This is a genomic window from Leptolyngbya sp. FACHB-8 (genome assembly GCF_014695575.1).
Taxonomy (GTDB): Bacteria; Cyanobacteriota; Cyanobacteriia; order Elainellales; family Elainellaceae; genus Vacuolonema.
The window spans coordinates 57,672-115,342 of sequence record NZ_JACJOO010000006.1 but is presented as its reverse complement, the minus strand read 5'-3'; the positions used below and the strand labels follow the sequence as shown (position 1 = coordinate 115,342).

General features: G+C 49.8%; 45 protein-coding genes and 1 pseudogene (1 of these 46 only partly in view). 17 read left to right on the top strand and 29 right to left on the bottom strand.

The genetic code is table 11. The features are described from left to right. The first annotated feature begins 208 nt into the window (after positions 1–208). Positions 209–856, top strand: a complete 648-nt coding sequence (locus tag H6F91_RS00610) for a HEAT repeat domain-containing protein (RefSeq protein WP_190773863.1) — start codon at positions 209–211, stop codon at positions 854–856. Between the two features lie 146 nt (positions 857–1,002). Here H6F91_RS00610 and H6F91_RS00605 read toward each other — a convergent pair whose 3' ends face one another. From H6F91_RS00605 to H6F91_RS00590, 4 genes are all read right to left on the bottom strand, one after another. Next, positions 1,003–2,619, bottom strand: a complete 1,617-nt coding sequence (locus H6F91_RS00605) for an alpha/beta hydrolase (RefSeq protein WP_190773864.1) — start codon at positions 2,617–2,619, stop codon at positions 1,003–1,005. Positions 2,620–2,865: 246 nt separating this feature from the next. Continuing rightward, positions 2,866–4,545: an FAD-dependent monooxygenase gene (locus H6F91_RS00600; protein WP_190773865.1), complete on the bottom strand. Its 1,680-nt coding sequence runs from the start codon at positions 4,543–4,545 to the stop codon at positions 2,866–2,868. A gap of 301 nt (positions 4,546–4,846) precedes the next feature. Beyond that, the gene (locus H6F91_RS00595; RefSeq protein WP_190773866.1) at positions 4,847–6,037 is read right to left on the bottom strand and encodes an MFS transporter; all 1,191 of its coding nucleotides are present in this window, start codon (positions 6,035–6,037) and stop codon (positions 4,847–4,849) included. Then, entirely contained in the window at positions 6,034–6,681 is a 648-nt protein-coding gene (locus H6F91_RS00590) for an HAD family phosphatase (protein ID WP_190773867.1), read from the bottom strand. The genes H6F91_RS00595 and H6F91_RS00590 overlap by 4 nt, the downstream gene beginning before the upstream one ends. Before the next feature lie 77 nt (positions 6,682–6,758). Between H6F91_RS00590 and H6F91_RS00585 the strand changes: the two genes are divergently transcribed. The 3 genes from H6F91_RS00585 to H6F91_RS00575 all read left to right on the top strand — a co-directional run bounded on the left by H6F91_RS00585 (position 6,759) and on the right by H6F91_RS00575 (position 10,130). Further along, positions 6,759–7,961 carry an ROK family transcriptional regulator gene (locus H6F91_RS00585; RefSeq protein ID WP_190773868.1) on the top strand — a complete coding sequence of 401 codons (1,203 nt, stop codon included), beginning with the start codon at positions 6,759–6,761 and terminating at the stop codon, positions 7,959–7,961. 199 nt (positions 7,962–8,160) lie between these two features. Beyond that, positions 8,161–9,030 carry an AraC family transcriptional regulator gene (locus tag H6F91_RS00580; protein ID WP_190773869.1) on the top strand — a complete coding sequence of 290 codons (870 nt, stop codon included), beginning with the start codon at positions 8,161–8,163 and terminating at the stop codon, positions 9,028–9,030. 233 nt (positions 9,031–9,263) lie between these two features. Continuing rightward, the gene (locus H6F91_RS00575; protein ID WP_190775868.1) at positions 9,264–10,130 is read left to right on the top strand and encodes an SMP-30/gluconolactonase/LRE family protein; all 867 of its coding nucleotides are present in this window, start codon (positions 9,264–9,266) and stop codon (positions 10,128–10,130) included. A 185-nt stretch (positions 10,131–10,315) separates the two neighbouring features. Here the strand turns inward: H6F91_RS00575 and xylB are convergent, their stop codons facing one another. Next, positions 10,316–11,833 (bottom strand): xylulokinase, encoded by a 1,518-nt coding sequence (xylB, locus tag H6F91_RS00570; RefSeq protein ID WP_242035567.1) that lies wholly within the window; start codon positions 11,831–11,833, stop codon positions 10,316–10,318. A gap of 321 nt (positions 11,834–12,154) precedes the next feature. Between xylB and H6F91_RS00565 the strand changes: the two genes are divergently transcribed. Next, the gene (locus tag H6F91_RS00565; RefSeq protein ID WP_190774001.1) at positions 12,155–12,931 is read left to right on the top strand and encodes an alpha/beta hydrolase; all 777 of its coding nucleotides are present in this window, start codon (positions 12,155–12,157) and stop codon (positions 12,929–12,931) included. 87 nt (positions 12,932–13,018) lie between these two features. On the opposite strand, the gene H6F91_RS00560 is transcribed toward H6F91_RS00565, so the two are convergent. Then, positions 13,019–13,249 carry a DUF2949 domain-containing protein gene (locus H6F91_RS00560; RefSeq protein WP_242035566.1) on the bottom strand — a complete coding sequence of 77 codons (231 nt, stop codon included), beginning with the start codon at positions 13,247–13,249 and terminating at the stop codon, positions 13,019–13,021. Between the two features lie 372 nt (positions 13,250–13,621). Between H6F91_RS00560 and H6F91_RS00555 the strand changes: the two genes are divergently transcribed. Further along, positions 13,622–14,509: an SAM-dependent methyltransferase gene (locus H6F91_RS00555; RefSeq protein WP_190774002.1), complete on the top strand. Its 888-nt coding sequence runs from the start codon at positions 13,622–13,624 to the stop codon at positions 14,507–14,509. Between the two features lie 77 nt (positions 14,510–14,586). Here H6F91_RS00555 and H6F91_RS27690 read toward each other — a convergent pair whose 3' ends face one another. Then, complete coding sequence (locus tag H6F91_RS27690; RefSeq protein WP_190774003.1) at positions 14,587–14,961, bottom strand: hypothetical protein; 375 nt, start codon at positions 14,959–14,961, stop codon at positions 14,587–14,589. A 671-nt stretch (positions 14,962–15,632) separates the two neighbouring features. Here H6F91_RS27690 and H6F91_RS00545 point away from each other — a divergent pair. The 8 genes and pseudogenes from H6F91_RS00545 to H6F91_RS00510 form a co-directional block, all read left to right on the top strand. Next, positions 15,633–16,022, top strand: a pseudogene (locus H6F91_RS00545) (LysR family substrate-binding domain-containing protein); the annotation flags it as partial. Between the two features lie 349 nt (positions 16,023–16,371). Then, positions 16,372–16,533, top strand: a complete 162-nt coding sequence (locus H6F91_RS00540; protein WP_190774304.1) for a hypothetical protein — start codon at positions 16,372–16,374, stop codon at positions 16,531–16,533. Between the two features lie 50 nt (positions 16,534–16,583). Then, the gene (locus H6F91_RS00535; protein WP_190774303.1) at positions 16,584–17,435 is read left to right on the top strand and encodes an STAS domain-containing protein; all 852 of its coding nucleotides are present in this window, start codon (positions 16,584–16,586) and stop codon (positions 17,433–17,435) included. Positions 17,436–17,462: 27 nt separating this feature from the next. Then, positions 17,463–17,879: an STAS domain-containing protein gene (locus tag H6F91_RS00530; RefSeq protein ID WP_199307561.1), complete on the top strand. Its 417-nt coding sequence runs from the start codon at positions 17,463–17,465 to the stop codon at positions 17,877–17,879. Next, positions 17,866–18,264 (top strand): anti-sigma regulatory factor, encoded by a 399-nt coding sequence (locus H6F91_RS00525; RefSeq protein ID WP_190774302.1) that lies wholly within the window; start codon positions 17,866–17,868, stop codon positions 18,262–18,264. The genes H6F91_RS00530 and H6F91_RS00525 overlap by 14 nt, the downstream gene beginning before the upstream one ends. Positions 18,265–18,360: 96 nt before the next feature. After that, positions 18,361–19,368: an ATP-binding SpoIIE family protein phosphatase gene (locus tag H6F91_RS00520; protein ID WP_190774301.1), complete on the top strand. Its 1,008-nt coding sequence runs from the start codon at positions 18,361–18,363 to the stop codon at positions 19,366–19,368. After that, on the top strand, positions 19,365–21,497 hold the full coding sequence (locus H6F91_RS00515) for an ATP-binding protein (protein WP_190774300.1): 2,133 nt from the start codon (positions 19,365–19,367) through the stop codon (positions 21,495–21,497). The genes H6F91_RS00520 and H6F91_RS00515 overlap by 4 nt, the downstream gene beginning before the upstream one ends. 10 nt (positions 21,498–21,507) lie before the next feature. Next, positions 21,508–23,553, top strand: a complete 2,046-nt coding sequence (locus H6F91_RS00510) for a response regulator (RefSeq protein ID WP_190774299.1) — start codon at positions 21,508–21,510, stop codon at positions 23,551–23,553. A gap of 126 nt (positions 23,554–23,679) precedes the next feature. On the opposite strand, the gene H6F91_RS00505 is transcribed toward H6F91_RS00510, so the two are convergent. The 10 genes from H6F91_RS00505 to H6F91_RS00460 form a co-directional block, all read right to left on the bottom strand. Next, entirely contained in the window at positions 23,680–24,657 is a 978-nt protein-coding gene (locus tag H6F91_RS00505) for a tyrosine-type recombinase/integrase (RefSeq protein ID WP_190774298.1), read from the bottom strand. Positions 24,658–25,034: 377 nt separating this feature from the next. Beyond that, the gene (locus H6F91_RS00500; protein ID WP_190774297.1) at positions 25,035–25,301 is read right to left on the bottom strand and encodes a hypothetical protein; all 267 of its coding nucleotides are present in this window, start codon (positions 25,299–25,301) and stop codon (positions 25,035–25,037) included. A 544-nt stretch (positions 25,302–25,845) separates the two neighbouring features. Continuing rightward, complete coding sequence (locus H6F91_RS00495) at positions 25,846–28,671, bottom strand: GAF domain-containing protein (RefSeq protein ID WP_190774296.1); 2,826 nt, start codon at positions 28,669–28,671, stop codon at positions 25,846–25,848. Between the two features lie 1,244 nt (positions 28,672–29,915). Continuing rightward, positions 29,916–30,437 (bottom strand): exonuclease domain-containing protein, encoded by a 522-nt coding sequence (locus tag H6F91_RS00490; protein ID WP_190774294.1) that lies wholly within the window; start codon positions 30,435–30,437, stop codon positions 29,916–29,918. A gap of 135 nt (positions 30,438–30,572) precedes the next feature. After that, positions 30,573–31,262 (bottom strand): phosphodiester glycosidase family protein, encoded by a 690-nt coding sequence (locus H6F91_RS00485; RefSeq protein WP_190774293.1) that lies wholly within the window; start codon positions 31,260–31,262, stop codon positions 30,573–30,575. A 495-nt stretch (positions 31,263–31,757) separates the two neighbouring features. Beyond that, complete coding sequence (locus H6F91_RS00480; RefSeq protein WP_190774292.1) at positions 31,758–32,522, bottom strand: galactosyltransferase-related protein; 765 nt, start codon at positions 32,520–32,522, stop codon at positions 31,758–31,760. Next, on the bottom strand, positions 32,422–33,369 hold the full coding sequence (locus H6F91_RS00475; RefSeq protein WP_190774291.1) for a galactosyltransferase-related protein: 948 nt from the start codon (positions 33,367–33,369) through the stop codon (positions 32,422–32,424). The genes H6F91_RS00480 and H6F91_RS00475 overlap by 101 nt, the downstream gene beginning before the upstream one ends. Continuing rightward, positions 33,366–34,724 carry a glycosyltransferase family A protein gene (locus H6F91_RS00470; RefSeq protein ID WP_190774290.1) on the bottom strand — a complete coding sequence of 453 codons (1,359 nt, stop codon included), beginning with the start codon at positions 34,722–34,724 and terminating at the stop codon, positions 33,366–33,368. The genes H6F91_RS00475 and H6F91_RS00470 overlap by 4 nt, the downstream gene beginning before the upstream one ends. Positions 34,725–34,765: 41 nt before the next feature. Then, on the bottom strand, positions 34,766–37,066 hold the full coding sequence (locus H6F91_RS00465) for a hypothetical protein (protein WP_190774289.1): 2,301 nt from the start codon (positions 37,064–37,066) through the stop codon (positions 34,766–34,768). Next, on the bottom strand, positions 37,063–37,968 hold the full coding sequence (locus H6F91_RS00460; protein ID WP_190774288.1) for a pre-peptidase C-terminal domain-containing protein: 906 nt from the start codon (positions 37,966–37,968) through the stop codon (positions 37,063–37,065). The genes H6F91_RS00465 and H6F91_RS00460 overlap by 4 nt, the downstream gene beginning before the upstream one ends. Positions 37,969–38,256: 288 nt before the next feature. On the opposite strand from H6F91_RS00460, the gene H6F91_RS28460 reads away from it, so the two are divergent. Continuing rightward, complete coding sequence (locus H6F91_RS28460) at positions 38,257–38,496, top strand: glutathione S-transferase domain-containing protein (RefSeq protein ID WP_347279992.1); 240 nt, start codon at positions 38,257–38,259, stop codon at positions 38,494–38,496. A 47-nt stretch (positions 38,497–38,543) separates the two neighbouring features. On the opposite strand, the gene H6F91_RS27430 is transcribed toward H6F91_RS28460, so the two are convergent. The 3 genes from H6F91_RS27430 to H6F91_RS00435 form a co-directional block, all read right to left on the bottom strand. After that, on the bottom strand, positions 38,544–40,460 hold the full coding sequence (locus H6F91_RS27430; RefSeq protein ID WP_199307560.1) for a DUF1350 family protein: 1,917 nt from the start codon (positions 40,458–40,460) through the stop codon (positions 38,544–38,546). Beyond that, positions 40,461–41,156 (bottom strand): hypothetical protein, encoded by a 696-nt coding sequence (locus H6F91_RS00440; RefSeq protein ID WP_190774287.1) that lies wholly within the window; start codon positions 41,154–41,156, stop codon positions 40,461–40,463. It lies immediately after the preceding gene. 147 nt (positions 41,157–41,303) lie between these two features. Continuing rightward, complete coding sequence (locus tag H6F91_RS00435) at positions 41,304–42,095, bottom strand: hypothetical protein (RefSeq protein ID WP_190774286.1); 792 nt, start codon at positions 42,093–42,095, stop codon at positions 41,304–41,306. A gap of 387 nt (positions 42,096–42,482) precedes the next feature. On the opposite strand from H6F91_RS00435, the gene H6F91_RS00430 reads away from it, so the two are divergent. Then, a complete protein-coding gene (locus H6F91_RS00430) occupies positions 42,483–42,677 on the top strand; it encodes a hypothetical protein (RefSeq protein WP_190774285.1) in 195 nt (64 codons plus the stop codon). Positions 42,678–42,929: 252 nt separating this feature from the next. On the opposite strand, the gene H6F91_RS00425 is transcribed toward H6F91_RS00430, so the two are convergent. The 8 genes from H6F91_RS00425 to H6F91_RS00390 all read right to left on the bottom strand — a co-directional run bounded on the left by H6F91_RS00425 (position 42,930) and on the right by H6F91_RS00390 (position 55,278). After that, on the bottom strand, positions 42,930–44,099 hold the full coding sequence (locus H6F91_RS00425; RefSeq protein WP_190774284.1) for a VWA domain-containing protein: 1,170 nt from the start codon (positions 44,097–44,099) through the stop codon (positions 42,930–42,932). Then, positions 44,096–46,417, bottom strand: a complete 2,322-nt coding sequence (locus tag H6F91_RS00420) for a DUF5682 family protein (protein WP_190774283.1) — start codon at positions 46,415–46,417, stop codon at positions 44,096–44,098. Before H6F91_RS00420 ends, H6F91_RS00425 begins: the two co-directional genes overlap by 4 nt. 89 nt (positions 46,418–46,506) lie before the next feature. Then, complete coding sequence (locus H6F91_RS00415) at positions 46,507–47,595, bottom strand: AAA family ATPase (RefSeq protein WP_242035564.1); 1,089 nt, start codon at positions 47,593–47,595, stop codon at positions 46,507–46,509. 132 nt (positions 47,596–47,727) lie between these two features. Beyond that, positions 47,728–49,326 carry a DUF5691 domain-containing protein gene (locus tag H6F91_RS00410; RefSeq protein WP_190774281.1) on the bottom strand — a complete coding sequence of 533 codons (1,599 nt, stop codon included), beginning with the start codon at positions 49,324–49,326 and terminating at the stop codon, positions 47,728–47,730. Beyond that, positions 49,310–50,644 (bottom strand): SWIM zinc finger family protein, encoded by a 1,335-nt coding sequence (locus H6F91_RS00405; RefSeq protein WP_190774280.1) that lies wholly within the window; start codon positions 50,642–50,644, stop codon positions 49,310–49,312. Before H6F91_RS00405 ends, H6F91_RS00410 begins: the two co-directional genes overlap by 17 nt. A 413-nt stretch (positions 50,645–51,057) precedes the next feature. Then, the gene (locus tag H6F91_RS00400; protein WP_190774279.1) at positions 51,058–53,811 is read right to left on the bottom strand and encodes a hypothetical protein; all 2,754 of its coding nucleotides are present in this window, start codon (positions 53,809–53,811) and stop codon (positions 51,058–51,060) included. 265 nt (positions 53,812–54,076) lie between these two features. Continuing rightward, the gene (locus H6F91_RS00395; RefSeq protein ID WP_199307559.1) at positions 54,077–54,820 is read right to left on the bottom strand and encodes a hypothetical protein; all 744 of its coding nucleotides are present in this window, start codon (positions 54,818–54,820) and stop codon (positions 54,077–54,079) included. After that, positions 54,781–55,278 carry a hypothetical protein gene (locus H6F91_RS00390; protein ID WP_190774278.1) on the bottom strand — a complete coding sequence of 166 codons (498 nt, stop codon included), beginning with the start codon at positions 55,276–55,278 and terminating at the stop codon, positions 54,781–54,783. The genes H6F91_RS00395 and H6F91_RS00390 overlap by 40 nt, the downstream gene beginning before the upstream one ends. Positions 55,279–55,847: 569 nt before the next feature. Here H6F91_RS00390 and H6F91_RS00385 point away from each other — a divergent pair. Beyond that, complete coding sequence (locus H6F91_RS00385; protein WP_190769918.1) at positions 55,848–56,825, top strand: tyrosine-type recombinase/integrase; 978 nt, start codon at positions 55,848–55,850, stop codon at positions 56,823–56,825. Between the two features lie 327 nt (positions 56,826–57,152). Here H6F91_RS00385 and H6F91_RS00380 read toward each other — a convergent pair whose 3' ends face one another. Beyond that, positions 57,153–57,671, bottom strand: the end of a protein-coding gene (locus H6F91_RS00380; protein WP_190769917.1) for a R3H domain-containing nucleic acid-binding protein. It continues 1,203 nt past the right edge of the window; 519 of the gene's 1,722 nt are visible here — the last part of the coding sequence; the start codon falls outside the window, past its right edge; it ends in the stop codon at positions 57,153–57,155.

Here is a 57,671-nt window from a genome sequence, read left to right as displayed (position 1 = left end):
CAATAATCTTTTTAAGCAGGTTATCAGGTAACTACTGTGGAAATCTCTTCAATAAGTCAGATGCATCTAGGGAGTTGAATGTTCTGCAATAGAGTTAATACGTTACCCATGAATGGTAAATGATTGGCTGAGACAGGTTTCACCCAAGCAAAGGTGAGGCAGTTTATCTGGCGTGGGCAGCGTTAGTCATGCTTTGAGGCCGGAAACTATGGAAGATTTGTTAACGACAGTTGGATTAACGATTTTTGCAATCGGGCTCGTTCTGCTCATGAGGTCACGTGGCCAGCGACGGCTAGCTCAAACATCCTCTCGCCAGTCCCAGAGCAACGGCCCAGCAACAACCTCAACAACCTCAGCCACGTCACCCAACGTGGAACAACCTGAATCTCCTCCGGCAAAAACAGCCCCACTGATCGTACCAACCCTTGAACTACCAACAATTGATACCCCACTGGCAACATCTCTAAACGTTCGAGATATGGTAGAACCTCATCACAATTCCACTGAAATTCCATCTGTACAATATGCAGAACCTGGTGCTGGAAATACGGCAGGCATTCCCCTGGACGATGCCATGCCTCATCAAAACCATGGCGATCGCCAGACCGTATTAGACGAGATTAACCACATGGGGCAGGAAGGGCAAGGAGATGCGATCACTCGGCTGTCGCATCATTTAGAAGATCCAGATTACATGGTACGAACTGCTGTCGCGTCAGCTCTGGGAGAATTGGCAACACATCTGCAAGGCCCACGACGAGACGAGGTTTTAGCCCATCTACAGCACCTGAGTCAGGATGCAAGCGCAGAGGTACGTGGGCAGGCAGCCGCAGCTTTAGGCCGTCTGGGAACCTGAGTTAAGCGCCATTCCCTCGACCCATTTTGCTAAACTTTCAACGTAGTTTTTTCGGGCGCTTCTCGCTCGAAAAAACTACCGTTTAAACCCGAGTTAAAGCACGCCCTATTTCGTAGACCTCATTCAAAGTGAAGCCCTATGAAGCTTCAGTGCCAGCACTGGTACTCAATTTTTTGAAAGAAGGGCGATCGCATCATTCCCAAAACCAACAATGCAGGCAGAATTGCCATCAGCACCAGGAGTTTCCCGGCAGCACCAGCATTTTCTAGAGAAAAGGCCCCTGTTTGTACTTGTTGATAGAGAACAATTAGAAGCAAGACAATCAAACCGCCGAGGAGTTGTAATGAACGAGCTGACGGCCGCTCTTGCCATTGGAAGTGTAGGGGTTGCCGCAACCAGAAAGCAGTCTTTATCGCTACACGGGTCGTAGCATGGATCACAATACCCGGTTTGATTAGATCTGGCAGAAATAGGAATAGCAGGCCCCAACCGGGCACGACTGCATTGCTATAAACTGGAAATAGGGCTGCTCTTAACTCCTGCATTCGAGAGTAGAGAAGGGCGATCGGCATGTGCAGGATGAAGGAGGGTAAGCCGAGGAGCAAGGGCGGGTGAGCGATTAAATGGGGGCTACAAACGGCGATCGCCACTATCGTATAGGCAAGCAAAATTAAGAGAATATAGAGACCTGTAATGCGAAGAAAGGAAGTCAGTTGGATGGGATAGTGAATAGCATAATGAGCGAAGGGAAACAGTATTGATGCCAGGAGAATCAGATCCGTTGTCAGTCGTTCAGGGATGTGGCCTGTCATCCCTGAAAGCAATACGAGAAGTGTGATTGCAACACAACCTGCGGCAACCAGACGAGGATGTTTCTGACCATACAGATTACCCTGTAGCCCGTAGCTCACGGCTAATACACTACCTACTAGGAGCAGACATTGCCCTAACATGAAGCGAGGCATGATCAAGCGTTGAGGGGGAGTTTGAAGATCAAAAGCTTGTTGTGCCCATCTAACGGATTCCTGGATGAGAATTGCATCAAAGGGTTCCATCATGTGATCTGAGGTTGGCGAGATAACCAGTTTGCGGGCAGTGCCTTGGTCAAAATTGCCGTAAAGCTGGGCCTGGACAGCCTGCCCAGTTCCCTGATACATCATCAAACGCATCATACGTGGCGTATGGAATTGCTCATAGAGTCCCGTACCGAGAAACAGGTTTGGGGGCAGATGGCGGGTGATGTCGGCACTCATGCCGAGAACCAGGGTTGCCATAATCTGGCTGTTTTCATTGGCTAAAGCTAGAGCGGTGGCACCGCCCATAGAATGGCCAGCGACGCCGATGCGAGTAGGGTCAAAGCGGCCAGGATTGACTTGCATGTAGGCAGCGATCGCCCGAGCATCCGCTAAATTCTCGTCTTCGCTATAGCTGCGGGGGTAAGATTCGCCAAACCCACCGGCATCGGCGGCAATCACAGCAACTCCCTGTCGAGCCAGCTCGACCGCCAGGGGCTCCATCGTTTCCTTCGTACAATTGACGCCATGCCATAGCATCAGGGTAGGATAAGGAGCGATCGCCTGGGAAGGAAGGTACAGCCGAGCCACCAAGATTTGATCTGGCTTTCGCGTAACTCGAATTATTTCCGTAGGAACATGATGCAGATGACCCATCCAGGTAAGCCAAAGCCCACATACCAGCAGAATTAGCCCCAGGCCCAACCCCAACGTCTTATGTGGAATAGTATGAATCCGATGGTGAGCCATTGAACACTTCCTTTGGGCCAACTGTAACCCCATGCGATCGCATCTATTGTTCCCAAGTATGTACTCATAGCCATTTTCATTACAGCGATTTGCACTTGAATCAGCTACGGTTGTTTGTGTAAGAGCCGCGCGGAGTGCGGCTCTTACACAAACAACTGGATTTTCATTTCAAACGTGTGGATGAGTACCCCACCCACACGCCTAGAACACGTTTAAAGATTATGGAACCAGCAGGACAGTAAGATTTTAGGCTGGGGTTTGTAGTAGAAAAAGTTGATTGAGGTAGTGTAAAAATGCTTTTTCGTCTATGGGTTGGCTCCGGAAAGCAATGTGACCATCGGGGCGAATGAAGTAGAGGGAAGGTTTGTGAACTCCATAGAGGGTGTGGAGGGTTCCTTCGGGGTCGAGGAGGAGAGAGCCTTCCCATGGCAGCTCCGTTGGTTTATCGGTGCCAGGGACGACGATATGAGCTTTGACGATGCTACCCATTTCGTTCTCAACATTCGAGGCAAGGTTAGCAAGATGGGTGTAATTGGGTTGCGTCAACCCTGCGAAGAGAAGGAGGTGGCTTTCAGTGCCACGAAATGCTTGAAAGAGGGTAATGGGGTCGCGGGTCGGATAGTGGAGGCAGGGGCCAGGGAGCGCACGATCGCCCGCATGGGGTGCCTTCCACCAAGCAATTCGAGTTCGCAAATCAGCGCCTGGGTCAAGGGTTGAAACGGAGAGGGACGATCGCCGATAGTTAACATTCAGTTCAGAGGCTTCTTGAGCTAGCTTGCGTTGGAGGATATTGAGGCGAAGGAGAGGAACCAGGACGCGATCGCGCACCCAGCGTAAGCCGGGATTTTGGGTCACGAGAACCCCCTGAGTTGCGGTCTGAGTGCCTCGGAGGATAAATCGAGCAACGGGCGATCGCTCTTCCTGATAAGTATCCAGTAGGCTGTCTCGAGCCTTCTCCTGAATAACCAGCGCGAGTTTCCAGGCCAGGTTATAAGCATCCTGAATTCCAATATTCATACCCTGCCCACCAAAGGGGCTGTGGATATGGGCAGCATCTCCGGCAACTAAAACATGGCCCTGACGATAGTTATCGACCATGCGGTAATTAACCTTGAATTTAGACATCCAGGTGGGATGACTTACGGTTGTTTGCGTATCGTCTGTGTACTGCCTCAGCAGGTTTTGAAAGACCTCGACCGACACCTCAGAGGTGCGCTTTCCAGCAGGTGCAAATAACCGCCATTGACCCGTGGGCAAGGGAAAGACGGCAAAGACCCCATCCTTCGTAAACCAGCCATGGGTCGTCTCACGGGTGCGCTGCCAATCTAGATCCACATCCGCTAGCAACCATTCCTCGGGGGCGGTCGTGCCTTCAAAGGGCATAGCAAGGATTTTACGAACCTGGCTGCTCGCCCCGTCACATCCAATCAGCCATTTAGCCTGGATTTCTTCAATATCGTTAGTGTCGGCTTCGCTGGGCTTGATCTGGGCGATCGCCCAATCTTCTTCTTGACGGATGTTCATGAGTTCGCGCGATCGCTCAACGGTTCCCCCCAATTCTTGCAATTGTTGATTGAGAATTAATTCCGTTTGGCTCTGCGGCAAGATCAGGAGAAAAGGATAGGGACTCTCTTTTTCACGGATGTGTTGCAGGCTAATGTACAAAATGTCTTCATCACCTCGATGAAACGTCACACCTCGCGCTTGGGTGCCCGCTGCTAACGCGGCATCAATCACCCCCATCGCCTCAAATACCTCTAAGGTCCGAGCTTGAATGCCGAGGGCACGGGAGGTCTGGACGGGTGCCGCAGCTTTGTCGATAATGCGACAGGCCACACCACGCCGGAGCAGTTCACAGGCCATAGCCAAGCCAACTGGACCCGCTCCAACGACTAGCACATCAATTGTGTTGCTCCCTACATTCATTCCAGGATCCCTGTGTTGTGGATATTGAGCAATTCTCCTACAGAGAAGCAGAGTCCGTGCTTCTTCAAATAGAGTAATGCTTCATCTCTACAGGTTTAACAGGTAATTGGTCAGTCATACTCAAAAATTCCATTGCATTGATATGCTGAGTTTGCAATTGCGTATGCAAAAAACTAGCAATGGTGAAACAGGCATACTCAAGTTTTTGCAAGTAAAGTTGATCGGAAAGCATCACTTTAAAACTCCAACATCATTGAATAACAAGCGTCTAGATTCTCAAATTCCTGAAAATTTTGGGGAGCTACACCTCTTCAGGCGATGGCGTTTGGGTATGATCCACTAACCAGCGATGGAGCATCACCATCACAAGAGCCAGAGGCACCATGAATATGGGAACGACTTCTAAATTCGTTTGATCGGCTAGCCAACCCACGATTGTGGGAATACCCACGGCACCAATACTGCCAATGCTAGCGGCAAAACCAATAGCGGCCGGAACCAGCGCGGCCGGAACTCGACGTGGCATTAGCCACATGGTTGTTGGGAAAATGGCGGCTAGAGCGAACCCGATTATAGGCAGACTCCACAGTTGTTGAGGGAACCACCACCAAATGAGTAGACCAACGGTGAGCAAAGCCAAAGAACCGTCAATCAGTCGAGCTGCCCCCAACCGTTTCATCAGTTGCCCCATCGTCAAGCGCCCCAGCGTTAGCCCAAACCAGTAGGCGGCTACGCTATAACCTGCCAGGGCAACAGGCGTCCCTCGGCTAACGGTTTGCACGGTATACGCCCAATTCCCCAGCGACGCTTCAGTGCCAACGTAAACCAGCAAAAGCAATCCTGCAACTCGCACGGTTGGAGTTTTTAACGCCAGACGCAAGTTTTTCCCTGCACTTTGCTCAGCAGGTATAGCCGATGAATCGATAAGTGGATAAGGCTGAGCAATAACCCAGATCATGCCGATGACTAACAGCCCAACCATCGCGGCGAATACCCAGTAGACCGATCGCCAACTCACCCCCGTCGTCAGTAACAGAGTGGCGATCGCAGGCCCCGTTAAGGCTCCCACACCATAAAAGGCATGCAGCACTCCCATAAGATGAGCACTATCCTGTTTGTGGGCAATGAATGTGTTGATGCCCGCATCGATCAGGCCGATACCCAGCCCCAATAAGGTTCCCGTAATGACCATGACAAGCCAATGAGGGGTTGCTGCATAAATACAAAGTGCTGTCGTGAGACTGATCGCCGCCAGTAAAATCATCCGGGCTAAGCCGATACGTTGGCTCAACAGGCTACTGGTGAGAGCTGCCACAACATAGCCACTGATTTGACTGAAGAACAGAGCCGTTACCGTCGCTGTGGTCAGGTGGTAGGTTGTCAAGATGGAGGGCAGCAGTACACCCAGACCACCTTCTGCGATCGCGATCGCAATAAACGCATAGAAAGCCAGTCCAACTCCAATCCAGACGGGGGGTTTGTTGCTCATCATTTGGCCCCCAAAATTCGCACATCAACCCATCGCATACCAGCCCGTTCCGCGGCTTCTAGCCCCACGTCGCTGTCTTCGTACACGATGCACTCCTGAGGGGCAACCCCCATTCTTTCTGCCGCCAACAGGAAAAGATCGGGCTCAGGTTTGCCAACCTTGACATCGTTGATGGTGACAATCGTATTAAACAGCGATCGCAAACCAATGGATTCAATCGTGGGTTCTACAACAGAACGCTGACCATTAGAGGCGATCGCCATCGGCACGCGACCGTAGTTTTCATGGGCGATCGCAGCGACAGCAGGCACCGCTTGAACACGATGAACCAGGCGGGAGAAATGTCGTTGTCGCTCGACTTCGAGCCTTTGGATATCAATAGCATAGCCAAAGGCTTGATTAAACTCTTGTAAAAACTTTGCAGCAGTGAGTCCAGTACGCTCGTAATACCAGTCCTCTGGCAGAACGGCTCCAAACTCACCCAGAGTTGCTTGCCAGGCTTCAAAATGAACGGGTAACGTGTGGGCAATTGTTCCATCACAATCAAAAATTAGCGCAGCGTAGGGAGCCTGAGGCGCAACACGACTTGGCGAAGACGGTTGCGCAGGGCACTTGAGAGGTTCTAGAGAAGTAGAGTGAGATGACATGATAAACCTCTGTCAGCATCAGTAACCCTATGCTAATTTGTTTGTTAGGTAAACAAATTAATATCTAAAAATTTTCTATGTCCGTGCCCCTAACGTCGCCTTTCACAACCCATCCCGCCGTACTAAAGCAGTTTAATACGGCACGACTGTTGGAGTTGTTGCGATGCCGTGCCCCCATTGCCCGTGCCGAGCTAGCACGCCTGACTGGACTAACACGCTCAACGGTGACCGTCATAACGGCTGAGCTGATTGCCCAGGGATTAATACAAGAAGGTATCGAGATTACAGCTTCCCGTGGCAGTCGTGGCAGTGGTCGCCCTGGAGTTGGGTTAATGCTGAATCCTGATGGAGCCTTCTTTGTCGGAGCGGCTATTGAGGCCGAACATTTAACAGTAATTAAGCTGAATTTGGCGGCACAAATTGTAGCGCGGCTTCAGCAACCGGTATCTAGCACGGATCCAGAATCTGTATTGCGGCAACTCGTGCAATTGATTCATCAAGTTTGCCAGGCTGAACCCTACAACCGCGCTCGACTTCGGGGCATTGGTTTGTCGGTTCAAGGAGTCTTGAATTTAGAGGGCGTGGTCATTCGTGCTCCATTTCTCGACTGGTCAGGCGTGGATCTGCGTCGCTATCTTCAGCCTCATCTCGATCTACCATTATTTGTTGACAACGATGCGAATGCTGCTGCCTTAGCGGAAGTCTATTTAGGCAACGCCATGCAGAGTTCTTGCCTGCTCTATATTTTGATTAACAACGGTATTGGAAGTGGATTAATCATCAACAATCGCGTGTTTCGTGGTGCCTATGGCACAGCTGGAGAGATTAGCGCGCTGATGAGCGATCCACCAGGGCAAGATAACGCCTACGAGTGCGGCCATCGTGTTGGAAAAGACGATTTGCTGAAGCGCTATCGAGCACTGGGTGGCAAAGCGGAAGACTTGCGGGAACTGGTGGAGCGGTTGGAAGAGGATGCGATCGCCCATAGCACCGTTCAGGAATGGGGAAATATTTTAGGACGTGGGCTTATTAGCGTTGCCAGCCTCCTCAACCCGGAACAAATTATATTAGGCGGTCCACTCAGTATCTTATTTCCATACGTTCAAGGCTCCCTAATGGATCAATTACGAAACAGGATGCCTCGCCAGGGAGAACAAGGTTTTTTTAGCAATCCTAAGGCTCGGTTAGCCGTATCAGCCTTTGGAGAAGATGCCGCAGTGGTTGGAGGGGCTGTGCTAGCGTATCAGTCTCTATTTCAGGTACCTGATCTGGTTCTCTAAATTAGTAACGGCCCTTTCAACAGAGAGACATGTTGGGTGAGGCGAGCAGCAATTCTCAGCTTTGAAGCTCGAAAATAGCCCGCCTTCGGCGGGCTATTTTCGGGTTGGATTCCAAAATGAGAATCGTTGGAGGCGAGCAGATTCACTGTTCACTCTACCCAAAAACATTACAATAAGCTAAATGCATTGGTTTTGCAGGATGACACCTCCCACCAAGCAAGCTGAAACAACCCATTTACCTATCCTATCCAGCAGTGATCAAGGGTGGGACAATATCGTGGTTGAGCAGTTCCGTTACCCAGCGGGGGAAGGGCATTGTTATTACACCGATGCGCACGTCATTTGTTTATCGCTTTCCCCACGTCCCATTAACTTTCTACAAGTTTATGGGAGCAAAACCTATCGGGGTCTTTATGGAAAAGGAGATATTTCGATTGCTCCAGCAGAAGTACCCTTTTTTGCCCGCTGGGATGATGAAGATCATTACTTACAAATTCGCGTTCCATCTCAATTTATCCAACGGGTTGCGTGCGAAGCTCTGGAGATGAAGGGCGATCGCCTGGAACTCATGCCCGAATTCCGAACCCGTGACCCTCAAATCGAGGCCATTGGTTCAATGTTGCTAACGGAATTGCAGCAGAAAACCGCAGGCAATAAGCTTTACATTGAATCGTTAGCGAATGTGCTGACCATCCATCTCATTCGTCAATATACAGCCGTTCATACACCATTACCAATATATGAAGGTGGCTTACCCCAGCGGCAGCTCATGCACGTGTTAGATTATATCCGTGACTATCTCCATCAAGAAATCAAACTAACCGATTTAGCATCATTACTGGGAATCAGTGAATTCCATTTCAGTCGTCAATTTAAGCAGGCACTTGGTATCACGCCTTATCAATATTTGCTGCATCAGCGCATCGAACGGGCCAAGCAATTGTTGAAGGAGAGCGATCGCCCCATAACAGACATTGCATTTTCATGTGGTTTCAACAGCCACAGCCACTTAACTAAGCAATTTCGGCAGTTAACTGGAATGACGCCCAAAGTATACCGTCTGCGCTAATACTCGGTGGCTTAAGCTTGCCTATGTTGAGTGGGATGCTTATTCCGAACTGTTTTTTACGGCATTAGTTCGGACAGTTTTTCTGAAACCTTTGATTTTGCGTGCGCTTCGCGCACGCAAAATCAAAGGTTTCAGAAAAACTGTCCAGAGTATTGTTACGGTAACTCAACCGTAGGTATATGACAGGAAGGTATCGGCTATAGGAGCATTTTGAAGAATTTGGTAGCGATCGCATGAATTTAGCCGTTCAAAATGTGTTGTCTGCTCGTGCTCGCCTGGGAGAATGCCCAGTGTGGGATGGTGATCGACAGTGTCTCTACTGGGTTGATGCGTATAATTATCGTGTGCATCAATTTGAGCCAGCCACAGGGAACAGCCGCTATTTTGATACAGGAGACGTCGTCAGTGCGATCGCTCTCACGGGCCATGATCGTTTGTTGATTGCATTACGCGATCGTCTAGCGTTTCTCTCTTTATCCACCGGTGAAGTGAGTACCTTGAAGCCCATTGAGTTTCCCTTTCCCAATACCCGCTGCAATGATGGGAAGTGTGACTCCAAAGGACGTTTCTGGATTGGCACCGTTAGTGAAGAAAAGGGGCAGGCGGAACTTTACCGCTATGATCCGAATGGTTCACTCACAGTCATGGAAACAGGGTTAACCATCTCCAATGGGTTGGGATGGAGCCCCGATGAGTCGACGTTCTATCTCACCGACTCAGCTCAGCACAAGATTTATGCTTATGATTTTGAGGTCGAAACGGGGGAAATCCGCGATCGCCGTGTCCTGGTAGATCTGAGCAACGAAGCGGTTGAGCCGGATGGATTGGCGATCGATGTACAGGGCAACCTCTGGTCAGCCCTTTGGGATGGTGGATGCGTTGCCTGTTTCGACCCAACTGGACAAGAACTTTTGCGTGTCAAAATGCCAGTTCCCCGTCCCACCTGCCCGATCTTTGGTGGGAGCCATTTAACGGATTTGTATGTCACATCCGCATCGATTGGCTTCGGCCAGAAGGAGATCCAGCAGCACCATACGTCAGGTGATTTATTTTGTATTCCAACTCAAACATCTGGTATGCCAACACATTCATTTCAGTAATCTGAATGTGGGTATCGGTTGCTCAACACCCGATTCTGGTCATCCACAGCAATCATAATTATTAGTTCGGACAGTTTTTCTGAAACCCTTGATTTTGCGTGCGCTTCGCGCACGCAAAATCAAGGGTTTCAGAAAAACTGTCCAGCGTATTGATAGTTGTCGGATGGCGTTTAATAGGTCAGGAGCTAACGAATTGCTTTCAATGCTTCGTACAGCGTTTTGTAATGTTGGAACGACGTGTTGTAAACCGCATGAACGTTGGGTGTGATAGGTTGTGTAGCGCGCGGTATCAGTTGCAAAGCCTGGTCTAAATCTGAATAAGCTCCTACACCGACCATTGCTAAAATCGCTGCTCCATAAGCAGCCCCTTCTTCCGTCTTGGGGGCTACCAACTCAGTTTGCAACACATCTGCCAGGATTTGGAGCCAAACCGGCGATCGCGCTCCTCCCCCGGTTGCCAGCAATTGATGCACTGGATTGAGTTCATTAACTACGTCCAGAGCCGCTTTCAAACCAAAGGCTACTCCCTCTAACACGGCCCGTACCAAGTCTGCCTGAGTGTGAGCAAGCGAGAGATTGACCCAGGCTCCCCGGGCATCCGGGTCAAGATGAGGGCTCCGTTCTCCCGATAGGTGCGGTAAAAAGAGAACTCCTCGCGAACCCGGTTGCGATCGCTCCGCCAACGTCATTAAGTCCCCATAAGCGACCTCAGGAGCAAACGTATCGCGATACCAACGCAAAGCTCCGCCTGCGGCCAGGGTTACCCCCAGCAAGTGGTAGCCCCCATCCACATGACAAAAGAGATGGACCCGCCCAGCAGGGTCAGGGGTGGGGCGATCGCACGGCACAAAAACCACCCCTGACGTCCCAATACTGAGACTACCCCGATTTAACTGTGCCGAGGAAATGCCCAGGCCAATGGCAGCGGCGGCATTATCGCCCCCACCTGCAATCACCGGCAAACCCTCTGGTAATCCAGTTTGTTGGGCGATCGCCAATTGTAGCCGTCCGACAATGGCAGTCGAGTCTACCACTGATGGGAAGAAGGTCGGACTGAGATTGAGCGTTTGTAAAATGTCGTCATCCCATTGACGCGTTGCGAGATTTAGGCAACCGATCCCGGATGCATCAGAAGGCTCTGTAGCCTGCTCGCCCGTCAGCACGTACGCTAAGTAATCCTTGGGTAGCAGAATTCTCTGTAATCGGTTGAAGGATTCGGGTTCCTGCGATCGCAACCAGACCAGCTTCGGTAATTGGAATCCGGTAATTGCTGGATTGCCGGTGCGCTGAATCAATTCCTGACGAGGAATGACCGTTTCAATCTCCACCACCGCCTGGCCTGTGCGCTGGTCATTCCAAAGAATGGCGGGACGGATAACCTCGCCTTCAGCATCGAGAGGCACCATTCCATGCATCTGACCAGACAGACCGAGGGCAATGGCCCGGTGCCCTTGCAGTCGGGTGGTTAACTCGGTCAGGGCAGCAATGCTGGCGGTTACCCAGTCAGAAGCGTGCTGTTCTGTCCAACCGGGATGGGGAGCCAGCAGAGGGTAACTGCGGGTTGCCTGAGCGATTAACTGCCCATTCAAATCAACGGCGATCGCCCGTACCCCTCCAGTCCCCAGGTCTAAACCAATGACGCTGTCCGCCATCTTTCCCCCCGACATGCTTTGGTAGGTTTCACGCTCCAAACCATACCGCATTCTCCCAGTATCTTCCCCTCCCGAAATAATGAAAAATCTTAAGGAGATTTCCAACAATGAAATTACCCCCAGGATGTTGGTGCTTGGCCCGCGAAACGGGCCAAGCACCAACATCCTGGGTAAACTCTTATGCACCTGATTTTGCATCCTCGAAGTACACGTAAAATCAGGGGTTTCTGAAAAACTGTCCAGAATATTGAAGATGAAAAACGCAAACTGCAACGTAAAGATTAGACGAGTCCAAGTGAGAAGTATTTTTCATTTTTTGATTTTCACTTTTAATAAAGGATGAGCAATTTTTTCCAGTCGAGGCAACTTACTATGAGCACAGCAGCTCTCCTGGGGCACGAAATTTTGGGTGACGGTCCAGAGAAGGTCATCGTCATGGGCGGGTGGCTGGGCGATCGCAGCGTCTTCCAGCCCATTCACCTATGGCTCGACCGGGAGAAGTTCACCTACTGCTTCGTTGACCCTCGCGGTTATGGCGAATCCCGAGATATTGCAGGCGAGTACACCTTCGCTGAGATTGCCGGGGATGTAACGGCCCTAGCCGATAACCTGGGATGGAACAAATTTCACTATATTGGGCACTCAATGATGGGCAAAACAGCTCAGTTTTTGTGTGCGCGATATGGCGATCGCCTCAAATCTGCCGTTGGGGTTGCTCCAGTTCCGGCCTGCAAAATTAGCCTGGATGAGAATGGCTATGCGCTTTTCTCCTCTGCATGGGAAGTACCCGCCAATCGTGGCATCATTTGCACAGTCACCACGGGGAGCCGCCATACACCCAAGTGGGAACAGTTTATGATCAGCGAGTCTTTGCGGACAACAACCCCCGAAGCCTATCGTGCTTACTTTCATACGTGGTCTGGGGAAGACTTTGCTGAGGAAGTTCAGGGCTGTCCAGTGCCCTTTCTAGCCTTGACAGGGGAATATGACGCTGGCGTGCCCACAGAGTTCGTGAAAGGGACCATTCTGGAGTGGTTCCCAAAGGCTGAATTGCATGTAATGAGCAACGCGGGCCATTATCCAATGGTGGAAACTCCAATTCAATTTGTAACGGTATGTGAAGCTTTTATGGCTCGTTGGGCGGCTTAAAACCTATCTCAAAGTCAAATTTGGGGGTGGGGCACGTACGCACCCCACCCCCAAATTTAGTTTTGAGATATGAGATTCTTGATCGGATTAGACCATCTCTAGCCAGTCAAACACGCGGTCAAGCTGCTCTAGGGTAATGAGGCCATACTGCCAGAGAACCATGGGCAGCAGATTTGGCAACGGTTCTTCATGCCGCAGCGCCATGGCAATAGAATCTGCAGGAATCGCTAACTCGTCCTGAAGGAATCGGATTAATTGCGCTTGAATCGGCGAGGCCATAGCTTTAACCCATGCAGAGAGAGCAATTGATGATGTCATTGTGCCGAGATAACCTGGGATCGACCTCATGCTTTTGGGTTAATCTTGGGGCTGATTATTTTCACGCTTCGTACGCCCTATATAGCGACATTTAAGTTAATTAAGAAGGAGTGTGGGTCGCTAAGCGATCCACACTCCTTCTGTATTGCATCAACCCTACAGCGATCCAGCAATTCTTAGTACGGGCATCAAAGCCAAGAGTTCACGCCCTACGGGCGTGAACTCTTGGCTTTGATGCTCGAAAACCGCGCGCTAAAAGCGCGCGGTTTTCGGGCCTGATTTCAAAATCAGAATTGCTGACAGCGATTACCTGAAACAGTCTGAATTCATGGAGAATGCTAGAGTGGGCACTGTTTGGGAGGGATGAGCTTAATGTCGATACATGATGCGGGGCAGCCGTCCCCAAGCCTCGATGCATCCATTCTCAATACAGCCATGATCGTTGCCGCGAAGCGAGCCATTGAGCAGCAGCAACCTTTTCCCCTTTTTACCGACCCCTACTCCCAGCAGCTAGCGGGAGCCGAAGTGAGTTATTTGTTGGAACAGTGGCAGGCGATCGCCCACCGTGACGCCAGCCCCCTATCCGATGTCATTCTAAAACGAACCCGTTATATATCGGTTCGCACCCGCACATTCGATGACCGTCTACTTGCCTCAAACTGCACTCAAGTCGTTTTGTTGGGAGCAGGACTCGATACCCGTGCTTACCGCTTGAGCTGGCATACAGGCATCCGTATCTTTGAGGTTGATGATGCAGAATTGCTGGCTTACAAAACCCATTGTCTTGGACATCCATCTGAGGTTTCTCACGTCCTCCTGCCAGGCGATCTCAGGGAACTGAGTTGGGTCGAAAAGCTCCACACCCTTGGCTTCAACTTCAACAAGCCTACCGCCTGGCTTCTGGAAGGGGTCTTGATGTACTTAGAGGAAGCGGAAGTTGTGAGGTTGTTGCGGGCGATCGCTAGCCTAAGCGCTCAGGGTAGTAGCCTTCACAGCGATGTTTTAAGCACTGCCTCTATCCTGGCCAGTAATCAGGCCCAAAAAGCGAACGATGGCCGCGTTGTCCAACATTGGCAGTGGGGATGCGATCATCCCACGCCGTTCTTTCAGTCCTGTGGATGGACTGTTGTTCATCTCCAACACCCCGCTAGCATTAATAACGGCTTCGGACGGTATGATCACCTTCCCATCAGTCAGGAGACCGGGGGTAATAGTACCAGCCGTCAGGCGCTCATTCTCCAAGCTGTACCGGCGGCGTAGGACTCAGCGTGTGCATGCTGTATACCCATTTTCATAAAAAGCGAAGAACCCAAAGAGTAGGCTAATTGAATAAGCATTTAATTTAAGGATTGATAGTTGCAGACGCCATTAGAATCCCACTGGAGTTCAGCGAGAAGAATAGCTGAGCCAGAAATGACAAAGCCTGTGAGCAAAATCTGATAGGTTACGAAAAGAGGAAGCAATGCAATAGCCAGGAAGTGAGCTGCGCTGCATAACAGGATGAGGCGGGATCGCATTCCTAGAGCTGTGATGAAATAGCCGATGCCACAAAGAATTAACCACAGGGGGCATAAGTTGACCAACATCACCCCCCAGGGACGCCAAACACCCAAATCCGTGAGGATCGTCCCGACGAGCATGAGTGCAAGCCAAGAATAGAGAATCCAGGCCAGTTGATCGTGGTGGGTATAGCGCCAAGTGAGCCAAGCCATAGCAAAACTACCAAGTGCCGTTAGGATCGAAGCAAGCAAGGCTTGGGTTGTCCAACTCAAGGGTAAAAATTGAGCCATGGCGAAGATACTAGCAGCCAACAGCCCCCAGCTTAAACAGGCTTGATCGTGGCGCGTGTAGAACGACGACCATAAGGCAGCATGACCAATTGAACAATGGACTCGCCAAGTATCTGGAGAAGCAGGTACAGAAGCAAGCGATGGTTTGCGCGCGAGAAGTGGAACGTCAGAGTTAAAGAATGCCATTGGTTTGCTCAGAGTATGCTTGTTGATAATTCAAGCTTGTTCAAGAATGGCGTTGCTCAAATCTATCAACAGCGGCAGTCTACGATCCTCAGAAGGTAGAAATGGCAAGACTTGTATCTGTTGTTACTAAAATCTGTTTTACTGCTATCACCCGGTTAGTGAGGACATCAGAAGCAATTGAAGGCAATGCCTTTAATCGCTTCTGATGTCCTCACTAACCGGGCCAAGACTATAGAGATTATCTTTTCGCACGTTTTGCGCACAAAAAGATAATCTTCAAGGTAGTTTTAAAACCTGCCCTGCTGTTTAGCAGGAGTATGATCATTTACCGTATTTTACGCAACCTAAAAGAGAATGGGTTACTTCATCTTTTGAAGTGACCCTTTGATTAGAAACAACAGTTCCGTGAACATTACCCTCAGGTGGAATTAGAGCTAAGAAGCATGACCATTGAGGAGATGATTGATGGTCTGCGCCAGGGTTCCATTGATGTGGGCTTTGAACATTTGCCTAATCCCCACGCCAATGATCCAAACTTGAATTTCCTACCCATTATGCAAGAATCATTTGTCGTGGCTTTGCCCGAGCAACATCCATTGGCAAAGCAATATGGGGCGCGATCGCCCATTCCCCTCGAAGCTCTGAAGCATGAACCGCTCATTCTACCGCCACTCCATGCTTCCCCTTCCTACAAGGTAGTGCTGTCACAATTTGAGGAGATGGGGTCTATCCGTATGATATACAGCTCATTCCGAATCTTATTTTTACTATTTAAAGATGATATATCTACATTCTAATAGTTGTTCTAGAAACACTTAGCAAGGATATAAATTATAAATGATGGAAAAGTTCCATCTTTCATTCTGTTAAAATATTTATCGATATATATATTACTAGTCTTTAACATTCCTCTATTTTGTTTGCTCTAAAATCTTTATCTGATGCAAGCAAAATTATTTGTTTAAAAGCAGAAGTGCAATCAAAATTAGGATATTACTCATTCTATTTAATCTTTTGGCGAACGGTACAGTTTTTTAAGGCTTATGTTTAATCCAACAATACTCTGGACAGTTTTTCTGAAACCCTTGATCTTGCGTGCGCTTCGCGCACGCAAGATCAAGGGTTTCAGAAAAACTGTCCGAACTAATGATCCAACATACTCGCCATTTTTCTCAAGCCCTTGATTTTGTGGGCGCAACATGTACGCAAGATCAAGGGCTTGAGAAAAATGGCAAAGGTATTGTTAATCACCATCCGTTTATCAAGGAGATACAAGCTGAGCAGGAGCAAAATTGGATTTTACCTTAAGCTGAAGTAAGCCTACACTGAATCTTGGGTAGATGAAGGAAAATTGCCTCATGGAAATGATGAATGGAAGCAAGATACCAGAAATACTGAAAACCTATGAGGCAGATCTGCTGTCGGAGTGGAACCAGGAATTAATCGCCACGAATACCCGAAAAGGCTTGATTAAAGAAGCCGAATTACAAGAAGAATGCCGGGAATTTCTGAAATTGCTTCGTATTGCGACACAATATGGCAACTTAAGTAGCATCCAAGCATCGGAGTGGCGGGATGTGCGGGAGATGTTGACGAGTGTCTCGCGATCGCGCTCCCAAAAAGGCTTCACACCAACGGAAACCGCTACCTTCATCTTTTCATTCAAGCGCCCCCTGTTTGACCGGTTGCGGCAGCAATTGAAAGACCCGGCTGAGCTGGGTGCCGAGATTTGGCAAGCCACAGACTTGCTCGATCGCCTGGGATTGCTGGTCATGGAAGCTTACCAAAAGTCGCGAGAGGAAGTGATCTTGCGACAGCAGGAAGAATTGATGGAGTTATCTACACCAGTTGTCAAGCTTTGGGAAGGAATCTTAGCATTACCTATCATTGGCACCCTGGATAGCGCTCGGACTCAGGTGGTGATGGAGTCGTTATTGCAGAAAATCGTTGAGACAGGATCCGAGATTGCCATTATTGATATCACCGGAGTTCCAACGGTAGATACACTCACGGCTCAACATCTTTTAAAAACCGTTACGGCTGCTCGTCTTATGGGGGCCGATTGTATTATTAGCGGCATTCGACCTCAAATTGCACAAACGATCGTGTATCTTGGCATTGATTTAGCCGATGTCGTCACGAAGGCAACGCTAGCCGATGCCTTTCTCCTGGCGTTGAAGCGAGCGGGAGCCACTATTGCCCGAAAGTAGGTCGAAAGCAGGTTAGAGGAGAGACTGATGGAACGCATTCCCATTCTTCAAATGGGCGAATTCTTGCTCGTCACCATTCAGGTTGACATGCACGATCGCCTCGCCATGACCTTACAGGATGATTTGACCAATCGCATTAGCCAAACCCACGCTAGCGGCGTCTTGATTGACATCTCGGCCTTAGAAATTGTCGATTCCTTCATTGGGAGAATCCTGGGAAATATTGCCAAAATGTCACGGGTGATGGATGCTGAAACGGTTGTGGTCGGCATGCAACCCGCTGTCGCCATTACCCTGGTGGAATTGGGGTTATCATTCACGGGCATTCGCACGGCGTTAAGTGTGGAAAAGGGTATGGAACTACTGCGATCATCAATGGGGCAGCCCATAATGGTTCAGCCCGCTGTTACGGAACGGAGTGCAGAGGGCGATGCAGAAGACTGAAACCATGGTCATTCAATCCTCTGCGGATGTGGTTTTAGTGCGGCAAGCGGTACGCCAATACGCCATTGAAATTGGCTTTGGTTTGGTCGATCAAACGAAAATTGTGACGGCTGCCAGTGAGTTAGCGCGCAATACCCTGGACTATGGGGGCGGAGGTACCGTGAAGCTAGAAACACTCCTGGAAGGAACACGGCGGGGTGTTAAGCTTACGTTTGAAGATCAGGGGCCAGGCATTCCCGATGTTGAACTGGCGCTTAAGGATGGATTTACAACGGGTGGTGGCCTGGGAATGGGATTAGGCGGCGCGAAACGCCTTGCAAACCAATTTGAAATTGAGTCTGTGGTGGGAGAGGGAACACGAGTAACCCTTGTACGCTGGAAATAACATCAGGTTCCATTTTTGTTGTCCAGGGTGCGCTTCACACACGACACACGACAAAAACGCATAAACCCTGGCAAGTATCGTATAAGAGGAAACTGATTGAGGGAATCTACCGCGATCGCCGTTACAGAGCAAAGTCAAACCGGGGAAGCACGACGAGCATCTCTGGCGTTAGCCAATCGACTTGGGTTTAAGGAAACAGAGCGGGGTAAGGTCGGAATTCTGGTCACGGAGGTTGCCAGCAATCTGGTTCAACATGGAGGTGGGGGAGTCATTATGCTGCGGGCGATCGCCCAACATCCCACTGTTGGTATTGAAGTGTTGGCCTTAGATCGAGGTTCCGGCATGATGGATGTGGAAACCTGCCTGCAAGACGGCTTTTCCACCGGCGGGACAGCGGGCAATGGGTTGGGGGCTATTCGTCGCCTTTCCAACTTTTTTGAGGTTTACTCGCTACCGACCAGGGGAACCGCCCTTCTCGCTCACCTCTGGGCTAATCCCATCACCCCACCGCCGGAGGACGTTCTAGAAATGGGCGTGGTGTGTCTACCCAAGCATGGAGAGGATGTGTCCGGGGACGACTGGGCGTGCCAATCCGATTACCCACGCAGGCTGTTACTGGTAGTCGATGGCCTGGGCCATGGCCCTGCCGCTGCTAGTGCTGCTTCAGCCGCCATCCGGGTGTTTCAGGAGCAGTATCACCAATCTCCTCAACGGATTGTTGAAGCGGCCCATGCAGCTCTGCGCAGCACCCGAGGAGCAGCCCTGGCGATCGCAGAAATCAATTTTGAAAAACAGTTGGTTCACTTTGCAGGGATCGGCAACATTTCAGCTAGCATCACGTCAGAGACAAATCATCACAACCTGGTGTCTTACAACGGCACGGTAGGACATGAAATACGTAAGGTCCATGAGTTTACCTACCCCTGGTATCCCAACGGACTTTTTATCATGCATTCCGATGGCTTGAGTACCCAGTGGAAGCTCGATCGCTACCCAGGTTTAAGCCGAAAACATCCCAGCTTAATCGCTGGAGTTTTGTACCGGGACTTTCATCGCGATCGCGACGATGTAACCGTGTTGGTGGCTAAAGGACTGGGAGCATGACAACCCTTTTCACCCTGGAAATTCATTACGAACAGGATGTGGTGCAGGCTCGGCAACATACCCGCGAACTGGCTGACAAGCTAGGATTTGATGCCCAGGATCAGGCCCGATTGGCGACGGCGGTTTCCGAAATTGTTCGCAATGCCTTTCAATATGCCAGAGGTGGAACAGTTACGTTTTACGTGGATGTCAGTGCTCAGACATTTCTGATTCAGGTGCAGGATCAGGGCAAGGGTATTCCCCATCTAGGTGACGTGTTGGAGGGGCGCTATCATTCCTCCACAGGGCTGGGGTTGGGTATCATGGGCACTCGCAGGCTGATGGATTTCTTTGAGGTAGAATCACAGCCTGAACGAGGAACCACTGTGGTAATGGGCAAGACCCTACCCAAACGAGCCCCAGCCCTGACAGATTTTCACTTGCAGCAGATTCAGGACGCGGTGGCAGGGCGATCGCCCCAAAATCCCTATGAGGAAATCCAGCGCCAGAACCAGGAGTTGCTACGGGCTATGGCGGAGCTGCGGAAGCGTGAGGAGGAACTGATACAGCTCAACCGGGAGTTGGAAGATACGAACCGGGGTGTGATCGCTCTATATGCGGAATTGGACGAGAAGGCCAGCTCTCTGCAACAGGCAAATGAGTTAAAAACCCGCTTCCTCTCCAACATGAGCCATGAGTTTCGTACCCCGCTAAACTCCATCCTGTCGCTGTCTCGCATGCTGCTATCACACATGGATGGCGCTCTGTCTTCGGAGCAGGAGAAGCAGGTCACCTTCATCCAAAAAGCGGCAGATGGATTATCGGAATTGGTCAACGATCTGCTGGATTTAGCCAAGGTGGAAGCTGGCAAAACGGAGGTGCGTCCCAGCCTCTTTGAAGTCAGTGAGTTGTTTGGAACGTTGCGGGGAATGCTACGTCCACTACTGGTTCAGGGAGCCTCTGTTGCGTTGGTTTTTGAAGAACCGGAAGAGTTACCGTCGCTGTATAGCGATGAGGGAAAAATTGCTCAAATCTTGCGAAACTTCATCTCAAATGCACTCAAATTTACCGAACGGGGTGAGGTACGAGTGACAGCCAGGCAAGTGGGGTATACCATTCGCTTCTCTGTTGCTGACACTGGCATTGGCATTGCACCCGATGATCAAGAGCGCATCTTTGAAGATTTTATGCAGATTGAGTCTCATCTGCAAAAGCAAGTAAAGGGGACGGGATTGGGCTTGCCTCTGTCACGCAAGCTCGCAGAGCTGCTCAACGGGAGTGTCACCATCACCAGTGAATTGGGCCAGGGTTCCACCTTTTCGGTCTACATTCCGATCGTCTACCCCAAGGCAACGGAACTGCCAGCGTCGCTGCAACCCCTTACGACCCTGAAACTGGCTCACCTGCCCATCCTGGTGATTGAAGACCATACAGAAACGCTGTTCATCTACGAAAAACACCTGCAAGATTCTCGATATCAACTGGTTGCAACCCGCACTCTCGCTCAAGCAAGGCAGGCTCTCCAGCAACTTCGCCCAGCCGCGATCGTGTTGGACATTTTGCTAGAAGGGCAAAACGGGTGGACGTTATTGAGAGAACTGAAGGGAGATGAGGCGACCCATACTATTCCCATACTGGTGATTACGGTTGTCGATAATGAGAAGCAGGCTCTTGCATTAGGGGCCGATGGATTTCTAATTAAGCCTGTAGATAGATTGCCGTTATTAAACAAACTCAATACCCTGATTAATCAGGGTAAAAATCAGAAACTTCTACTTATTGATGATGATCCAGCATACCGATATGTGGTGAAGCAGTTGTTAACAGATGTCCCGCTACAAATTTTAGAAGCTGCAAGCGGGCCGGATGGGTTAGCCGTGGCAGAGCGTGAACAGCCCACGGTTATTTTGCTTGATCTGGAGATGCCAGAAATGAGTGGATTGGATGTTCTGAATCAGCTTCGGCATAACCCCGCGGTTCAATCGATTCCTGTTATCATCCATTCATCTAGCGAGCTGGATTTCGAAACCCAGAGCTGTTTGACTCAACAAGGCGTCACCGTTTTCTCTAAAGAAAAAACGTCTCAAGCGGATGCTGTGGCTGGCCTTCGAGAGGTGCTCACGAAAGCCGGGCTTGCTCTGGATGCTTGAGGGAAACGCCATGGCAGAGTCACGGGGGACTATCCTGCACGTTGATGATAACGATACCAATCGTTATATCGTGAAGCGGATTTTGCAGAATGCAGGGTTTACCGTCGTGGAAGCGGCTACGGGAAGCGCAGGGTTAGCGGCGATCGCCCAACACCAGCCTGCACTCGTCATTCTGGATGTACAACTCCCTGATCTCAACGGCTTTGAAGTCTGCCGCCAGATTAAGGCGAACCCCGAAACAGCGTTTATTCCGGTGCTGCATCTCTCGGCCAGTTTTGTCAAAAGCCAGGATAAGGCCGAGGGATTAGATAGCGGGGCGGATGGTTATCTGGCACAGCCCGTTGAACCGATTGAGCTGTTAGCGACCGTGCGATCGCTCCTCCGCATTCGTCAGGCCGAAGAATCAGCTTTGACTTCTGCACGGGAGTGGCAAACAACTTTTGATGCTATTAATGACAGTGTATGTTTACTGGATCGAGACGGTAAAATTTTACGCTGTAATCAGGCCATGGTGAAGCTTTTGGGTAAGCCACCGCAAGACATTTTAGGGCGTGTTCACTATGAGTTGATGAATGAAACGTTAGGTGTGGGAGATGGTTCCTGCTTTCATCTTGCTAAGGAAGCCCACCAACGTCAAGTTTTAGAGATCCAGAGTCAGAAATGCTGGTTTTCCAAAACGATGGACCCTGTATTGGATGAATTTGGAACATTCACCGGTGCCGTTTTAATCCTGATCGATATCACGAATCGCAAGCGCATTGAGGATGAACGGAAGCAAGCCGAACTCCTTTTGCAAGAACGGAATCAACGTCTTGATTTACTATATGAAACGACCCGTGAGCAAGCCAACCAATTACGTCAGGCGAATCGCATTAAGGATGAATTTCTAGCCGTGTTATCCCATGAGTTGCGATCGCCACTAAATCCTATTCTTGGATGGGCTAGAATCCTGCGAATGGGCCAACAAGATGAAGCTAAGACTCAATATGCGCTCGAAACCATTGAACGAAACGCGAAACTACAGGCCCAGCTGATTGAGGATTTACTGGACGTTTCTCGTATCCTTCAGGGCAAGCTGAGCTTGAATATGGGGCCAGTCAGTTTACCTTTTACCATCAAAGCTGCCATTGAAACCGTACGGCTTGCAGCTGAAGCAAAATCTATTCAAATTCAGACAAAGTTTGAACCCAACGTCGGGCAAGTCTTGGGAGACTCTGGGCGCTTGCAGCAGGTCGTTTGGAACTTGATCTCCAATGCCGTTAAATTTACGCCTCAGGGCGGCAACGTAGAGGTGCGATTGGAGCAGGTTGAAGGGGAGAACAGGAAGGTAGCGCTCGGTGCCGACAACACTCCTTCCCCTTTCCCGGCTCCTACTGCCTACGCTCAAATTACCGTTACTGATAGCGGCAAGGGAATTTCTCTTGACTTTCTACCTTATGCCTTTGACTACTTCCGGCAGGCTGACAGCACCACCACACGAAGCTTTGGAGGGTTAGGATTAGGGTTAGCGATCGTTCGTTACTTAGTCGAGCTGCATGGCGGCATCGTTCAGGCCGACAGTGCAGGGGAAGGAAAAGGTGCGACATTTATTGTCAAGCTTCCTATCATGCCCGTCTCAAAGTTGCATCAAAATCATCCCTCCTCTGCCCGGCACCCAGGGGTTAATCTCGATGGACTGCAAGTACTTTATGTAGACGATGAACGAGATTCGCGAGAGCTAGTGACCTTTTTGTTAGAGCAACATGGAGCCATGGTTACGCAAGCTGAGTCGGCCAGTGAAGCGTTAGATAATTTGCGCCAAACAGAATTCGATTTGCTCATTAGTGACATTGGCATGCCCACGATGGATGGCTACGCCTTAATTCACCAAATTAGAGAGCAATTACCCGATGAGAGCGGGAAAATTATGGCGATCGCCCTCACAGCCTATGCAGGAGAAATGGACCAGCAACAAGCCTTAGCCGCCGGCTTTCAGCAACACGTTACCAAACCCATTGAGCCAGAACTACTGATGCAAACGATTTGGACTCTTGTGCAAAGTAAGGGCAACCCTTAATTGACACTCTCTGCACTGTTAACAACCTGTGTTTGGTGATGTGGGGTGCAAAGCACCTCACATCACCAAACACAGTCAAACCCAAGCTGCTACGCTCAAGATTGTTCAGGTGCTCAAGCTAAGCCGCTAACTCTTTTGATCGTCGTTCTCGCCGATCGCTCTCAAATACGCCTCAGCCGCCGCCTGCTTAAACACACCTTTGGTGTAGCGCTGGAATACTCGATCGCTCTTAATCCCCATCAGCTCCTTACCAAACAGGGGATCGACTCCTTTCTTGGTTACCTCGGTTCCAAACGTATGCCGAAACCGATGGGGATTCAGTTTGTCGATACCCGCGATCGCCCCCACCCCTTTCACCATCTTGTGCAACCCCTTATAGCCAAGTCTCTGTCCTAAATTCCGGGGATCCTGGCACAAAAACATTGGGCTCTCTGGCGTGGGTTCAAATAATCCACCCTGCCGCCGTCGCCACTTCAAATAATCCTCCAAATATTCTCGCGCTTCTCGGCTCAACGGTATCTCTGAGACATTCTGCCCTTTTGAGCGGAGCACTGTCAGCATCTTGCCATTCCAATGCTCCACATTTAGAGCTGACGCTTCCGAGGCTCTCAGCCCATGACTGAGGACTGCGATGATGGCGCGATCGCGCACCCGCGTCTTCTCCCCCAGATTTAACACATCCCACACCAACGACAAATCTTCCTCGTCCAGATGCAGGGCCTGTGGCTCAGCTTCCCGCTCCAAATCAATGGCATCTGTCGGTAATGGTTGCCCCGCTGGATACCCGTTGCTCCGCCGCAACCAGCCATAAAACGATCGCAACGTATTTAAGGCATGATTCACGGAAGTGGGCTTCAACCCTTGCTGCTTCAGTTCCCACCGATACTTTCCTACATCGCTTGGTGTCACCTCTAACCACGACTTTTCTGACCAGGCCGCGAACCTCTGTAACTGCCCTCGATAAACTCTTTGTGTATTCTCAGCTTTTCCTGTCTGCCGTAGAAACTCTTCAATCTGCCACTGACGGATTTCAGCAATCTCCTCTTTCCATCCCTCCAGTTTCCGTCTACCGTCTATCGGCACCACTATTACTTTAGGCACCATCTGCTACTTCCTAAAACCTGTATCACATTCAATTCTCGCAACTTTTGCAGATTTTAGATAGGTCCCCAGAAAACGCACCTGCTTTTTTGGGTAATACCGCGATCATCGGCCTGGCTTAGGCCAAGATTGACCTAAACGCCGAAAGTATTGATTTATAAAAGTACTCTGGGCAGTTTTTCTGAAAGCCCTGCTTCTGCGTGCACTTCGCGCACGCAGAAGCAGGGCTTTCAGAAAAACTGCCCAAACTAATATTTTAGGAATTAGAGGATAGATAGCTGCTAAGAGCGCAACTCGCATCTTCGAGAGGGTGCATCCCACTTTTGTAGGTGAAGCGAGCTTCGCCCGCCTCACTTACAAAAACAGTGAGGCAATCACCCCTAATCTACAAGCTCAATAACTTCTGCTGGATAGGCATTGCTACCCGAAGCAAGTGCTCTTTCAGTGCCGAGCGCAGGTTTTCCTGTAAATCTGAGTTCAATTCCTTCAGCCCGCATACCCTTGACCAGAGGCTTTGATTGCCAGTTTTCTGGGAGTTGGGCAATCAATCCAGAATTAGGCTCATCAAGCTGCTCACGTAATTGAGCAGCTGCTTCAGTTATCACTTCAAGTTTGGAATCTTCTGCTGGAGACATAGAAGCAATCATATTTTACTCAACAATTCTTATCATAAGAGCCCTGTAGCAATCTGCCGTCATTCTTGAGTCGCGGTTCTTGCCGAGTCCGTTCTATCTTCCTACGCAAATTCATCTCGTCGGTCATCTACCCCCGTTCATCCAATCCGAGTTCGGGTTAAGGACGTTTTCGAGTGCCGCATAGCGGGCAGCACTCGAAAACGTCCAGTTTGGCGTGCGCTTTGCACACGCTAAACTGAGCACTTCAGCTTATCCCGAGCTTAGGTTCTTTAAACTCTCAAGAAACTCACAGTTTCTTTTACAGCGCTTTGCGCTTGAATCAGCCAAGAAGCTTTTGGAGGGTTAAGCATTATGCGCCTCAGCAGTAATTGGGGTGCTCAGGTTATATGCCTACAAGATTGCCTCCCCGTCAAACATTTCTAAACTCATCGATCTACCGACCGGATGCACCGAGCTCATCAGAAGATTCTAATCCTGATTGAGTATATAGCGATGTGCAAGTGCGTTAAGTACAGCAACGGTGGTGTGGGGCACTTCGTGCCCCACACCACCGTACTTAATCAACGTGCACAGGGCTATATGTATCCCTGTGGTTGATGGGAATTTCAATGACAAACTCTGTGCCTTGATATGGCAGTGATCGACAAGTTAAATTTCCGGCATGCCGTTCTGTAATGATTTGATAGCTGATAGATAGGCCAAGCCCTGTACCTTTTCCTACAGGCTTAGTTGTAAAAAAGGGATCGAAGATGTGAGAGTGTACTCTTTTATTCATGCCAGGGCCATTATCACAAATGCGAATACTGACCCACTGCTCATTAAGCATTTGAGTATGAATTTTAATGGTGCTAGGATTTTCAACTATCTCTTCATGCGATCGCTCTTTATCTCGTTCTTCTAATGCATCAATTGCATTCGTCAGAAGATTCATGAAAACCTGATTGAGTTGCCCTGGATAACATTCAACGAAGGGTAGATGTCCGTATTCTTTGACAACCTGAATATTGGGCTGATTTGCTTTGAGTCGATGTTTGAGTAACATCAAGGTGCTATCAATACCAGTATGTAAATCAACAGCCTTAAATTCTGCTTCATCAAGACGTGAAAAGATTCGCAGAGATTGCACAATTTCTCGAATCCGCTCGGTGCCAACCTGCATGGAGGAGAGGAGTTTCGGAAAATCTTCCAGCACAAAGTTGAGGTCAACAGCCGCTAATTTTTCACGAAGCTTTACATCAGGATTGGGTAAATACTGCTGATAAAGCGCCACTAACTCCAGCAAGTTATAAGCATATTCTGTAGCTGGCTTTAAGTTGCCATGAATAAAGTTGATGGGGTTATTGATCTCATGGGCAACACCCGCCACTAAATGCCCCAGACTCGACATTTTTTCTGTTTGTATTAGTTGGCTTTGCGCCTGCTTGAGATCGACAAGCATTTGGGAAAGCTGGTAAGTTTGCGATCGCGTTTGATTAAATAACTCGGCTTGTTTAATAGCAACTTCTAGCTGGGCTGCCATTTGTCTGCCGAGTTCTACATCTGAGCGATTCCACAAACGTGGGCCTGCGTTCTGATAAACTGCCAACAGTCCCCAAAGCTGGCTTTTCTGAAAGATGGGGATAATGATATAAGCTCTACATTGTAAGCTCTCTAAAACCTTAAGGTAACAAGTGGGAAAGTTCATGGCATAAATGTCATCCACCTGTTTGACCTGGCAACCACGGCTAAAGTCACCACCCTGAGTATCCTGAAGATATGTATCCACCTCAGGTATTGATGCGGTCTGAAAGCTGCTGGCTGTACAGCGATCGTTCTTTGTTACATACGCTCTAATCTGTGTGTTTGTCCATTGCGCCTGACGCAAATTGATCCAGTCGGAACCGACCGCCTCAGCAATGACACTGCCGCTCCAATCCGGATTAAATTGGTAAATCACAACCCGATCAACATGCAGTAACCGATACACCTCCTCAGCCGTTGTTTGAAGAATCACGTCTAGCTTTAAAGAAGTACGAATTTTAGCAATGCCGTTTGATAGTGCCTGCTGTTGCTCCAATAAATTCTGTAGCTCAGCGGTGCGTTCCTGCACCTGATGTTCCAAATTGGAATTGAGGGAATGTACCTCGGTGTAAAGACGGTACTGTTGCACCGCAGTAGACAGGTGACCACCAATGGCTTGAGCAAGCTTCTTTTCTACATCCGTCCAGGCTCTGGTTTGTCCTGTCTTTCGTTCGCGCCAGGGCTCGAATGATAAGCGCGGGGTGGGTTGACGTACACCTTGCTGACATGGCCCTGCCCACAGCTGCTCTGTCTCAATCTCATGGCGGAACAGAGTCAACCATCCCAATATTTGCTCTTTATACTGCAAAGGAGTAATCAGAACACCTCGAATCGTGGAGAACTGAAACCAAGGTATGACAGAGTGAAACAAAGGCTCTTCGTAAATATCATTAATGGCCCAGCAGTACGGATTTGCGGGTTCATTTTCCAGCGAGGCAATTGATTGTTTTTCTAAGTAGTGCTGCCAGGCTGGGTGTTGTTCTAGCTCCTGGCACTGATCACCAACTGGCCTCACGGGTTGTGTTCCCCAGACCAGCAGTTCCTCCACTTGTTGTTTTGCCCCTGGCATTAGATACAGCCGCCCTCCAGAGGCTTGAAACAGTTTAACGGCTTCCTCTAAGGCTGCTTGTAACTGAATTGTTGCACCCTGATGTAATCGAAATGTGAATTGATTAATCTTTGCCTCTTGCTCCGCCTGTATCCGGACTTGGTTGAGCAGCATCGATTGATTGATCGCCACTTCAACCTGATCTGCAACGGCTCCAATAAATTCTAATTCTTCCTCGGTTACAATCCGCTGCTCTGTGTGGTGCGAGATAATCAGTCCCCAGAGGTTACCCGCATGTAAGATCGGCACTACAACGGAGGATTTCACCCCCATAGCTGTCAAATAGTTAACGTGGCAGCGCTCAACGGGGCGATAACGAATATCCCCCGATGAAAGTGCTGGATTACGGCCCGGAAAGCTCAGCAAGCTCAGACCTGTTGTCGTTTGAGCCACTACATCAACAGCCACTCGCTGGCGTGCTTTCGTAAATAATTCACGCGCATCTTGTGGGATGTCGTTGGCCGGGAAACTAAGCCCAAGCAATGATGGTAAGCGATCGCCCTGAATAGCTTCCGCCATCACCTCGCCACTGCCATCTTCATGAAATCGATAAACTTTAACTCGATCCGTTTCCAGAAACGATCGCACCTCGGCTACAGTTGTTTCTAGAATTTCTTGTAATTCCAGCGATTGGCGAATTCTTAGAGTGATGCGATGTAGGAGAGTTTGATGATGGCGTAGAAGGTCGGGATGGCTTCTCTTCACTACAAGCATGGTGCAGGATTGTATAAGTTTATGTTTTACTCAGTGTTGCGTAGAACCACTGACGGTGATGCGTTAACCCTGTAATGCAGTAGATGTGAAAATGATATTACAGCTTAAGCTGAAGAATTAACCATCCGCTTATTTTAACAAAACGGCTAGAGGGAACAACTTTTTGTATCTTCCCATTTTCATCACCTTTCGCCATACCATCCCTAAAAAACGACGGTAGCCTCTTCAAAGAAAGCTTTAGACGTTTGTTCTAGAATGAAAGTTGGCGCGTAAACCTTGAGGTAATTTACGCGCTCTCAATGTTCTTATGTATATATTTGGGGTAATTGCCCTCAAGTAGAAAACCTAACCTGACGAGTTAAGCCTGCATGGCTCTCAGTTTGCTCTAGGAAAAACTATAGCGTAGTGAGTTAGTTGTTAAACGCAGACAGTGTTGCAAGGACTGCATCTGCCTGTTTCTCTGCTAGATGAGGCCCCCAAAAAACCATATCTGGCCTTTCTTTTCGAATAAATTTCAATCCTGTTTCTACCGTAGCAACAGTGACCACCTTGTGGCTCTGTTGCAAAATAGCCTCCACATTGGGGCAGTCACTAAAACCTTCTTCAATAATTAGAACTCTCATCACAGGGCTCCGGGCTCATTTTGAAACGTTACTCTAGCCATAAAGTAGCCATCCCTCATCGAGAGAGGGAGCACTCCATCTCAAACCTGATTGGCATATCAGATAGCTTGTAAGCAATGATGGTTCCTCTACCTACAGGCCGGAGTGCTACCGTACCTTGAGTAATTTCAAGAATTTCGTAGCAAGTACCTTCATGAGAGATCAAACAGGGATAAGTCAACATAGGCGTTTCCATTCGAAGAAGCGGTAAATGAAAGCCCTGGGAGTATCTTTCGCTACAAGAAGTGTACTACTATTTGTTTGAAGATGAAGTCAATGTTAAGAAAAGTACTTAAAGATTGATTAATGTTTCCTTTCTCATAAAGGCCTCACCGTGACCACATTGAAAGTTTAAGGGTGCTACCATCGCACCCTTCCAACATGCATACAGATACTTCTCGGCTATAAAATAATGGAAAAGTACTGTCTGATTGGGACAAGCTCTAAGTAGAGCCAAATTTTGTCCCAAACTTCAGAATGCCCTCACAATTGATGAACATCCGTTGTCGAATGTCGAGAGTGAGCAGCAACCATGGGGCAACACAAACGGTACCTATTACGTTGTTAGTGATGATGGGACCATCACTTCAAGCTAATTTTGAGGTCAAACTCCTCCTTGAGCTGTAGGAGAGCTTCCGCATTTCCCCGAGCATCCTCTAAAGCATTATGGGTATGCTCTGTTTTTCGTAGATGCTTAAAGTTGACAAAGGTATCTTTCACAAGACCTTTATAGAGAGAACCTAAGTTACTTGACGTATATCCAAAGGGATTTTTCCCGCAGAAATGATGGAAATACCAATTAATGAACTGCCAATCGAAGCCGTTGTTATCCGAAATGAAGAACGCTCTCCCTGAACTTTCGGCTTCAATCCATGTAGAAAACTTCTCCATGACGGTTTGCGGTTCCTCAAAGGTGAGTGTGTCCTCACGTGTAAACCCGCTGACTTGCAGGGCTTCAGGAATCCATTTTTCTGAAATGGGTCGTAGCTGCGCGTAAAATGTTTTGTTGAGTGAAGGCTCCACGACGATAGCTCCAAAGGAAATCATGGAATAATCTCCTGGAATGGGGCCATCAGCCTCTACATCAACCATAATGTAGCTCATAGAAATATCCTGTTCTCTAATACAGAAATGTCTGGGTTCTAAGCCGGTAGTGTTCTAGGCATGTGAAGGGGGTACGTCCCACATCCCATCTAAAGATTTGAAGCCTCTAGTCAGGAGTGGATATGAAAACCTTTGTTAGGACTCCTTTTCCTCGAACATAAGAACCTGTGGCAGTGGCCCTTGAGAATCAAGCAAAACGGTCGAGCCAGGGGCTTGAATTGCAAGTCCTGTTGAGGGGCCACCGTCTAAATTGAGAGCCCGCACGATTCCTAAATCAGAATCTGCTAGCCATTGGCCCAACTCAGCCAACGTCCACATAGGCATTTCGCTGACGATCAGCAGAAGGTGACCTGTATCATCGATCGCCACTGCGGTTCGTCTTGCTCGCTGTTCATTATCCAATTCAGGAATGACTTCTCCATCCCAAACGAGGCGAGGAAAAGACTGGATTGCTTGAAGAATGTCTTTACCTGGATAGCCTGAATGATCAATAAGGGAAATGAGCTCAGCTCTTCCGTCTGAGTTGACCGTTAGCATTCCGCCAAAGCCTTGGTAGGAGGCCCCCGACGTAACCCCGTCTGCAATGGTGAGGGCAGTAGCTCTGTAATCGGATTCAAAGAACCCACCATTAATTGCAACCAGGGGATGGAGCACATTCACCCACTCGCTCAACTTTTTAGGAGCCTGGGGGTCGTAAGCAACCCGGATACGAACTTGAGCAGGATCGATGCGAACCAGTGCGATGCTATCAATGCCCACTTGTCTGGTTTGCCATGCCACTCCTGACTGGACGGTTTTCCAATTTTGGGCTGGAACTATAGGCAATGAAGGAGTTTGCTCAACCTGAGGCGTTGGAGAAGCGATCGTTGAATCGGTTCGTTGATTTACTCTCTGTTCCTGTTGGCAGGATATTATGAGGCACAAGCATCCTATCCCTATCATTAGCGGTAGGTAGAGAGCTCGTAATTTTAAGTTCATTGTACAACAGCAAATCTTTTGCCTTTTAATATCGGGATTAGATCGGTTATAGCTTAATCAATCAGCTTCAGTGCAAAACGTATGACAACGGCTCAGCTGAGTCATCATCTGTTATAGCCGTTGACAAGTTGGTTAAACCAACTTGCGGCCAGTAATCGTGATTGAGCTCTCAGGAGATTTCCCATAGCGAAATTACCTCCCTAACCTGAGTGGTTTAGCCGCAAAGTGACCAAATCACCCCGGTGCATCCCAGTTTTGTTAATGTGGCGGGCTTCGCCCGCCACATTAACAAAACTGGGATTTCAATCTGCAAAAGTGGGATGTATCCAACCACCCAACGTCCTATTTGTGCAACGCCTCATCGAAATTTGGGTTTGCTTTGGTGTAATAATGCTGACGGTTTTGGGCAACAATGTGGGGTTCGGTCCAGTGAGTGTCAGGCTGATGAAAGAGATGTAGATAGACAAGCTCAGGACAACGACATAGGTGGCAGCCTGTCTTTAAATACCGTTCAATAACATCTTGATCCTCTCCGCCCCAACCGATAAATTGCTCATCCCACCCTCCTATTTTGAGTAATCTGTCCTTCCTGAAGAAGGGCATGATTCCGAATTTCTCATGGAGAACTAAGTGTTTCCATAAAGCCGTAGGTTGGTCTTCAGGAGCGATGGATGTTTGCTCCAGGACTGAGGCTACTTCTTCAAATGCAATGCTTTCGGTGTTGGACATGATGCGATAGCCGGTGATGAGTAGTTCTGGCGATCGCTCAGCAACCCATAGGTGTTGAAGCAGTACATCCCTTACAGGAAGCAAATCTACATCGTAGGGTACGACGAACTCACCCTGAGCCAGGTTAAGTCCTAAATTTAGAGCTTTTGTTTTATGAAATGTGCCTTTGCAGGGGTAGTGTATGTAGGACAAATTTTCTGATTGAAAAGCTGACTGTATCCATGTTGAGGGAGTTTCGCTAGCTTCTACTAAAATAATTTCAAAGTTATTAGAATAATCATTGTCTTTCTGATGTTTCCACCATTCCAATTGTGTCTTTAAGTGTATTTCTCGCTGCCGATAGGGGATGATCAGCGATGCCTTTACTGATTTGTTCATCTAGCCATTTCCTTAATGCGTATGGCAAATCAATTTGTAAGTTTTGGGGTTCTAAAAAAGGATAATCTAAAGTAGCTAGATTACCTCGAAACTGATGTTGAGCAAGGGCTGCTGCTGCTATCAAAATATTATAATTTCGCGTATCGCCAGGAGATAGAGAGTGATGAAATTGATTGCGGTGATGGTCGTCATGGGATAAATGGATAACTTCTCCTGCGGATGTAACCTCAATGCCCAAAAGCTGAGCCCGGATAAGTAAGTCTTGATCTTCCCATCCCCATCCCCGAAAGAATTCTTTGTATCCTCCGAGGCTAAGCAAAGTTGCTCGTTGAGCATAAAGTAATCCACAACCAGGGCGTTTACTGGGTCCCAGCTCACGAACCGGCTCAATTTTTAGCTGGGTTATGTGAGAATCATGAGTAATGCTGTAGGTATAGCGATCGCGGCTCAAAGCCAGGGTATTTGAGTTTGATTCCTGCACATCGGCAACACAACATATTGTCTGATGCTGAGAAACTGTCTTGCTGTGTAATGCCTCTAGTGTTTCCTGGTTCCAGAGGATGTCAGCATCAGAAATCAATACAAATTCTGCGGTTGCCGCCAAAAGTCCATTATTGATCAATTTGGCCTTATTGAAGCCTGACATTGGAAAGTGGAATACATCAACGTTTTCTACATTGTGTAATGAGACCTCGTTAAGCTGTGCCAGTGCCTCAGAGCCTCCAGAAGCAGAGCCTGCATCGCAAACTAAAATACGATTTATCCACTTGGATGACAATAGACTTTGAATGCACAACACAACACTGGGTCGTGCTTTGACAGGGATAATTACATCAAAGACGGTCATACGTGCGCTTCCGAATAGCTGTGAAAGAGAATGGGACCTGTGATGTGATCCAAGTGAATGGGACCAGAACAGACTAAGGGAGACAAATCAGGCGTTTGGCCTGACTTTAAAGCTGCGTAATTAGCTCTAGCCCGTGCTTTACACTCTTGCAAGAGAGTCAGTCTGGCTGGAGAGTCTAAACTTGTATCAGGATGAGTGGTGAGAGAACCAGGCCGTTTGCGACGAAAGTACGCATAGTCTGGGATGTTGGCAATCCGCGCAGCAAAGATAGCTCGGAGCAAAAATTCAGTATCGGCTCCAAACTGTAGTCCGGTTGCGAATCCGCCAAGCCGCAGGACCAGGTCGCGAGTTACCAAACTGGATGGGTGTAGCAGCCCGTGCCCAGGTTTTTCTGACAGTGCTTGATTAACATCCAGAGGATAGCGGACAGGGAGAATGTTGGTTTCTTCTAAAATGCGAAGTTCCTGGGCACCGATTAGTTCTGCGCCGGTTTGTGTAGCCGCGTGAAGTAAGCGTTCCAAGCGAGCGCAACTCGACCAATCATCAGCATCTTGAAAAAGATAGGCCCAGTAATGGGTCTGTTGAATCACCTGCTGAATCAAACGATAAGGGCCTACTCGTTGGTTTGAGGCCATTAATGTGACAGACGGAAATTGCTCAACGATATGGGTAGGAGGATCGCCAGAACCATCATCAATGACAACAATGCCATCCAATGGATGAGTTTGATCTACTAAGGATTGCAAACATTGAGCTAACCAGCGCTCACAATGGTAGTGGGGAATTAGCGCAAGAACGGTGGGTGTTATTTCCTCATTCCGTTTTCTTTCAGCTTCAACGTTCCAATGCTGAATACTGGCTTTTGCCGTTCCCCAGCAAAAACGAATCTGTTGTTTCTCCAAATGGTGAACCAAATTGAGGAATGTCCAATCTTCAGAACTATAAATAGAATGGGCAGCTTTCAGAAGATGCGTATGGGCAACCCAGGGTAAACCTGCGATCGCCTCTTCGTAAGCTGTTTCAAGGGGAAGTGTCTGTTCTAGCAGCCAGGGAGCGATACAAGAATGGCCGGAAAGGGCAGGTAGTTGAGAAGCCGGTAAGCCACCTGCCGGAATATAGCCGACTAAAGGTGTTGAAATTTGGGCGATCGCCTCATCCATCCCGATTGGGTTTACATACTGCCACTTCACGTCATCTGGTAATCCAGAGTTGGATATGGATTGGCCTGTGATAGGGTGCCTTAGCAATAGGACACACTCAATTTGCTGCCAAAGTGGCTGGAGGCATTTCTTCATCTCCACCGTACTGGTTTCGTCTTGAGATTCGATGATGATGGTTAGAGGTAGAGGAGACATAGCCAAGTAGAAGTTTGTGATTCAAAAGTTTGAGCCAAGCACTACTGCACTGAGAGATCAGAGTTGTCAGGCTGAAGCATAGAATGTTCAGCGATTGAACGTCTAAGAAGTACGGGTTGTTTGTAATTGTTCTCAGATGCTAGTCGTTCAAAGGCCGAAAACCGTGAATTTGGAGGCTTAAATGCAACGAGACAGGCATAGGCCAAATCGTAATGACCTTGAGTAAATAATGGTTTGACCAGAGCCTTCAAAATAGGATGCCAGGGCGTCGGGTCAATTTCATGGTGAGATAATCCCTGAGGCTGCTGAAGAGTCTGAAGCAAAGGAAGCCACTCACCGGGTTCTAGAGCTTTCTGTTGCACCAACAACCCGTAACCTCGTTCCAAGTGAATGCGTTCATGATGTTCGGGTGTGAGCGCTGTTTTTTCAGAACGATATTCTTGCCACTGTTGCAGGCTTGCAAAAGATGCGTTTTGTGGATCACTCTGCAATTGTTGCCGCCAGGTGAGCCAGGTTCTGGCAAAATCGTCAGGAGCTTGCAGCCATGGGGATGGGGGAAGGGATTGTTGGTGCAGCAATTCAAACCAGTAAGCCAGCAACCACGGCCCCAGCTGAGCCGCGAAGAAAGTAAGATCTCCCAGTAGCACAGACACCAGGGGCCGCAAAGCTGGAAGCATGGGGTGCGATCGCTGGTAAGCATGCTGTACGGCAGGTTCAAAAGCGTGCAGAAGATGTTGAATTGTCAGAGTATCAACAGACCACCTGGAAACTGGGCGAATGGGATCGTGATCCATCGTGTGGAGCCAGTTTTGCCAAATTTCTAACCCTGTTGATGTGGGAAGAAATAACGTTGGAATGAGAGTGTCGAGCGTATGGATTGGCGGGTCTGCTGCTGATGAAGGTACAGAGCCTGTTAACCGTCGTATAGCGTTTTGATAGATTTGATGCACAGATGGGTCCTGTGCCATAAAACTACAGGCAAACAGCAGGATTCGGGCGGTAATTTGGGCGATCGCCCCATCTTGGCTGGATGGTTGCTGGAGAACCGTTTGAAGCTGCGTCCACGTTGATAAGGGAAGACGGTTTATGCTCAGGATACCAGGATGGCTCAATTGGTAGAGTAATTGAGCTGTAGCTTCGAGTTCACCCTGAGGCATTCTGGCTTGAGGGTGCCAGGTCTCCCAAGAACCCTGGGTAATGGCATTAATCCAGGCCGATGGCTCACAGGTTTGCCAGCCTGGAGCGGGGGCGAGAGTCGCTTCGCGTATCGTTACCTGGGTTGTCCTATGACCAAAGCTCGCCGCAGCCCAACCCATTAGGGGTTGGAGATTGAGCGATTGATCGGGCACCTCAGGAACAACGTGTAGTGTAATTTGGTTGGCGCTACAGATAGCTTGATAGGTCGAGATACCGGGTATTGGGGGCATCTCGACCTCACCGACATAGCGCTTGCGCCCCTGTGCCGGAACCCAATCGTCCACGCGGCCTAGAAGAATCGCTGTAGGCCCTGGCCGCCCACAGGGGCAGGGTTCAGGATGCAACGTTAAGGCATCACCGCACTGATACCGTACCATCGGCATGACCTGATTGAACAGGTCGGTCGTAACCACCCGATCATCGATACTTTCGTAGAAACAGCGATCGCTATCCAAATGTAACCGCCCAAATTCAGGGCAGCTTAAGCCTGAAATTCCGCTTTCCTGGCAACCATACTCGTTGATGACGGGAGCCCCAAAAACTCGTTCTAACAGATCTTTTTGAAAGTCGAATAGGAGTTCACCTGTAGCAATGACAGCGATTGTAAACGGAAGCTTTTTCCCCGCCACGGCAGTCGCAATATCACAAAGGCGAGTAGGATAGCCACGAATCACTGCCGGACCCATGGAAAGTTGCGCGAGTAAGCGATCGACAAGCTCCCAGGAGGGCTTTCCGGCGATCGCCAAATCACAGGGGCGCACCGGAAACAGCCGACTGGAAACATTGATAATGGGAATAGTATCGTCAATGCCCCACCATGCAAGGGAACGCCGCCGTGCCTGGAGCCGCATTCTATCCCACTGGCTATCCGCGAAGTAGACAAAGTGCCGTCCCTCTGTACCACTGGTCGTGCCGCGATAAACGATGTCGTCTACAGAGGCCAGAAATTGTCCAGGGTTTTGGCGGATAGTGCCCTTATCGACCACGGGTAGATGCAAGAAACGTTCCTGCCAATCCTCCGCTAAGAGGATAGCTCCATTCCCAGTATCGGCAGATAGCAAACCTGCCGCCTGAAAGCGTTTCCAGTTTCCTGGGGTCGTGGCCGCGATCTGCAAAATACGTTGAAGCGATGCAACTTGGCTCACTGAATTTTCGTTTGTTTGGTTCGGACAACCTGAGCAATGCGATCGCCTCTGGCAATCCAGTCCTCTCCGACAACGGCGTCTCGTTGGCCAAACAGTTGAGGCTGAAGCAGGCTCCAGGGTGCGCTTGGTTTATCGCACGAGTATCCCAAATCCGTTAAGAAGGCAGTTGATACCCACCCATTTTCAAAGTTTGGAGCAGACACGAAGACATTTATATCCCCCTCACCATAGTGAGAAGTCACTCTTGTCCAGTTACCCGTTGAATCCCTTTCCTGTACAATCACTTCCCATCCACTTGGGATCGAACCAATCACGCGACCATTTGGAGTGGCACGAACCCTAACATTATCGCCGTCTCGGGTTGTGACTCTAGCGTAGAATCCTTCATAAGAATATTCCGGACAATCGCTCGGGGGAGAGCTAGGGTCGGGCCGGGGTGTTGTTGCAACGCGATCGCGAGCCGTCACCATGACCGTGTAGCGTCCCCGCCCGTTAGTATCATAGGCGTTGGCGACGACCGTATAGGTGCCCGTGACAGATAGGGTAACAGTAATTTCTGAATTGGTACTATTGCCACTATCATCGTTTTCGCCAACCACATCGCCGTCAGGCCCGAGGATGGCTAAATAGGTATCAAACTCGTTACTGGAAAGAGAAACGGTAACCTCTTGTCCTGCTTGACCATCAAAGGTGTATTGGTCATAAATACTTCCATCCGATGGAAGAACGGCATCGCCTTGCTCTAGCCGTCCCTGCTGTTGCAGCAAGACTTGGGAATCATTCTGCTTAGATTCTTGAAATGAAACTGATTCTGCATCTGCGGGGGGTACGAGGGACAACGCGCCAACTGTAGAAGCCAGCAGTAGCCCAGAACAGCTAATTTGCTGATGTGTAAGCTTCATTTCTCCCATACCCAAGCCTCTACTCTTACAGATAAGTTGTTATTTATGACAATCCTGCTGCGGTTTGCAGACACGTCGCCAATATAAAATTCCCAATAAAGCTGATTCAGCCTGCATAGTTTACAAAAAATAAGGCGTAGACTACGCTCTCAAGAGCGTTGATATTTTTAACGGGGAAAATTAGTCCCCAGTATTGTGGACAATTACCTGTACGGCCCTGCAATTGGGTCTATTGCCATTGAACGGTTAATTGTGCCCAGCTAGGGGGGAACACCCAACGAGGAGAAAATCAACAGTGCAGTACCACTTGCTCAAAAGGCGTTCGAGACAATTGAATCTCTCATGGTGGGTAGCCCGTACTTACTTGGCAATCAATTCACAATCGCCGATTTCTACGTAATATTTGTCTTCGCTTATCTCTCTCAAACTCCCGAATTTGAGAAGATAACCGCTCAGACACCCAAAGTACGCACGTGGTGGGAGCAGACAAGCCAGATTCCCAACGTCAAGAAAGTGCTGGCTGGTTAGTATCCGATATTGGGCCGGTTGCTATGGTTCTTTAACCGGAGATCAAATTACAGCTTTGCTCTTTGATTGAGTTCTTTGAGAAAATCCTGAGCGCCCTTTTCGAGAAAACGCAGCTTGAGATTGTGCTTCAAGTATCCAAAAGGATTCCACGTGGTGTGTTTGAAGAATAACCCCAAAGGTTCTAAATGTTTTCCTAAAAACTCTTGCGTGAGAAGAGGAAATCGTTTTTGTTTTAACTGTTCTACAAACCAGACAACATCATTACCATTGCCGTATTTCTCACTGAGATCAGGATTCACCTGGCTACCTGCTACTGAGTCGTAGTCAAACGATATCAAGCCTGTCAGGTTGAATAGTTGGCTCTTCTCAATCAATGTTTGGGTTTGTTGACGGGTTGGTAAAACGCCTAGCTTCAGTGCATCCAGTTTGCTTGCCAACCAGCGCAAAGGGATAGCACTTTTTGTATCGCTGATGTTAGGCGCAATCAGCAATGAAGGCTGCCCTTTGATAGAAATGATTTGTCCGGGAGTGCTGAGCGATCGCTCAATCCGCTCAAATGCATCGGCTCCAAGAGTTGTTTGCAGGAGTGATTGCCACTCCGGATCGCTGAGTAGTTCTAACAGAGCAATATACTTACATCCCAGGCTGTGGCCAACCCAGCTATAGTGTTGAGCATCGTGATAAATATCTGCCTCATAGCCCAGTCGTTTGGCTTCCTCGGCCAGGAGCGATCGCAAGCGCGCTTGCTCACTGAACAGACTGCCCGCAATGGGCCAGTGACGGAAGCTAAAGCGAAAGGGGAATGCCACGATGGTATATCCCTCAGCAAATAACTGACTCAGAAAGAAACGGTAGAACAGGGTTGGAAATGTACCAAAGAAAGCACCTCCAATAAATTGGACCACACCCTTGGGACGGGGATGAAGGGCTACCCAACTATGGGATAAAGGACGGAACTGTAAGGACAAACTCATAGGATTTACGGGTAACGGGGGAGATGAGGGAGTTAGAGGCGAGGGAAGCGGGGGTGGAGCAGGTGGATTGACAGCAGAAGCAAGCAGGTGGGCGATCGCCGCACTGATGCGATGCCCTGTTTCTTGTTGAAAGTAAGTGAAGCCAGGGGAAGGGTTGACCTCGAAGCAGACCCATTCTCCTGCTGGCGTTTGGCGGAGATCGATACCGGCTAAGGGTAGATCGAGCTCTCTGGATAGGGCCAGACAGCGTTGGGAGATTTCAGGTGGAAGCTCAACAGGACGTAAGATAGGTGCTTCGTCTACCGTTGCCGCATAGCGATAATCATCTGCGCTTGAAGTTACCTCGCAGGCAAATATCTGCTCACCTACGACGTGTACCCGATAGTCATGCCCTGGAATGTATTCCTGAAATTGAGTCGGGCACCAGCGAATATTCGCCAGGCGTTCCTGATGGGCTGCACTTAAACGCGACACTCGGCTGCGAATACCGCTGAGAGACTTGTAAATGACATCGCCATGCTGTTGCCAAAAAGCCAATACCGCATCCGGGTCGGTCGTGATCAGAGTGTGTGGCACCCGGAAGCCTGAACGCCGGATTTGTTCCAGTTGGTATGGCTTGGAGTGGTTCGCCATCATTGCGGAAGGACGATTAAGCACCAGGGCAGGAGACAGGTCTGCCCATGTCATGACGGCTTGATTTAATGCGATCGCATGCTGCCATTCAGAGCTGCCAACTCCGGCGGCGGCAACGGCAGCAAGTTGGCTGGCATCATAGGAGCGCAGGTAGACGGCCTTCACTTGCTCCAGTTCAATCTTCTGTGTACCGACTTCGACAAAGGCATGGATGGAGTTTTCTACCTGCCATTGAAAGCATGTTTGTAAGGCAAGCTCCTGATCCACCAGAATAGTGGGCACTCCCAACTGAAGCAGTTCGTTATAAACCGATTGCAGGGGTGGATCCGTGGCTGGCCCCCAAAGCAGGATTGACATTTAGAGCTCTCCTGTAATGTGGTTCCAGATGGCAGTTGCGATCGCTAGATTGGTAATATCGGCCCACGGCTCAGCACCGATTAGGTTTGCAGTGGCTGTAGGATTACTAAAATGGGCTGTGAGAAGATTCACACCTGCGATCGCTGCTAACCGTTTAGCATGAGTGTGCAGATGAGGGTCTGCATCCCCCAGGGTGCGATCGCCAATCACAGTAACAGCAGCATCCCCGGCCGTAGCACAATGAGAAGGTAGAGACCCCAGCCGAATATCTTGATGAATCGGCTGTATCGGAATTCCTAATTGAGCCGCAGCTAGAAGCCAATTTTGGGTTGACCAGTTTGGCCCAAGGAGACAGGTTGCTGTTGGACGATTAAGCAGGGGACAGGACAAGCTGCTGAGCCAGCCGCTTAAGAATGCTGTCATTTCAGCAGAGACATAGGAGCGATCGTGCGGCACGATCTGTGGCAATTCTGCCTCAACTACGGCCGGAAGCCGAGTGAGTACACCCCGAATCTGGTGAACTGCAATTTTCCGTCCACTGACTACTGCTACAGATTCTTGAGGATTGCCGGGTTCATAGTGCCAACCTTTCATAGATAAATCCTGGCTGGTCAACAACCCTACTCCGTGATCAGCCCATTGGTTTACAAAACTCTGGGCAGCCTGGTCATAGCGGCTGGCAACAAGTAACAGCATGCGTGCTACCAACTCCGTTGATTATCGTGGCATTAATTGCAGATATGGTGGGAGCGAGTTTGTCCAGAAGAGTCTTCTAAGACGTGCTTGAAAGCTCGCTGGAAGGGTTGTTTTTTCGCGTGCTAAGCACACGAAAAAACAACCTTCTTAATTTCCGTTTCTGGCTGGCATCCCCACTGCTGGGCGCTCAGAGGGTTGAATAAAGGCCTGCCCCTGAGTCACAAGAGATTCTAATCCTTCGATTCGTTGAGCCATCATTAGTAGCATGGCTTGGATATTGTCGAGTGGATTTGGGTTGGGGGGAACTTCTGGCACCTTCGATGGGGGAGGCACAACGACACTACCATCCGTCACATCCTTCACGATGGATTTAGGCGGAATTGGAAGCGGAAATGGGATAAGTGCGGGAGTAAGGCTGTACTGAGATTTGCCTGTAGCAGTTGGTAGGCTGTATACCAACTGATCAATGTCGGTGGCGGGAGCCGTTGCGGAACCGGAGAAGAAGGTACCTCGATGTTCTGGTGTAACCAACAGCTCGTAGGTTGTGCGAATGAAGCTGGGGTTGGCATTAATCTCCACATATCCCCGCACTTCTAATTCACCGTCTCGTACCTCTGGTCGCGTAACATCGGGTTGGAGAATGACCAGTGCTGTATCATTGGCCGGAATGGTGATGTTATAGTTCAACCGCTTTGGGTCTCCGGTAGGAACCAGATCACCAAATTCATTTCCACCTGTGATGTCTCGAATGACAATAGTAGAGCCTATGTTTAGCTCAGGGGTGGTAGCTGCAAAGGTCAACCGCAAGGAAGCAGGAACATTACTGGTATTAGCGATCGTCAGGAAGTAACCCTGGACTACTTTGCGAGCTAAAGCAGCAGGCCCGGCATCAGGAGGTGTAATGGGTTTGACGAGTAGTTCAAAGGTCGAAACCAGCATAAAGAATAGCCTTGAATTAATTTGATTCCACCATATTCATTAATTAAGGGAGACTGCAGTACCCGCTCGTGTACTTCTATCCAAACGGCTGTTTAGGGTTCTATCACCCGTTTCGGTAGGGCCAGAATAGTTGCACCTTATTCCACCGCAACGAACTCCAGAAAGTTGGTGCAGAAGCATCTGGCTCTATACCCTTGCGTGAGTTCCTAATGGCATTCATCAATCCATCAAGATATGAACAGACCTCCAAGTTATGACTCAGTGCGATCGCCCGGTGAAGAGGGACGTTAAGCTTGAGCAGAATTCACAGCCAGAAATATAGCTTCTGTTAGAGGTCGTTTATGCCAACAGAACCTAGCGTGTAGAAAGGTGAATTTGAGAACGACTATGAACTCTGTCATTCGATTATTGGTAACAGCGGCGCTACTACTGTTTGTGGTCGCCCCATTTGCGGGGCTGGCTCCGCTGCTGCTGGTACTCTTGTTATCAGGTATTGCATGGGTCGCAAACGATTTTTTGAGAGTGCTCTTGGGTAAAGCACCGGCTAAGGAAAGCGACGAAAGCGAGGCTCATCCCTCCTGACCCCTTTATGAGGACAGACGAGGCCTACATTCAAGAATCAGCAGTTTTGGCAAGCATTTGGGGAAATCTACATCTTGCCCAGAGGCTGGAACCGGATATTAGGTACGCGAAATGCATGTAATATTCGGGCTATCACAAGTAAGGTTAAATACCGATAATAAAAAGTGGTGCGACGCTTTGCGCCGCACCACTTTTTATTATCGGTATTTGACCCGACATGATATTACAGGCTGTTTGTAACAATGGTCGTGCCTAGCTCGTTTCCTGTGCTGCAACCCATTGGTTGAGATCTTGGCGGTTAATCGCGGCTGCCATTAAGTCGGGAAAGCGATCGGGTGTACAGGCAAAGGCCAGAATCCCCAAAGACGCCATGAATTTTGTGTTGCTGTGATCATAGCAGGGCGCACCGTCATCATTTAGGGCCAGCAAAGTGATGAATTGAATGCCTGAAGCTACAAGAGCGCTAATACGCTTTCGCATTTCATCCGAGTTGCCTCCTTCATACAGGTCGCTAATCAACACCAGAATTGTGTCTTGCGGTTGACGCACTAATCCCTGACAGTACGCTAATGCCTGATTAATATCCGTGCCGCCCCCTAGCTGTGTTCCAAACAAAACCTCGACTGGATCTTGCAGCAGGTCGGTCAAATCGACCACTGCTGTATCAAAAACGACCAGCTTAGTTTGAACGGCTGGCAGCGATGCCAGCACAGCACTGAAAATCCCCGCATAAACCACCGATGTCGCCATCGAGCCACTTTGATCGACACAGAGAATGATGTCTCGCAATGCAGAGCGTTTGCGCCCAAAGCCAATGCGCGTTTCGGGAATAATGCTGCGGTATTGGGGCTGGTAGTGTTTCAGATTGGCACGAATCGTGCGATGCCAATCGATTTCATGATGGCGGGGGCGACGATTACGAATCGAGCGGTTAAGGCTACCCAGAATTGCTTGCCGCGTCGGATTTTCCAGTTTACGAATCAGGTCTTCCACGACGCGTCTGACTACAATTCGAGCCGTTTCCTTCGTCTTACCGGGCATCACGCCACTCAGGGACAACAGATTGGAAACAAGATGGACATCGGGTTCTACCGCTTCCAGCAGCTCTGGCTCTAATAGCATCTGCCGTAGATTTAGCCGCTCTAAGGCATCCTGCTGCATCACTTTCACGACAGATGTTGGAAAGTAGGTGCGAATATCGCCCAGCCAACGTGCCACTTTGGGAGAAGAGCCACCCAGTCCACCCTGGCGATCGCCATCATAAAGCGCACCCAGTGTCTGATCGATCGCCTGATCCGACGCTCCCAAGCTAAAGCCATCATCCCCTGTACCATGACTTGAACCTGTAATGCCATCGGCAGCTCCACCCCCGAGGATCAGCCGCCAACGTCGCAGTCTTTCTTGTTCAGGAGCCTCTGTCATGGTGCAATCCCCAGTAATTGAGCAAGAAGTGGGAGAACAGTATCAGCGCGATCGCCATCAAAACGACCAGATTGGGCGATCGCCGGGGTATGGGAATTTCCCTGCCGCACGCGCTCCCCCATCTGACGACGTTCGGGAGCTGCAAAGGTTGAAAAGGTACGACGCAGCAGGGGCAGAATTGCGGTAAACGTATCGCTCGATAACTCCGTTACCCAATCGTCTAACACCTGCCAGAGTGCCGGATTGTGAATCAGCAACAGCCCACTGCCCGTTAGAAACCCTTCAATCCAGGCAGCAGCCTGAGCCGGTTCGATCGCCGTCGAGAGGGCCAATCCCAACCGCCGTGCAGCATCTTCTGACTGGAACACCCCTGCATCAAACAGCAAACGACAGCACCGCCCCGCCACCAGCCCATGTAACCCTTGCTGGTCTGCAAGCTGGAGGAGAACCTGTTGCCACTGCTCTAAGGGGTGGGCTTGCTGAAGCAGGGCGATCGCCCCGTTCACCGCAACAATCTGCCGATACATCTGAGTTGCAGCATCATCGTCCAGGGAGGCAACGGCGATTGGCAAACCAATGCAAACGCGGGTAATTAATCCCTCAACGACATGGCTGACGAGGGTTGTCTCAAACTGACGCACGGTGCCGTAACGCAGCACATTCACCAGCGGCGGTAAGGCATTCATGAGATGTGCCAGATCGCTAGCGAGGGCTGCTTCCGCTTCCAGCCGATTCATCAGGTGGGCGATCGCCTGGGGGAGATTGGCCAGTAGGGTTTGATCGATCAGACGGGTCAGTTCCGGCAGGTTGGCTTTGTTAGCGCGATCGCACGTCCACCCGGTTGCTGCCGTTTCGAGCGTGTTGCCCCAGATGCCCACCTCAATGAGACGAATCGCAAACTCCGGTTGCCACTGGAGCCGCCAGGACTCGCGGAAGGTGCCTTTGGTGTTGCCGGTAGTCTGCGGCTGTCCCCAGTCGATTTGCAACAAGGTGAGCCGATGGAATAGGTGCGATCGCTCCAGGTCTAAAGGTTTGCGGAGATCAAGATCTAGCGTGGTTTGAGCGGCATCCGGTTTAAGCCGCAGTCGTTTTTGCTGCCGCTGCAAATCCTGCTGCAGGGGGATCATGGGCGTTTCGGCGGGCACCTTACCCAACCGTTCACCCACGATGAGCTGCTGGTGAATCAACTGCATGGGCAGCGGATCGCCGAAGCATAAGACGGTTTGTGTGGCTTCATTGAATTCGGTAAGACCGGGGAGGGGGCGATCGCGCAGAGCGGCTAACGTCTCGGCTAGCCGGACGGCTTCAATCACACTGGCCGAAGAGGCATCCAAATCTTGTTTTCTCAGCAATCGTGCGACTTTTGCCATCCAGCGAATGACACTACTGGTCGTGCTTTGGGTTGTGCCTTGGGCGGATTGTCTACGTCTACCCTCATCCCACAAATGTTGATACCAGCCTGGTGACTCAATGCCCGCTCCGTAGCCGCTGCTAATCGCTAGCCGTCCGTGAGTCCAGGGAATCCACGTGGCTTCAGTTTTGACTTTGGGCAGTCCTTTTAACAGCGCAGCATCTTCTTTCGCTGGGGGCAGAGTTTCCAGGGCGGGAGCATGCCACGCTCCACACACGACCGCAATTCTCTGATATCCCTGCTTTGTGGCTTCCCGGATGGTCTTCCGCATATAGGCTTCCCGGTGGGGTTCCAGCAAGGATTGGGGAGTGGAGCGGGGGGATTGGGAATGAGTTTCGATGTGCGATCGCAACGCCGTCATTGCTTCCCCAATAGCAGTAAACAACTGGGTGCTATCCTGCCGTTGTTCAACCAGATGTTCCCACCAACGTTCTCCATCACTGTATCCAGCTGCCTGTGCCAGCAGGCTCAAGGGGTCATCATAGGGATTGGGCAATAGGTGATCAACTGTTGGGGGTTGAGCAGGAGGGTTTGATGATTCTGTCTTTTCTTCCTCGATATCATCGACTTGTTCTTGATGCTTCATCCGCAGGGCAAATCGGTGAGCCTGAGGTAAGTCCATGAATCGGACAGGAATTTGCTGAGTCAGGGCGTAATGAATGGCCTGCCACTCTGGAGAGAAAACGGCAAAGGGATAGTAAACCGCCTGTTGCAGATCATCCGGAGCGTAAATCAGCAGTGCTACAGGTGGACGCATCTGCCGATGAGCCAGCAGAGGTAGGACAGCTTCCGCATCGGGTGGGCCTTCCACCAACACCATATCCGGCTGGAGTTGCGTCAGTGCCTGACAAAGGCTACGGGCAGAACCTGGCCCATGATGGCGAATTCCAAAAACGTGAACTGACATAGTGCGATCGCCCCTAGAGCATGCTTCAAGACTGCCTGAAAGCGTGGTTTTTTCGTGCGCTTCGCACACAAAAAATTCATTAGAACGGCCTAGAGCATGGCTCGACTGGCGCGATACAAATCCTTCCAACCGTCGCGTTCTTTCACCACCGTTTCCAGGTACTCCTTCCAAACCACCTGATCCTGAACAGGATCTTTGACGATCGCACCCACCAACCCCGAAATTAGATCACTTGCGGATAGCGAGCCATCCCCGAAATGTGCAGCTAGAGACATCCCGCTATTGACCACTGAAATGGCTTCCGCAGGGCTGAGGGTTCCTGTAGGAGATTTGAGTTTTGTTTTGCCGTCCATCGTCACACCTTCTCGCAACTCTCGAAAGATCGTGACGACACGCTGAATCTCTTCCAGTGCCGGAACTTCCGCCGGGAGTTCCAGGGCGCGTCCCAGGCTGGTGACGCGTTGCTGCACAATGCTCACTTCTTCATCAATTGTCTTAGGAACTGGCAGAATTACCGTATTAAATCGGCGTTTTAGGGCACTGGAAATTTCGTTTACGCCGCGATCGCGGTTATTCGCCGTTGCAATCACATTAAATCCCTTCGTGGCCTGCACTTCCATATTCAGTTCGGGAATCGGCAGCGTTTTTTCCGACAGAACGGTAATCAACGTATCCTGCACATCCGAGGGAATGCGCGTTAGTTCTTCGACCCGGGCGATCTTGCCATCTGCCATGGCCCGCATCATGGGACTGGCGACCAGAGCGTCCATGGAGGGGCCATCCGACAGCAACCGAGCATAGTTCCAGCCGTAGCGAATGGCCTCCTCGCTGGTGCCTGCCGTCCCCTGAATCAATAGGGCCGAATCGCCTGAAATGGCAGCGGCTAAATGCTCTGATACCCAGGATTTTGCGGTTCCCGGAACACCATACAGCAACAGGGCGCGATCGGTTGCCAGGGTAGCGATCGCCACTTCCATCAAGCGGCGATTCCCAATGTATTTGGCTGACACTTCAAAGCCGTTATCTAGAGCGCCACCCAGCAGATAAACACAGACGGCCCAGGGAGAAAGCTTCCAGTTCGGAGGGCGTTGGCGAGTATCTGCTTTTGCCAGTTCATCGAGTTCATGGGCAAATTGATGTTCAGCATGTTCACGAAGCAGGGCGAATTGGGAGGGCATGGGTTGTGCATCAGAATTCTTAGATTTTGAGTTTTGGGTCGCCATAATTGTTGTCTTACTGTTCGTGAACTATTAATAAAACTGTTAATCGAATCGATACTGAGTGCTTATCAAAGCTATCTTGTTGATTTTCTATTTTTCATTTCTCTCAAATGCTCGTATCATTTCCCGCCGAAATTGCATTAGCGACAAAAGCGCTTCTACGCTGTGATGCCAGGGTGAATTTGCCGGTATTTGATTTTGTAATTGCATAACATCAGGTAAAAATTGGACTGGGATAAAATGGGCGAATTGGTGCAAGTTAGTCCGCAGTTCCCACGCAATACTGCGGAGATCAGAAGTATTAGCAAAGTATCGTTCCAGACTAGTTAGAACGGTTTGTGTCAGTTCAACACTCCATTGATCAGAGCTTTGAGACAGCAGCGAGATCGTGAAGGACTGGGTAATAACGTCTATCCCCGATCGCATCCAGCTCAACAGAAATGCGTTTTGTTGATCGGGTGATAAGAGCCTGAACAACGTTGCAGCCTGTGACTGCTCTAGAGCATGATTTAGAACCGGGTTTTGCTCTGATTGGGCCGTGACGATCCCACCGTGGAGTAAAGCTATCATCCAGGGGCGATCGCCCTGTCGTTGCGCGGCAATGGCCCATCCCTGAAAGAACACCGTTTGCCATTCACTCTGCTGCGCAAGTGCCACGAGTTCTTCAGCAGTCATGCCCCATCGATTCCAGAAAGACAGTGGTGTTGCCGCGATCATTTGCAGAAGCCATCCTGCTTTTTCGCCCAGCTTCAAGGACGAGAGCCGCGATGGCTTTGCCTCGATTCCGAGTTGCATCAACTCAGGGGTTAGGGCATCCGGCAACTGAACATTGATCGAGGCAGGTGAAGGGGAGAAGAAAATGTAAGGCTGGAGGAGGTTTGCCATTTCCTGACTGAGGCGGGAATCAGGCAGGCTTGCCAGCAAATCGGCGGCAACCCGTCTCACTTCCTTACTCCGACGATCGCCTAATGCCACTTCTAAAAACGGCTCATCTGCCAGACTTAACCCAACCCGAAAAGTTTCTAAGAATTGGGTGCGATCGCCCGCTGCTTCCTGACTCCAGGTTGCTTGCAGCAAATCCCTGGCATGAGCGGGATGGTTGGCTCGCAAATTTTGTAGCAGGGCTAAGCGTGCTTCTGGCGTCCCCGTTTCCCAGTCGGCTTCTCCAACCAGAGCGATCGCATAGCTCCAATCTGGATTTTGTGCTGCTAACCATTGCCCCCGCTGGCCCAAAACGGCTGAGATGGCGGGGCGTAATACTCGCTGCGATCGCCCTTTATCCATCAAAGCAGGCAAGAGCATTTCAGGCACACGCAGTCCGTTGATTTGGGCCTTCGTTAACCATTCGCCCAATAATTGGGGGAGTTGCTGTGGGAACTGCCCTTCCAAAATTCGTTGTAAACAGCGGGCCGCGTGAGGACTGCATCGGGGTAGATCCGTAGATGCACAGGACTCAACTTCAGCGATCGCCTGTGTTACAGGAAGCCAGCCAACCCGCTGATGCAGCGCCACCATTCCAGCAGCACACAGGAGGGCAACTTCAGGAGGGCGATCGCTCAGTTGAGACAAACATTGCACCAAATTGCCAGAGGCATTGGGTATTTGAAACGATTGGCGGCCTGTACCCAACAAGGCAGCAGAACCAATGGCCTGCCAGAGAGAATCCGTGGAATCAGTTGCCGAAGCCATAGTAAGCATCCTCCGCCCAAACGCTGAATACCGATAGAGAAGCCCCATTCCACTCACCAAACAGGGTGAGGGGCTGTCCGCCGCTCAGAGCTAGAAGTTGCCATCCCTTATTTGGCTCCATGCGGGGGGAAAGGGGTAATACGGCACCCTGTCGATCCTGAAGCAGCCAGCTCTGGGCTTCCCAGCGGGGAGTCACATCTGCCAGCAACAACGGAAACCGTTCGAGCCAGGGGCAGGTTGCCAAAGCTTTGCTGTAATGGGCGATCGCCTCCCCAATCGACTCACGACCCGGTGGAGCTTTTGAGAGCATCACCGCTTCCTGCCGCGTTTTCATCAAGGCACGCACGGGATAAGCACTGGGATAAAACACTAGCTCTGCTTCTAGCCCCGTTCCCGGCATCAGGCTTTGCTCAAATGGCTGCTGCCCATGCGCAAAATCCAGCGATAGGGCAGGCATCTGGCTGGTAATTCCATACAGCCAAGTGCGGCGCGATCGCAACCGTTCCTCTTCTTCCGTGCGTTGCCCAACGACAAGCCACAGGTCTGAGTGCGCCAGCCCCGCCAGCACCTCATCTTGACCCAGCGACCAGCCAATCTGAGTTCGGAGGTCTGACTGTACAGCGGTGGGCAGCGTTTCAATGCGCTCAAAACCTTCGATGATAAGATACAACCGCCCTAATCGCTCCAACACGCGATCGTGCCAGTTTGCCCCAGAGTGAACAATTCCTGCCAGTTCACGCAACTGCCGTGCCAAACCGGGAGCCTGAGCATCGACCATCCGAGCGGCGATTCCATCCCACATCCCGTAAGGCTCCTGGGGCAGCGTAGCTAATCCCTGGCGCACGCGGTCTTCCAACCACAGGCGCAACTCCTGAATGCCGGCACTCACCTTTCGCTGTCGTTCTGCGACTCGCTTTGCCTGGGCAACGGGATCGGCGGCCTGTTCCTGCCGTTTGGACTGCTTTTCTGCCTTCTTTTCGGTTCGCTGCGATCGGCTCGCAATCCAATCGGCAACCCAGCTCGGGGGATCTGTTTCAATCAGCTCTTCCGGTTGCTCTGCCAGTAGCAAAAACAGCCCTAAACCATGCTTGCAGGGAAATTTACGACTGGGGCAGCTACAGCGAAAGGCCGGCTCACTCAGGTCAATTTGCGTCTGATAAGGATTCTTGCCACTACCCCGACATTCCCCCCAAACCACAGATTCCTGACAACCCAGAGAAACCCATTTCTGACGGGTTGCTAACCCACGCCCATTTTTTGCGGAGGCTGCATCGGGTGCGAGGGCCAACACCTGGTCTACCGTCCATTGAGCGGGCATAGCAATTCCCTGTCAATCTCATGCAACATATCTATGCTGTCGTAACGTTTTCCTTTACGGTATGTCATCCGTGTCTCTATCCATCACAGAAATAATAGTTCAAATGTACTGTAAATCATCACAAAAGTAAATTACCTGCACTGAGCATTTAGGCTCTACAGTCCACGACCCGATAGAAGCATCTACTGGTTGGGGAGTAGAGTTTTGGTGCTCATGATTGATCAGCAACCTCATGGATATTGCTAGACCGTGCTTTAAAGCCCGCTAGAAAGATTGTTTTTTCGGGTACTTTGCACCCGAAAAAACAACTTCTAAAACAGACTCTATTACTTCATCACACTAATTCGGGCAGGTAGATATAGTGCGTGTTGTACAAGCTTGTAAAGCGCAATGTGCAGTGCACAGCCGTGGTACTAACTGAAATTAAACATTGTTGATGTACCAACACCTACATTGACAGCGATATTGGTAGATGTGAATCCAGTCACCCCTTTAAGTGTTAACAGCAGTGCACCAGTACCAAATCCACTGTTTCCTTTCACTTCATCCCCCAGGCGGAACTGAGTGCCCGTGCCAGAGGTAACGACATCAATAGACCGAATGCCATTGAATTGTAGTAAGTCTCCCCCTCTACCGCGCGCAAACTGGTTAACGGTATCACGACCATGGCCAATGTTATACACTACTGTGTCAACGGCTTTATCGGCCCCCAGGTTCAGTACGTCATTGCCATTGCCGCCCAGTAGAATATCAGCACCTGCATTGCCTATCAGCACATCGTTGCCGCCCCCACCAACCAGGGTATTACGGCCACGGTTGCCGGTCAGCCTGTTACTCAGGGCATTACCTGTGCCATTAATGGCAGCGTTACCGGTTAGAAGGAGATTTTCCACATTCACTCCTAACCCCCAGGTAATGCTCGATCTGATGGTATCAACTCCCTGGTTCACAGCTTCTACTACACGGTCAGTGCTGGAATTGACACCATAACTATCATTCCCTACGCCGCCTATCAATGTGTCATCACCCGTTCCACCATGAAGGCTGTTGTTCGCACTGTTACCCCTCAAACGATTATTTAAGGTGTTACCTATTCCATCAATAGCCGCTGTTCCTGTAAGGGTTAGGTTTTCTATATTGGCGGCTAGGCTGTGGGCGATCGCGACTTCAACAGTATCCACTCCACCATCAACTTCCTCTATAAGGGTATTGGTTGACGTACTGATTATGTAAGTATCATCGCCTGCGCCACCCACCAATTGATTGGTTCCAAAGCCACCATCCAAAGCATCATTACCTGCGTTACCCATCAGGGTATCATTACCATCATTGCCATTGAGAATATCGTTACCGACCCCAGCAATGATGGTGTCGTTGCCTGCACTACCGATGGCATTCAAGGCTCCCTGGAAACCATCAAAGTTAAGCACTTCAAAGTTTTGGATCACCGAACCTGGTATCCCGCTCACTTGATTGGTGGCTGTCCCTAAATTTAGAGTGAGAAGGGTAGATGCGCTTCCTCCAGACATCACGAGAGTGTCAACTCCAGTTCCCCCGTTAAACAGGTCGTTTTGCTGGGCATTGCTAACCGTGGAGGTTACGGTATCGTTACCTGCATCGGCCAAAATCTGATCCTGTTCGGGGGTTGCTGTAAGGCTATCATCATTGACCGTACCCGTGATCACGTTCGGGGTATCGTTTGTCAGTGGCAAAACCCATAATTCACGTCCGTTAACGCCGTTGTCAGCAGAGAGATAAAGTTTGCCATCCTGGTAGCCCAAAATAGATGGGAATGAGCCATTGGATCCAGGATTAAAATCTGCAACCAATTCTGGATTACTTGTAACCGGATTAATCCTCCAGAGCTCATTCCCATTAATGCTATCTTCAGCGGTGAAGTAGAGAGTGCCGCTGATATTAGTTAACTGACTCGGAAAGGACGACTCAATACCCGGTTTAATATCAAGCATGACTGGGTTGTCTGTATCTGGATCAACTCTCCAGAGTTCGAAGCCATTATCGGTGGTGTAGGTTCTGAAATAAAGTATGCCGTTAACGTTAGTCAGCTCATAGGGACGCGACGATTCAGGGTCAGGATCGATGTTAAGTACAACAAATTCGCCCGTATTGAAGTCAATCTTGCTGAGTTCGTAGCCACTAATGAACTGCATCGGAAAATAAATTGTCCGACTGATCTGTACGGGTGAATTCAGCGTACGATTGATCTCCGTCAGTTCCTGGATATCAAACTGGACATTATCAAATGTAGTATTTGTCAGTCGTATGGGTATCCTTACGCTCGGGTCAATCCTCCATAATTCTTTAGCATGACTGCTAGTGGTTGCTGTGAAATAGAGCGTACCATTGCGATTGGCTAGGGAATCAGGATTCGATGAAGCAGGACCCGATTCAATTTCGAGTAGAACAGGATTGCCTGTCGTGGGGTCAATCCTCCACAGTTCATTGCCATTACCGCTTGTATAAGCGGTGAAGTAGAGCGTGTCGTTAATGTTGGTCAGATTCCAGGGACTCGATCCACTACTAACGGGTTCAAGTTCGATGAATTCTGGATTACCCGTCGTTGGATTAATCCTCCACAACTGCCTGCCACGATCGCTGGTTTCAGCCGTGAAGTAAAGGATACCGTTAATCGAGGTTAGGCTTTCGGGGTTGGAGGGGCGATCGCCCGGTTCAACATCGATGAGTTCTGAGTTGCCCGTTGTTGGGTTAATTCTCCACAGTTCTCTGCCACTGCTGCTATTTCCATCCGTGAAGTAAAGCGTACCGTTAACATTAGTTAAAGCAGGGGCAAACGACGCATCATTACCCGATAAAAGCTCTGCCACACGAACTGGATTACCCGTTGTGGGTTCCACTTTCCACAATTCAGCGACTCCTGCTCCTTCGGAGTTATAAACCGTGAAATAGAGTGTACCGTTGACGTTGGCGAAACGGGGGAAGAACTCGCCTGTAGCTATTTCTCTAACACGGACTGGTTCTCCTATCGTGGGGTCAACCTTCCACAGTTCGTTCACATTATTGCTATTGGTCGCCGTGAAATAGAGCGTACCGTTGACATCAATAATGTTTCCCGGATTAGAGCCTCCTTCCGGATTGAGGTCATACTGAATCGGGGTGTTAAGCGTTGCTGAGTAGTAATGATCCATTACATTTGATGATGCGAGAGGTACAGGGGTAAATTTGGAAGCAATAACGTAACCAACGTTATCAACGTTGCCACAATACAAAATTAAGATCGATTAGGAATTCGCAAAGGCACCTCAGAAGGAATTTACTAATTTGGAGAATTCTCGAGAAGTTAATTTTTTGTACACTGCGCGCAAAAAATCAACTCCTTGAGAATTCTCTCCGATATTTTCCTAAAAACTTTTACCCCGCAGCCAGCTTTAACGCACCTTCTTCACAAGAAGTTTACCGAAACTGCCCTAACACCCAGACTTGCTGGGTTTCATAGAATTCTCCCCTTTGCTCGATCGCAAATCCCCCCAACAGCAATGCCAACCATAGTTGAATCAGTGGCATCCCAATGGCCTGCTGAAGCTGCACGAGAGGAATCATCTCAATCTGTTTTTTTCCCATCCATTGGCCGATCGCCTCCACCCAACTAGACACATCTTCATCATGGGCGATCGCCAACGCCTGATTAAACGCCTCCACCTCTGTCCACTCGGGATGCTCTTTCATCTGCTCATCCAATGCTTGCAGGAGAGCTGATTGGTCCAATCCACCGACGATAGAAACAGCTTCAAGCGAGTCCGCCCGACGTTCTGGCAACTTTCGAGGCAAGCTTTCCAATGGTTCGATGAATTGATCAAAATCTACTTCCATCGTCTGTCGCACGTAGCGATCGAACGCGTCTTCAGGCATGGTCGGTCCATCGTCGCTTGCGGTCGCCTCCAATTCTTCAAACGCCAATATAGAGCGATCTTGAAACACTTGCACAATTTGGGCGATCGCCTCTGCGGCTACCTGTAACTGCCCAACCGTATCCAAGTCAGCCAACGATTCTTCCAGCACATTGAGCAGTTGCCGCACATCAGCGTCATCCGGGGCGATCGCTGCTTCCCTCAGCACCTCCCATAGAGGCAACTCCAGCTGCTCCACCGGCCCCATTCCTACACCTCCACCTTCAACGGGCAGGGCCGAAGAGGGCATCCCCCTGGATCCAAACGAATTTGGCTCGCAAACTTCCGAACTCCGTAGCGCTGCTCCAACATGCTCAGCATCTTGCCCACATAAGTATGCACTTGGCTGGGTACCATTCCCGCGCAGTGGACGGGAGGTACGATCGCAACCTTCTCTTGTCCTTGCCAAATTTCAGCGGCGATCGCATGCACAGGCGTATCGGCTCCTACCTCGCGATACACCACCAGCACCCCAAACACCAATTGGCTCAACGGCTCAAATGGAACTGTAATGTGCTCTGGTTCTTGTTCCTTCCGCTTACGGTTGCGGGTTTGATTGATGCGATCGCGATGCCGCGCATAAGATCGCCGACTATAACAAACAGATGGATTCCAACACCCATCCCCATCAGCCCCATGCAAAGCCTGTGCTTGTTGAGCCGGCAGCATGGCACACTTGCGACATTTTTCCGGTAACGCTTTAGCCATCAACCCTTTCTAGAACGCAGCTCTACCCCTTCAAGCAACGAGTGATCGCCCCTCAAGTAACTGCCCTCTCCTGCGACGCCAGCCCATCACGCTCAAAACGCAATCCTCATAAAGCCATTAAGGACGCCAAAGGTTTAGGCTGCCGTCATTATAACCCTCTTTATCAACCTAAAGTATAAACTCGTCTGAGATCCATCATATTCCGGATAATAGTTCTCTGAAGCCACGTTGAGGATAGAAATACGACCGGGTGACTATCCTTTGCACTCGCGATCAGCAATTCTCAGTATGGAATTAGGCCCGAAGACCGCTTGCCGAAGGCAAGCGGTCTTCGGGCTTCAAAGCCAAGATTGCGCGCCCGTCGGGCGCGCAATCTTGGCTTTGAAGCTCATAATGAGAACTGCTGACTCGCGATCGCTCGATTTGACCGAAAACTCTACTCATGTCTGGCACCGTTCTAAAACCAATTTTCGAACCCTTATTTTTCGTCGTTTCGCGCGAAAAATGAGGGTTCGGGGATAGGCACAAGATTTGCGTCTATCTTTGTACTATTGCTTATCGATCGCCGTATGAATCGTCGCAAGTCCGTTCCCGATCCGATTATCCTTCCCCTTCAGACTGTTCCGGGGGCAGGGGAAGTTCATCCTAGCCAGTCACTTCAACCCGATCAGTTGAGAAAGCTACGGGTAGATGAATTTTTACAGGCGCGATCGCTGGCCCCTAAGAGCCAGAAGGCTTATCGGCAAGACTTGCAATATTTTCTGAACTGGACCGATAAGGGGTGGGCAGACATTACCCCTCGCAGCATTGCCCAATTCAAGGGGTATCTGCTGCGAGATGACACTCAATCCGGACGGCGCGTACTATCCGATGCAACCGTTCGGCGTATTTTGGGAACGCTGAAAAACTTTTATGGGTGGATGGTGCGATCGGGCTACGTGACGGTTGACCCTACCGTAGAAGTCCAGTTGCCCAAGCTAAAAGAGCCTGCAGCCCAGAACCTAACCCATGATGAGGTTGCCCAAATATATGACGCAGTCGCGCTCAGTTCTCTGCCTGAACGTAACATGGCTCTAATTTCTGTACTGCTGCATGGGCTCCGAGCCGAGGAGGTATGTGCATTAAACTTGGATGATTATGACGGACAGCGCTTGAGAATCCGCGAAGCAAAAGCAGATAGCAAAGGATTTGTCCCTTTAGCTCCTCAAGGAAAAAAAGATCTAGACCTTTATCTCCAATGGCGACGAGACAGTGGAGAAACCCTGGCTCCGGAGTCTCCTTTATTCATTTCCTACTCGCGCCGGAATGGCGGACAGCGTCTCGGGTATGACGGGGTTCGGAAGTTCATTGATCAGATTGCCGAGCAAACTGGGATTAACTTCCACGCTCATCATTTCCGGCACACCTTTGCAACAAACTTGGTTCTGAGAGGGATGAATCCTCATCACGCAATGACGCTAACCCGCCATCAATCGGTACAAAACTTTCGGCGCTATACCAAAGCGGCAGATCAGGCTGCAGCAGAGGCTGGAAAAAACGACCCCTAAAGCAGGCTCTCGTCGTTTACTACAAGGGCTTTGGCAGGCCACCAATCTTGATAGGTGCGATGTAATGTACAGACCCAAGGAGCCAGATCAAGAACGTTTTTGAGCGCTGCACAACATACGGCACTCAAACGCAAAATAAAGCGCAGTAGGGATATTACCCTACTGCGCTACTTCACCGATCAATTCTCAGCAATTCTCAGTATGGGCATCAAAGCCAAGAGTTCACGCCCTACGGGCGTGAACTCTTGGCTTTGATGCCCGAGAACCGCGCGCCAAAGGCGCGCGGTTCTCGGGCCTGATTTCAAAATGAGAATTGCTGATCAATTCTTAAGCTGGATAAATTCTCAGGCGACAGTTCGGTTCGGTGCCAAAGCTACTGGATTTGAGGCGATAGCGCTCAATCAGCTCGTGCTGCATGGCCCGAACCCGGGGCGATCGCGGCAACAACTCCACAGGTTGCCCCTTCGGAATCACGACCTGTTCAACAGCCAGCCGAGCTTCTTCAAGGGCATCTAACTCATTCTCTCCATCACCGCCCCCTTCAACCACATCCCCTACTCGGTCATACGAGTGGGTCTCTTGGGTTTCCATTCCCAATGCTTGCTGCAAGGTATTCGCAATCTGAGCAATGGTATTGGCCTTGACGGCATAAATCGGCACCCCAAACCCCTCGGCCATACTCCGCAGATTATGATGTTTCCGCAGGTTTGCTCTCAGGGTGAGGATAGCATCAGCTCGTTCTACCCCACCAACAATACGGACAGGTAGGTTCAATTGGGCGATCACTTGTTGAACCAGATTACGGCTCATTTGATAGGGATAGATTGCCAATCCTCGCTCTCCCGT

Bases quoted from the DNA above. Each gene is read 5' to 3' on its own strand.
- H6F91_RS00610 (WP_190773863.1), top strand. From the start codon at position 209: ATGGAAGATTTGTTAACGACAGTTGGATTAACGATTTTTGCAATCGGG.
- H6F91_RS00605 (WP_190773864.1), bottom strand. From the start codon at position 2,619: ATGGCTCACCATCGGATTCATACTATTCCACATAAGACGTTGGGGTTG.
- H6F91_RS00600 (WP_190773865.1), bottom strand. From the start codon at position 4,545: ATGAATGTAGGGAGCAACACAATTGATGTGCTAGTCGTTGGAGCGGGT.
- H6F91_RS00595 (WP_190773866.1), bottom strand. From the start codon at position 6,037: ATGATGAGCAACAAACCCCCCGTCTGGATTGGAGTTGGACTGGCTTTC.
- H6F91_RS00590 (WP_190773867.1), bottom strand. From the start codon at position 6,681: ATGTCATCTCACTCTACTTCTCTAGAACCTCTCAAGTGCCCTGCGCAA.
- H6F91_RS00585 (WP_190773868.1), top strand. From the start codon at position 6,759: ATGTCCGTGCCCCTAACGTCGCCTTTCACAACCCATCCCGCCGTACTA.
- H6F91_RS00580 (WP_190773869.1), top strand. From the start codon at position 8,161: ATGACACCTCCCACCAAGCAAGCTGAAACAACCCATTTACCTATCCTA.
- H6F91_RS00575 (WP_190775868.1), top strand. From the start codon at position 9,264: ATGAATTTAGCCGTTCAAAATGTGTTGTCTGCTCGTGCTCGCCTGGGA.
- xylB (WP_242035567.1), bottom strand. From the start codon at position 11,833: ATGCGGTATGGTTTGGAGCGTGAAACCTACCAAAGCATGTCGGGGGGA.
- H6F91_RS00565 (WP_190774001.1), top strand. From the start codon at position 12,155: ATGAGCACAGCAGCTCTCCTGGGGCACGAAATTTTGGGTGACGGTCCA.
- H6F91_RS00560 (WP_242035566.1), bottom strand. From the start codon at position 13,249: ATGACATCATCAATTGCTCTCTCTGCATGGGTTAAAGCTATGGCCTCG.
- H6F91_RS00555 (WP_190774002.1), top strand. From the start codon at position 13,622: ATGTCGATACATGATGCGGGGCAGCCGTCCCCAAGCCTCGATGCATCC.
- H6F91_RS27690 (WP_190774003.1), bottom strand. From the start codon at position 14,961: ATGGCTTGGCTCACTTGGCGCTATACCCACCACGATCAACTGGCCTGG.
- H6F91_RS00540 (WP_190774304.1), top strand. From the start codon at position 16,372: ATGATCCAACATACTCGCCATTTTTCTCAAGCCCTTGATTTTGTGGGC.
- H6F91_RS00535 (WP_190774303.1), top strand. From the start codon at position 16,584: ATGGAAATGATGAATGGAAGCAAGATACCAGAAATACTGAAAACCTAT.
- H6F91_RS00530 (WP_199307561.1), top strand. From the start codon at position 17,463: ATGGAACGCATTCCCATTCTTCAAATGGGCGAATTCTTGCTCGTCACC.
- H6F91_RS00525 (WP_190774302.1), top strand. From the start codon at position 17,866: ATGCAGAAGACTGAAACCATGGTCATTCAATCCTCTGCGGATGTGGTT.
- H6F91_RS00515 (WP_190774300.1), top strand. From the start codon at position 19,365: ATGACAACCCTTTTCACCCTGGAAATTCATTACGAACAGGATGTGGTG.
- H6F91_RS00510 (WP_190774299.1), top strand. From the start codon at position 21,508: ATGGCAGAGTCACGGGGGACTATCCTGCACGTTGATGATAACGATACC.
- H6F91_RS00505 (WP_190774298.1), bottom strand. From the start codon at position 24,657: ATGGTGCCTAAAGTAATAGTGGTGCCGATAGACGGTAGACGGAAACTG.
- H6F91_RS00500 (WP_190774297.1), bottom strand. From the start codon at position 25,301: ATGATTGCTTCTATGTCTCCAGCAGAAGATTCCAAACTTGAAGTGATA.
- H6F91_RS00495 (WP_190774296.1), bottom strand. From the start codon at position 28,671: ATGCTTGTAGTGAAGAGAAGCCATCCCGACCTTCTACGCCATCATCAA.
- H6F91_RS00490 (WP_190774294.1), bottom strand. From the start codon at position 30,437: ATGAGCTACATTATGGTTGATGTAGAGGCTGATGGCCCCATTCCAGGA.
- H6F91_RS00480 (WP_190774292.1), bottom strand. From the start codon at position 32,522: ATGAACAAATCAGTAAAGGCATCGCTGATCATCCCCTATCGGCAGCGA.
- H6F91_RS00475 (WP_190774291.1), bottom strand. From the start codon at position 33,369: ATGACCGTCTTTGATGTAATTATCCCTGTCAAAGCACGACCCAGTGTT.
- H6F91_RS00470 (WP_190774290.1), bottom strand. From the start codon at position 34,724: ATGTCTCCTCTACCTCTAACCATCATCATCGAATCTCAAGACGAAACC.
- H6F91_RS00460 (WP_190774288.1), bottom strand. From the start codon at position 37,968: ATGAAGCTTACACATCAGCAAATTAGCTGTTCTGGGCTACTGCTGGCT.
- H6F91_RS27430 (WP_199307560.1), bottom strand. From the start codon at position 40,460: ATGTCAATCCTGCTTTGGGGGCCAGCCACGGATCCACCCCTGCAATCG.
- H6F91_RS00440 (WP_190774287.1), bottom strand. From the start codon at position 41,156: ATGCTGTTACTTGTTGCCAGCCGCTATGACCAGGCTGCCCAGAGTTTT.
- H6F91_RS00435 (WP_190774286.1), bottom strand. From the start codon at position 42,095: ATGCTGGTTTCGACCTTTGAACTACTCGTCAAACCCATTACACCTCCT.
- H6F91_RS00430 (WP_190774285.1), top strand. From the start codon at position 42,483: ATGAACTCTGTCATTCGATTATTGGTAACAGCGGCGCTACTACTGTTT.
- H6F91_RS00425 (WP_190774284.1), bottom strand. From the start codon at position 44,099: ATGACAGAGGCTCCTGAACAAGAAAGACTGCGACGTTGGCGGCTGATC.
- H6F91_RS00420 (WP_190774283.1), bottom strand. From the start codon at position 46,417: ATGTCAGTTCACGTTTTTGGAATTCGCCATCATGGGCCAGGTTCTGCC.
- H6F91_RS00415 (WP_242035564.1), bottom strand. From the start codon at position 47,595: ATGCCCTCCCAATTCGCCCTGCTTCGTGAACATGCTGAACATCAATTT.
- H6F91_RS00410 (WP_190774281.1), bottom strand. From the start codon at position 49,326: ATGGCTTCGGCAACTGATTCCACGGATTCTCTCTGGCAGGCCATTGGT.
- H6F91_RS00405 (WP_190774280.1), bottom strand. From the start codon at position 50,644: ATGCCCGCTCAATGGACGGTAGACCAGGTGTTGGCCCTCGCACCCGAT.
- H6F91_RS00400 (WP_190774279.1), bottom strand. From the start codon at position 53,811: ATGGATCATTACTACTCAGCAACGCTTAACACCCCGATTCAGTATGAC.
- H6F91_RS00395 (WP_199307559.1), bottom strand. From the start codon at position 54,820: ATGCCCTCTTCGGCCCTGCCCGTTGAAGGTGGAGGTGTAGGAATGGGG.
- H6F91_RS00390 (WP_190774278.1), bottom strand. From the start codon at position 55,278: ATGGCTAAAGCGTTACCGGAAAAATGTCGCAAGTGTGCCATGCTGCCG.
- H6F91_RS00385 (WP_190769918.1), top strand. From the start codon at position 55,848: ATGAATCGTCGCAAGTCCGTTCCCGATCCGATTATCCTTCCCCTTCAG.